Here is a 54,501-nt window from a genome sequence, read left to right as displayed (position 1 = left end):
GCGGATAACCCGCCCCGGGTTCGCCGAGCGCGACCGGTTCGGGCGAGCGGAACCGCGTCCGCCCGGCCAGCTCACGGGCGGCCCCGGCCTCGGCTTCGAGCCAGTGCCGCGTCGACTCGACGTCGCCGGGAGGCTTCAGGGGGAAACGCGCCGTGTAACGGTCGCCGATGCGGAAGATCGCGTTGACGGTCCCGTGGGAGACGACGCCCGTGACGGCGAGGTCGCGCCACTGGGGGAACTGCTCGTCGACCAGCGCGCGGACCATCCGGGGCGACACCGTCAACTGGTTGGCATGCATTCCGACGACCCTTCCGGCCGCCCAGCCGGTCATGCAACCCATTTGTTACGGTCGCTGCCATGAAGATCCTGGTCGTCGGCGGCACCGGTTTCCTGGGCGCCGAACTCGTCCGGCAGGCGGCGGCCCACGGCCACGTTGTGGCCGCCACCTACTTCACCCGTCCGGGCGCGGCGGCCGAAGCCGGCTGGCGGTCGCTCGACGTCCGTGACCGCGCCGACGTGGCCCGCCTGGTCGCCGAGGTCGCCCCAGACGTCGTCGTCAACGCGGCCTACGTCCAGTCCGACTGGGTCACCACGGCCGTGGGCGCGGCCAACGTCGCCGTCGAGACGGCCGGCGTCCGGCTGGTGCAGGTGTCGAGCGACGCCGTCTTCTCCGGTGCGGCGGTCACCTACGCAGAGGACGCCGTCCCCGACCCCGACAGCCCCTACGGCGCGGCCAAGGCGGCGGCGGAGGTGGCGGCCCAGACGGTCAACCCCACCGCGGTGATCGCCCGGACGTCGCTGATCATCGGTGACGGCGGCTCGCCGCACGAGGCCCTGGTGCACACGCTGGCCTCGGGCGACCGGCCCGGGATCCTGTTCACCGACGACGTGCGCTGCCCCGTCCATGTCGCCGACCTCGCGGCGGGCCTGCTCGAACTCGCGGACTCGGGGCGCGCGGGCGTCCACCACCTGGCCGGAACCGACGCGCTGAGCCGCTACGAACTCGGCCTGCTGATCGCCCGGCGAGACGGCATCGACCCGGCCCGGCTGCCGTCGGGCACGCGGGCCGACGCCGGGCTGGCGGGGCGACGGGACGTGCGGCTCGACTGCGGGCTGACCCAGCGGCACCTGAAGACCAGGCTGCGCGGCGCCCGCGAGTTCCTGTCGGGTGAGTAGACACCGCCTGCGTGCCCTACGCGGACGACCAGGTCATGGCCATCCCCTGAGCGTCAACGCCGGGCGGCGTCCAGCTTCGCCTGGACCGACTCGGCGTCGCTGGGCACGCCGGGCGACTCCCAGAAGTTCTCGGTGTCCCCGGCGTAGAGGCCGCCGTAGGCAGGGGTGCCCGGCTGGTAGCGCCACCCGTCCGCGAGCTTCCCGGCGTCGACGGCGTCGTAGCCGATCCGGTCGAGGAACTCGATCGCCTCCGCCTTCGCGGCGGCGTCGTCGCCCGCGACGGCGAGCGCGCTGCGGTCGGCCGCGCCCGAGGGCCGCGGCAGTGCCCGCAGGTGCACGAAGTAGATGTTGTTGAAGACCTTGACCACCTTGGACGTCGCCAGATGCGCCTGCAGCAGTTCGCTGGACGTGGTGGTGTCGGCGTCGAGCTCGGGGAAGACCCCGTCGCGGTCCGGGTAGTAGTTGTTCGTGTCGAGCACGGTCTTGCCGGCGAGCGGCTCCACCGGGACCTGGCGGTAGGCGCCCAGCGGAACGCTGACGACCACGAAGTCGCCGGCCTCGGCGGCCTCGGCCGCGGTCGCCGCCCTGGCCCTCGGCCCGAGCTCGTCGACCAGGTCCCGCAACGTCTCGGGCCCCCGCGAGTTGCTCAGGACGACGTCGTAACCGGCCGCGACGGCGAGCCGGGCGACCGTGCCGCCGATGTGCCCGCTGCCGATGAATGCAACTGTTGTCATACGAGCTGCCAACTTCCCCGCCCCACGGGGCATTCCACCGGTAGGTTCCCGGCGTGTTCTCGTTGGCCGAACCCCCTCTTTTCACCCGGCTCAAGCAGGCCCGCCGCGTCCTGATCGCCGGGGCGGGCGGAGGATTCGACGTCTTCGCCGGGCTCCCGCTCGCCGTGGAACTGTGGGCGGCGGGCAAGGAGGTCCACCTGGCCAACCTGTCGTTCAGCCGCCTCCACGGCCTCGACCTCGACGTCTGGCTGGGCGAGAACGTGGCCGTGATCGGGCCCGAGACGGCCGGCCGTGACTCCTATTTCCCCGAACGGTCACTCGCCCGCTGCCTCGAAACCCACGGCCTGCCCTCCACGGTTCACGCCTTCCCCAAGGTCGGCGTCACCCCGTTACGGGCGGCCTACCGGATGCTGACCGAACGCCTGGACATCGACGCGATCGTGCTGGTCGACGGCGGCACCGACATCCTGCTCCGGGGAGACGAGGCGGGCCTGGGCACCCCCGAGGAGGACATGGCCAGCCTGGCCGCCGTCCACCGGCTCGACGTCGCGGAGAAGATCGTCGTCTGCCTGGGTTTCGGCGTCGACGCGTATCACGGGGTCAACCACGTCCAGGTGCTGGAGAACCTGGCGGCCCTCGACCGAGAGGGCGCCTATCTCGGCGCCTTCTCCATTCCCCGGGCCGGCCGGGCGGCGGAGATCTATCTGGACGCCGTCGCGTGCGCCCAAGCCGACACCCCCGAACACCCGAGCATCGTCAACGGCTCCATCGCGGCGGCCCTGACCGGCAGGTTCGGCGACGTCCAGTTCACCACGCGCACCAGGGGCAGCGAGTTGTTCGTCAACCCGCTCATGGCCCTCTACTGGGCCGTCGACGCCGACGCCCTGGCCCGCCGCTCGCTCTACCTGGACCGCCTCGAAGACACCGTCCTGATGCGCCAGATCAGCTCCATCATCGAGGGCTTCCGGGCGGAGATCACCCCGCGCCCGCCGAGGGCGTATCCGCACTGACGGCCACCGGCGCCTCACCCCGGCGGACGCCCCCAGCCGATGCGGAATGACCGGCAGGACAGGCGGAGACACGATCCACGCGATGCCAACCCACCATGGATCGACCTTCCGCGACGCGGAGGGAAGCGCTACTACAGGGGATCGGCGCGCAGAATCCCCTCGATCCCCTGAAGGAACGTCTCGCCGACCGCGGCCGGTTCGGACAGGCAGCCCGACGCCATCGCGCCGTCGCGCAACATGACGAAATGCCGCCCCGCGAGCTCGGGCGGCGTCTTCCCGGCCTGCGCGAGCAGATCGGTGACGGTGCGCAGGAACCATTCGCGATGCGCCAGCACGGCTCGGTGCACGGGATGCTCGGGGTCCGGATACTCCGCCACGGCGTTGAGGAACGCGCACCCGCGAAACCCGGGCGACCCGATGTCCTCGGCGATGGCCCTGGCCACCATGCGCAGGATCTCGCCCGCCGGCCTCCCACTGCCGAGGGCTTCGCCGACCCGATCGCGAATGGCCTGATCGGCCTCCCGCAGATAGGCGACGACGAGCTCGTCCTTCCCGGTGAAGTGCCGGTAGAGCGTCGCACGGGTCACCTTGGCCTCGGCGACGATCCGGTCGATCCCCACGGAGTGAAGCCCTTCCATGTAGAAGAGCCGGGTGGCGGTGCCGAGCAGCCGCGCACGCGCTTCGGACACCTGGCCTCGAGTGTTCTTCACCATGGCGAGATTAGCAGACAGAACGTTCGGTCTTGACGTGCTCGACATCATGGTGTCAGGCTGGGCAGCGATACCGAACGTTCTACCTCATTTGCCGGAGGATCCCCATGACCACTGTCACCACCTCCGCCGTCGCCACCTCCCTGCGCCGGCTGTACTTCGCCCGCTTCGCATTGGCCCTGGTCTGGGCCGGCCTGCTGGCCGCGACGGCGTCGAGCCTCGGCCCGGTCAGCATCGCCCTGCTGGTGCTCTACCCCCTGTTCGACGGAGTCGCCGCCGTCATCGACGCCCGCTCGTCGAAGGACAAGGGCCCGGCACCGAGCCTGTACGCCAACATCGCCATCAGCTGGCTGACCGCCGCCGGCCTGGCCGTCGCCGCCTCATCGGGCATCCCGGCGGTGCTGCGCGTGTGGGGCGCCTGGGCCGTCGTGTCCGGCGTCACACAGCTGGTCGTGGGTGTCATCCGCCGCCACCTGGACGGCCATTGGCCCATGATCCTCAGCGGCGGCATCTCAACCGTGGCCGGAACGTCGTTCATCCTGCAGGCCGGCCAGGACGGCGCATCGCTGCTCAACCTCGCCGGCTACGCCACCCTGGGCGGCCTCTTCTTCCTCGCCTCGGCCCTGCGCCTCGGCCGGGCCACCCGAGGTCGATGACCCGGACTCCTTCCGGGCCCGACGGATTCCCCGTCGGGGGCATAGGGGTGAGCTCCCTCTTTGGGGCGCGGACATAACCTTGTCCGGTGTCGGACGAACTCGGCCATGTGAGCGAACTCTGTGCCAGGGAATCGTTCGGCGAAGCCTCCGCCTTCGTGCGCGGCCTTCGCGCGGAACGCCCCGGGGAACCGTTCCCCGTCCTGCTCGACGCGCTGATCCACGCTCGACAGAAGGATGCCGAGTCCGCACGCGAACTGATCGATCGCGCCATGTTCCTGACCTCGCCCCCAGGCGCCGACTGCCTGGCTCTCGCCAGCATGATCTTCCGCGAACTGGGTGACACCACTCAGGCCATCTCCCACGGCTTGCGCGCGACCACGCTGAACCCGCATGACTGGCGGGGACATGTGGCCTTGGCCCGCGCCGCGACCGCAGCGGGTGAACTGCGAGTGCCGCAACACGAGGCCGAACGCGCGGCACGCCGAGCCGTGGACCTCGCGCCAGGTGAGGCATCGGCCCATCTGGCTCTTGGTGAGGCTCTGCTGGCGCACCCGCCTGGACGCATTCGCGCCCGTAGGGAAGGCGTCGCCGCCCTGGAACACGCCGCAGAACTGGCACCCGGCAACGCCGAGATCCAGAAGGCGCTGGCTGGGGCCCGTCCGAGCAAGGACACCACCGGTTGGCTGGGTTGCTTGGCATTACCCGCCGTCATCGCCGTACTCGTGGCCGGCCGCCAGTTCATCCAAATGGCGGGGGACGGTGTCGCTCACCTGCTGAGAATCGACCAGAACCGTCCAGACGGCGAACATTCCTTACCGGGTTTTCTGATCATCGCCGCGATCGGAGCCGTTGTCTGGGGCCTTGTACGCCTCATCAGAATCAAACGAAGAGGCGACCGGCCAGAAGTGGCGATCAGCCGGAGAAGAGCACTTTCGCGCGATCTGCATATGGCCGACGAAGAGAGTCTGCGAATCACGGCCACCGCCGCGGCCGCCGTCGTCTGCATGGTGCCCTTCTTCCTGACAGGATCCCTCGCCGCCACCGCCGCAGACGGCGCGCCCCCGGCAACCGACGGGGCACTCCTACCCCTGCTGGGCGCGGTCGCTCTGTCGGTCCTCGCCTGGTCGGCCGTGCGGTGGTGGTTCGGGTCGGGGCAGGTGCGACGAGCATTGAGGATCAGCGGAATTTTGCGGGGCTATCTGCTGACCAGCTACGTCATCGTGGTCGGTACCGTGCTGCTGAGCTGGGCGAAGGTATCCGACAAGAGGGTGTGGGCCGCACTGGTGGTGCTGCACTTCGTGTGGTTCATAGCCGCCATGGCCCCCGTGGTCATCGGTACGCGACTTGCCCGCCGCCGAGGCAGGAGCGGGCACATCTCCCCTGAGTAAGGAACCGAGGCATCGAAAAGCTCCCCGAGAAGGAGTGACGGGAGTCGAACCCGCGCTGTGGACACGCCGGTCGGCGCGGATCTTATGACCGTGAGTCACCATGGGCCGCCTCGGTTCCTCACCCGTTCACACGGACACGAGTACGCCATCGACGCCATGCTCTGCGCCACCGCTCTCGCGGCCCCTGGCCCCGTGACGGTTCTCACCTCCGATCCGGACGACCTGGCCGCTCTGTGCGGCGGACGCGTCATCGTCATGAAGGTCTGAAGGGGCTCACCGGAGAAGCGCCCAACCGACCGCAAACAGGGATCAAATCCTCATCAAGGGAACAATGGGGGCCGCGCACGCGTACCTTCGTGCTGACCGTTCGACATGAACACTGCGCGAAGGAGCCGTCAGGTGACCGGCACTCTGACCTTGCAAGCACTGCGGCGACTGAGGACCACCCCTGGCGGGCAACTCGACTGCCGGATCAGTTTCTCCGACGGATCGCAACCTTCGCGGCCGGTCGCTTATGTCGAACGCGAGGTGCCGCCCGGCGGCATATCCGCCTACCTCGCGGCCCGGAAGAGCGGAGCCCGCTTCTTCGTCCTGTGGGCGGACGAGCATCGCCAGGCGCGGGTCGCCACCCTGGTCACCGTCTCCACGGGCAACGGGCGGGCACAGTTCAAGGTGCTCGGCCCGCAAGGCGAACCACTCGGTGCGTTCACGCGCGACAAGGCGTTCAGCCGGCGACTGCGCACACGCTGGACGGTGAGCCGCCCCGGCAGCCCCGACGCGGTGGGATACAAGGGCCGGCTGTTCTGGTGGTGCGTGTGGTGGCTCTGCACGCCCCTGCTACCGCTCATCCTCGTGGCCAGCCTGTTCGGCGGCGGCGGCGGTGACTTCCCGCGCGGCCCACGCCGCATCAAGTGGCGCTCCGGCGGACAGGTCCCGCTTGAGTTCAAGTCGTCCGGGGACACGGTACATCTGTACGCACCGGAGCTGGACTGGCGGCTCGGGGCCGCCCTCGTGGCCCTGATCCCCTCCTTCGACGGCTGGATCGGTGACCCCTGGGACAGCAGGAAGGACTGACGGGAAGGCGGCGCGCCCGTGATGCGGCGGGAGGCGCGGAGGCCGCGTGAGCAGGATCTCGGCGAAGGGCCGGCCCGGGAAATGCTCGCCGCCCCCCGTGTGCAGGTGCGGATGTCCTCCCACGTGAACACCTTCTCCTCCCGGGGGCCGCGTGGGCTGGTACAAATGCGACATGAGCGAACTCGCCGGCTATCCCCCACAGCCGAACGTGCGGCCGGCCCGGCGGGTCTACAGCCGGAAGTACCGCGTGTGGGCCCGCGTGCTCCTGTGGACGCCGATCGCGATCACGGTGGTCGGTGTCATCCTCGGCCTGGGGCTGTTCGCAGCCGCTGATGCCGACCCGACGCACAGTTCGTCCGCGCTCGGCTATCTCGGCCTCGTCGTGTGGGGCGGCCTCGCGGTCCTGTCGCCGGTCCTGCTCGGGTCGTTCATCGCCGGGCTGGTCATGGTGATCCGCGCGCGCAACTGAGGCCGCGGCGGGACGCGACCCGCCTCGACCTGCTCCAGGCCGGCCCCGCCTGGACGATGTCGTGGCCACGCCGGCGGTCGACCTGCTCAGAGCCGATCGGTGAAGGGCGGCCAGGTCATCGTGCCCTGAGGTCCGGCCGTGGCCGGCCGTTGTGACGCAGCCGGAGCCGACGCCGGGGGTGCGAGCGCAGCACCGGGTGGAGGTTCCAGCCCTGCTCCGATGCGACGCGCAGGGCGTAACCGGCGCCGGCGCCACGGAAGTAGTGTGCGCCGAGTTCCAGGTCGCGGTGGTACTCGCGACGGTACTGGGAGGTCTCCACGCGTCGGGTCTGCTTCTCGATGCGCTGGTCAACGCGCGCCCGGTAGTACGCCGTGTCGCCCTCCCGCACCAGCCCCACCGGGGTCACACACCAGAGCGGGACGAACGGTAATTGGCCCAATGTGGCGTCCAGCATTCGTATCGCGCCGTTCTCGGCACGCGGCACGATGTAAACGATCAGCTGCGCCACCGGCGCCACGCAGTAGAAGCAGATCGCCAGGACGACCCACACCACCCACCACAGCGGCAGGAACACCAGGGTCAGGGGGAGAAGCAGCAACCAGCGCAGTGGCGCCGGGCGCACGGGAAGCGGCCCCCAGGCCGGGTCGTCGTAGTCATGCACGGACGGTCTTTTCCTCTCGTTCGCCATCGCTCGACGGTGCGCCCGTGAGCCTACGCCGAGGGCCGACCGGCCCGCACGAGGCGGCGGGCCGTGCCGCCAGCGCCGAATGGTCGAGCGAATGCGCCGGCGCTCGCCGATGACACCGTCGCCACGAAAGCCGGGGAACATCATGCAAGTCCTTGACCTGCCAGCCGTGGTCGGTCGAAGACTTCAGGCTCAGCTCCCATCGCCACCGGACGCGGGTCAAGGAGAAAGGCCCGGCCTGGCCGGCCTCGGCGGTGAGGTCGTAACGGAGGCATGAACGGAGTGGCCGGAGCAGGCCGGTGCTGGCGCCGAACTCGGTGGCCGCCACGATGAGGGCTGATTCGTCGTGCACCGTGCTCGCTCTGGGCCATCTGAGGCTGCCGACCCCATCTGCGGATATACCAGACCTATACCGCTCCTTCGCATGCTTGGCGCCCGACGTGGGACAGGACAGCAGAAGGAGAACGAATGCGCATCAGAAAGATCCTCATGGTGGTGGTGGCGGGGCTCACGCTGTTCGCGGGACTGCCGATCGGACCCGCCTCGGCCGACCTCCGGGGGGTGTACGTGAGCGTCATGAGGGCGCCCGGCGCGGAGAACCGCCTGGTGATCGATCTTCCGGTCCCGTTCCAGGGGGACGGGGTGCGGCCCGAGTTGTGGCCCCTGACCGGAGGGGACACGCAGTACTGGGCCATCGTTCGGACCGGAACCACCTCGGACTTCGCGGGCATCTACGAGCTGCGCAACTACGGCTCCAACAGGTGCCTGGACATGGCGGTCGACGGGCCGATTGGGAATGGCACGCGGGTCCAGCAATGGCGCTGCAGCGGCGGCAGGAACCAGCGATGGGTCGCACGGCCGCAGGTGACCGGCGACCCCTGGGTCAAGCTCGTCAACCTACAGGGCAACCTCTGCCTGGACGCGGTCGGCGCGAGCTACCACGCGGGGACGAAGTTGCAGGTCTGGCAGTGCAGCGGCAACTGGAACCAGCGCTTCAACATCAGCTGACCGCCTGAATACTCCAGATCCCGTGTCGGTGATCAAGCTGGTGGCCCGTTTCTGCCCGCCGGGTCGTCATGAATTCTCTCCGCAGATATGAGTACGTCGACCGCAGTAGTCGGGTGGGTGGAGCTGGTCGGGCGGCCGACCAGGCGAAGCCGTAACGGAACAATGGTTTGACGAGCGAAGCGAGGCCTTACCAGGGAGCGTGAGGGCGGAGCCCTTCGCCCGGAGCGATAGGACGCCGGGACGCGAAAGCGGCCAGGGGGAGTGCGAGGGGGCGCATGCCCCTTCGCATCGGGGGGCTGCGGTCGCCCCCAGAGACGAAAAGAGCCCCGCGAAGGTGGTCCGAAGGCCACCGAGCAGGGCTCGCCGAGAGCGGGTGACGGGAATCGAACCCGCGCGGTCAGCTTGGGAAACATCACTGATCTTGCCTAGCTGACCTGCGGAAACGGAATGCCCAGGGCATGAACATGAGACTGGATGCCCTTGGCTCTTAGGGATCACGACCGACCGACCGCTCTGGCACGCATCTGGCACGACACTCCCGCCTGACGAAGCCAGCCATACGGCGTTGCCGTGTCCCGCCGTGGCTGGGTCAGCTATGCCCCTCCGCTGCATCAATATCAAAGAGTCCCATTGGCCCCGCTTCATCCTTCTTCGTTCGGGCCTTCGAGCTTGCCGACTGCTTGTGCTTGGAAGCGCGGTACGTTTCCACGGACTTGCGCGTCGACCTCCACACCCCATCCGCCCCCTGAACCGCGTTGAGGCGTCCACGCTGTGCAGCTTGCCGAAGGGCGTTAATGGTGAACTCTTTGTCGACCAGTGCGGCCAGCGGTACCAGTCTTGCCGGCCCTGCAACATTGGGGACGATGAAGCGATTGAGGTTCTCCTCCATCGCTCGTGCGATCAATTCGCCCAAGGCGCCACAGTCGCCAGCGTCAGCTCGGCGCATGGCCGCCAGGTATGCCTCACGCTGTTGCTTGAAGATGATGATCGGTGGATAGCTCAACCGCACCAGTATGAGATTGAGAGCGAGCCGCCCCGTACGACCGTTTCCATCGATGAACGGATGGACTCGCTCGAAGGCATTGTGGATGCGGGCGAGTTCCTCGGGCAGGGGGTGCCCAAGATCTTCTCCTGCCTCCAGCTTTTTGCCCGTGGCACAGACTTGGTCCACCCAAGCCTGAATCTCTCCCGGCACAAGTGGCCAGGCAGGTGGGGTCATGCCCTCCGCAAATGGGTGAAGGTCGTGCTGACGAAAGCTGCCTGGTCGTTCTTGATCTGTCGCGTCAGGGTGAGGCGCCACATCCCAGACCGGTGTCATCGCGGTGTAATGGATATGACGTAGCTCACTCAGACTAATGAGCTGGCCCTCGTTCCACACCTCAGGTTCCAATGCCTGCCCGTAGACCCACTTAGCTGCGTCGCCATACCCTTTGACCTCGTTGTACTCGCGTAGAGGCTTGGCGCCGACGGCTCTTCCCTGATCGAGCAGGGTTTGGACCTCACGTAGAACGAGTGTGTTGCCTTCGAGCGCGGTGGAGTGGTGCGCCTCCAGATGCCAGATGTCTGACCAGATCTCTTGCGCCTCAGCGGGGCTCGGGAGTCCGCCAAGGCGTTGGTTGAGCTCCTGCAGCGCCCGAGCAAGCCTGTCGTACACCGTAGCTCGGGTGGGACGCCCTCTTCCGGCCACTGGATCCCCTGCGTTCACGGTAGTTGCGGAGTTTGATAAGCCATCCTAAGACTCAATTGAACTAATCAAACCCGGTGTCTGGCGGCTGTCTGAAGAGCTAGGCGTTCAGGGTGAGCCCAAAGCCCTCTATGCGGGGGAGTCGCGCTGAGTGACTGCATCCGTACGCGCTGTATATGCCCAAGCCGCGCTTCACGATCTTCGGCGCGTGGGAACCGCCGAGTCTGGCACGGTCCCAAGGCGTGACGCCCGATGAGGGTGACACGCTCTCCCCGCTCAGCGTCAACCACTACATGCGACGTGAGGGGGCGAAGCCCCCTGGCAGCGGGGGTCTGGGGGTCGCCCCCAGAAACGAGAAGAGCCCCGCGAAGGTGGTCCGAAGGCCACCGAGCAGGGCTCGCTGAGAGCGGGTGACGGGAATCGAACCCGCGCAGTCAGCTTGGGAATCGCATGGATTACAGCTCATAGGAATGGGCAGAATTTCCCGCCCATTTCGAACTACAGAAAGTCGCGCTCGGAATATGCGGACGCGACCATGGAAGCCCTTGCGCGCATGAAAACGCCTGTGTCAGATGCCCTCTTCTTCGCGTTGACCCAGCTCAGATGCCCAGACTCGAAGAAATCCGCGCCAACCTGATCGACCGCCTCTCCGAGGCCAAGGATCAAGGCTGGCTCGGTGAAGTCTCCGCGATCGAGACCACTCTCGCCGCCACTGAGCAGAAGCTGCAGGCCATACGGGCAGCGGCTGCGCGCACAAGCATCGTGAGCCTGGGTATGCCCAGTATCCACCGCACGACTGGACGATCATCCGAGATGACATCCTGACCCGCTCGCCGGTGAGTGGCCCGGATTGCCAGCGGGGGCATGAAGCTTGCAGGCTCAGCCGATCAACACCGCGGCCATGGCTCGCCCTGAGAGCACGGGCGCGATCCCGCTCAGCCGGCTCGCCGGCGCTTTCTTAGCATCGACGCAATTAGCGATCCGTGTTGTTGAATGGTGATCACTCGACGAGCTCTGGAGAATGGCATGGTGCTGACCGAAACAGCCTCGGAGGCGTTACCGAAGCAGCGGAGGAGGTGGCCGTTCTTCGTATGTCTCGCGCTCCTGGCTTCGATCGTCGCCTCCACCCTGGTGTTCGTCGTTCCGCAGTGGCGCAACGACGAGAAGCTGGCCCGGCTGCACGAACGGGTGAGCATGCTCTCCCTCCCACCCGACACCGAACATGATCTGCGGGCCGAGGCGCGCGTGGTGGGCCTGCTGTCGGGCAACAGCAACCATTGCGACTATCTGGTCCACCTGGCTCTGATCACGAAGCTGCCCGATGCCGAGCTTGTCCGCTACTACAAGTCCGTCACGGTCGAGGGCATCGAGGGCGGAGCGCTCTCCGGCACCGTATACGTCAACCCGAGCGGATCATGGCGAGGAGACGGCTCCAAGGACGTCATCGTGGAATTCTTCGACGGAGGACACGAAGCCGGGTCCGACATGCGCTGCCACTGACCCAAAGCCCCCGGCGATCGCCGCGACGCGCCGAACACCCTCCCCCTTAGAACTGAATGTGGTCACAGAGAGTTGGGCCGCCAGAGAGGAGACTCATGGTTCACTACCAAGATCAGTTCGGTTAAGTAGCGGTGTACGACGGGGACGCGACAGCGGACCGGGGGAGCGTGAGGGGGCAAAGCCCTCTCGCATCGGGGGTCTGGGGGTCGCCCTCCAGAAAGCAAAAGAGCCCCGCGAAGGTGGTCGTTAGGCCACCGAGCAGGGCTCGCCGAGAGCGGGTGACGGGAATCGAACCCGCGCTGTCGGCTTGGGAATAGGTTACTGATCGTCGCGTGCTGAGCTGGGAAAACACGGGTACAGGTCAGAGTCGGCCGAGTGACCGTGAGTCCTCACGATTCACCGCTGATCGCCGCTCGTTCTGGCCGCACGGATCTGGCATGCGAACGATGCTTCTGCGTTGGGGCATTGTCGGTCGAAGCTGGCAACATGCAGCCTTATGGACGTGGGCAACTTCTGGCTCTTCCTTCAGCGGTCCTCGCATGTGGAGTGCCGATCATGACAGAAGATGAGATCTTCGAAGCGATACGGTCAAACCCCGGGCGTGATGTGCTACCGATGGCCTCCTCCGAGGCGGTCGCTGAGGCTGAAGAGGCCATCGGTCACCCGCTTCCTTCACTGCTGCGGCGGCTGTATCTGGAGGTGGGGAACGGAGGTTTCGGTCCTCGCGGTGGCATCATCGGTGTACGGGGCTATGACTTCTGGAAGAGCGACAGCTTCGCGGACATAACTGACTCTGCTCTGGGATTTCGGGCCGAGTCCGGCGGACGATGCGCGGGCATGATCCAGTTGCTGGAGTGGGGGTGCGGACTCGCGTCTCTGCTGGATTGCCGCGATCCCGAGGGCGCGATGTGGGGGTGGGACCCCAATCTGTGCTGCTTGGATCATGCGCTCTTCCCTCAGGACATCACCTTCGTGCCGTGGCTCGCGGAGTCGATCGGCCGCGATTTCGCCGAACCGTTCTATGACGGTTACTCCGAGGTCTCGGACCAAGACGAGGCAGAGATCGCGGTGAGCACTATTGGAGAAGAAGAGGAGGGACCGTGCCTGTGGTCACCGCCCCTGTGGGTGAAGGGCAGGGAGGCCGGCACCTGGAAGCGCCGTCACATGTGCGATGACTGACGCGTCGGCTTTCGTAAGCGAGTGCGGGGAACAGCCGAGAAGGAGCGCTTCTACCACGATCTGGGCTGAGGCGATCTCGGATTTTGCGTCCTACCTCGACTACCACACTGAGAGCGGGTGACGGGAATCGACCTCGCCCTGTCAGCTTGGGAATCAACTGTTGAAGGCTGCTTTCTGAACTGTGTGAGTCCGGTCTAGTTCAGGTGAAGACAATTGACCGTGACGACCCGGGAGAGCCCTCGGATGCCCGCCTTCTGGCACGGGTATCATCAATGACCTCAACGCAGGGGAAGCGCTCGTACACGAATGCCGTTCGGCGAGAAGGCCGCGACCGCTCCCAACTCGAGATGCGCCTGGAGAACCTCGAGATTCGCCAAGATGATGTTGACGAGTTCCGGCGGGCGGAGTGCGATGAGCTCCCGCACGAGGATGACAGAAGGTTCGGTCGCGCGGCTGTAGGCCAGAAGTGCCCCGAAGTCAGTGTCTGCGGACACAATTACCCTGCCGCCATGTACAGCGAGCTCCATAATCGTCGCGTCTGGAGCACTTGTCGCGTGAAGATCGCGCACGTGGACCGCATCATGGTCGGCCTTGCTCAACAGCTCGGCAACACGGGGCGAGAGGTTCTCGTCGACCAGGAAGTTCACGCCGGCTCACGAAGACTGTAGAAATGGACATTCGTTGAAGCCGCCGCGTATTCAAGCGCCTGCCTGATGTCCTCAAGCTCCAGGTCGGGGTAGTCGGAGAGGATCTCGTCAAAGGACCACCCTCCGGCGACCAGGCGTACCAGCGTCTCGACAGACATGCGCAGGCCCCGGATGGTCGGCTTGCCTTCGAGCCTCCCAGGCTCAACGGTGATCCGATCGAAGTTCATGGTGTCAGCCTCCTCCCCTGATGATGCCAGCTCGGCCACAGACCCGTCCTACGAGCCAGGCCGGCCCGGTGTACTTCGAGCTCTAGTCAGGTGGTGCCGTCTACATCAGAAAGACCATCGCGGACGGCGGTAGGAACCGAGCCGCTCGGTCTACGACTTCAAGCCGACCAGCGACCAGATCCGGGAGCAGTTCCGCGGACATGGCCATGCCACACAGACGGCCGGGGTTGGTCGGGTGGCCGGCCAGGCGAAGCCGTAACAGGAAAAGTTCTAACGAGCGAAGCGAGCAGCAGCCCGAGCGAAGCGAGGCCTGTCCAGGGAGCGCGAGGGGTGGAGCCCTTCGCCAGGAGCGCAGCGACCCGGAGCGGAGCGACGACGGGGACGCGACAGCGGACCGGGGGAGCGTGAGGGGGCGAAGCCCTCTCGCATCGGGGGTCTGGGGGTCGCCCTCCAGAAAGCAAAAGAGCCCCGCGAAGGTGGTCGTTAGGCCACCGAGCAGGGCTCGCCGAGAGCGGGTGACGGGAATCGAACCCGCGCTGTCAGCTTGGGAAGTGCAGCGATCACGGGCTGCGGACCCCGGGCTGCCTGGTCAGCGTCGGGCTCGGGCCGGTCGTGAGTGGTCGTGGTTGACCTCTGGTCACCGCAGCTAATGGCACGACGACCACCGAGCTCACCGGCAGGTTCACTGCTCAGAGGAGCCGCGTTCGGGGGCAAGCCACCTGATCGATTTCCTCCAAGTCCCTACTTCCGCCAGAAATGCGGATGACGTTGGCCAGGGCGAGCAGGTTACTTCTGAGGATTCTCTGCGACGGCCCAGCTCTGCTCGGAAGAGATCCTTTCGACAGCTCGATCGGCGAGGACAACAGGGTGACTGCTGGCAGTCATGCGTTGGCGACCTGTCGATGATGCACTGTCAGAGGCTCGATTTCAGTGGTGTCGTCGTCGACAATGAGCTCGACTCGGAATCGCACGCCCATTGCCGCACCCAGGCGCACAAGCGTAGCTATATCTGGTATGCCGCCCCCGCTCTCGATGCGAGATAGGGCAGGCTGGGACATCCCAGCCCGCTCCGCCACGACTTTCTGAGACAGACCTCGGCGCCTGCGGATCTCACGCAACTGATCACCGAGTTCCAGGTCGTGGCCGGCCTGCTCGTATTCGGGATGTGGCTGCGCATCTGCTGCTAGCTGGCGCAGACGCTTTGCCTTGTAGGTTTCCCAACGGCTGTGACTCATCATGCGCTCCTCTCGAAAGTATGCGTGACGGTGAGGTCGTGTTCTGCCTCGCACCGCTTCTTGGCGGCGATTGCCCGATTGAGGTCGGTGATCTGCGTCCCTTCCTGCGTTTTGCGGAAGACCGTGAGAATCACGATCACTTTGTTGGCTGGCTTCCAGAAAGTCAGTCGCCAGGTCGTTCGGTCGAGAGCAACGCGCAGTTCATGGACGCCTTCGGCGTCCTTGAGCTTCTTTACATGGTCTCCATCAGGGACACCGCCAGTGACGAGGTAGTCGTCTACGTTTCGCATAACCCGCTGGTAGAGCGGAAAGGGGAGCCCGTCCAGCCATGACTCCACCTCTGGCTCGAGATCGATCTCTCATCGCATCATATCTTCAATGATATATACTCTCAATGATAACCCGCAGCGGAATGAACACCAAGCCCGCCCCCGCTTTCGTGCCCTGCACCTCGCCGCCGCCCGAGCTCAGCAGCGAATACTTGCGGACCCGCTGTTGAGATCCGTGTCGGCCTGTACTGTGCCGCCCGATGGTCGCGGCATCCTCGTCTATCCCGACCCCTTCTTGGCGGCAGCAGTCGGATGGCGGGAGTAGGTCGGGTGGCCGACCAGGCGTAGCCGTAACCAAAAAGAAGGTTCTGACGAGCGAAGCGAGCAGCAGTCCGAGCGAAGCGAGGCCTTACCGGGGAGCGCGAGGGGCGGAGCCCTTTGCCCGGAGCGGAGCGACCCAGAGCGATAGCGATGTTTGGACGCGATAGCGGCCAGGGGGAGCGTGAGGGGGCGCAGCCCCCTGACATCGGGGGTCTGGGGGTCGCCCCCCAGAAAGCAAAAGAGCCCTGCGAAGGTGGTCGTTAGGCCACCGAGCAGGGCTCGCCGAGAGCGGGTGACGGGAATCGAACCCGCGCTGTCAGCTTGGGAAGCTGATGTTCTGCCATTGAACTACACCCGCAAGGTGCTCCGCCCACTCTACATGATCCACGCCAAGCCCACGCCCTCATTCCCACTACCCTGTCGTCGTGCTGCTTTCAGATCGCGACATCAAAGCCGAGGTGGACAGGGGAAGAGTCCGTCTCACCCCCTACGACCCCGACATGATCCAACCCTCCAGCATCGACGTCCGGCTGGATCGCATGTTCCGGGTCTTCGAGAACCACCGCTACCCCCACATCGACCCGTCCTGTGAGCAGCCCGACCTGACGAGGCTCGTCGAGCCGGAGAAGGATGAGCCGTTCATCCTCCATCCGGGGGAGTTCGTCCTGGCCAGCACCTACGAGGTCATAAAGCTCCCCGACGACATCGCCAGCCGTCTGGAGGGCAAGTCGAGCCTGGGCAGACTGGGCCTGCTGACCCATTCGACGGCCGGCTTCATCGACCCCGGGTTCGAGGGCCATGTCACGCTCGAACTCAGCAACGTCGCCACGCTGCCCATCAAGTTGTGGCCCGGCATGAAGATCGGTCAGCTCTGTCTGTTCCGGCTGAGCAGCCCCGCTGAGCATCCGTACGGCTCGGCCGCGTACGGTTCGAGGTACCAGGGCCAGCGTGGACCGACGCCGTCGCGGTCTTTCCTCAACTTCCACCGCACCAAGATCTGAAAAACGAGCGAAGAACCTTATGTGTCAGGGGAAGACCGTTGGGCAACCATTAGGTGACATCTACCTTAAGTTCACGTTCTGCCTGGTTGCCTCTACTCTTCTCTGCGGACAGTCCCCGCACATCTGGAGATCCACGTGCGTCTGCGTCTCACGCCCCGTGAGGACAGTTACTACGACTTGTTCGCCGACTCGGCGAACAACCTCGTCACAGCGTCACGGCTGCTGGTCGAGATCATCAGTGACGGTTCCGACCGTGAGGCTCTCGCTGAGAAGATGCGCGCGTGTGAGCACGCGGGCGACGAGCGTACTCACGCGATCCTGAACCGGTTGAACGAGAGCTTCATCACACCGTTCGACCGCGAAGACATCTACAAGCTCGCCTCGAACCTCGATGACGTCATGGACTTCATGGAGGCGGCGGCCGATCTGATCGTGCTCTACCAGATCGACCACCTGCCGAAGGAGGTCGTGCGGCAGGTCGAGGTGCTCGAACGCGCGGCCGAGCTGACCGCCGAGGCGATGCCCCGGCTGCGGTCGCTCAACAACCTGAACGAGTACTGGATCGAGATCAACCGTCTCGAGAACCAGGCCGACCAGGTCTATCGACGCCTGCTGGCCAAGCTGTTCTCCGGCGAGTACGACGCCCTGACCGTCCTCAAGATGAAAGAGGTCATCGACCAGCTCGAGTCCGCCGCTGACGCGTTCGAGCATGTCGCCAACACGGTCGAGTCGATTGCGGTCAAGGAAAGTTAAGTGGAGCTTGCGCTCGTCATCAGTGTGGTCGTCATCGCACTGGTGTTTGACTACACGAACGGCTTCCATGACGCGGCGAACGCGATCGCGACCTCGGTCTCGACGCGGGCGCTGACGCCGAGGGCCGCCCTGCTGATGGCCGCCGTGATGAACTTCATCGGCGCCCACCTGGGGGAGCAGGTCGCCAAGACGGTCGGCAGCGGCATCATCGAGCCGCCCGAAGGCACCCACGGTCTGGTCATCGTGGGGGCCGGGCTCGTCGGCGCGATCACGTGGAACCTGATCACGTGGTACTTCGGGTTGCCCTCGTCGTCCTCCCACGCGCTCATCGGCGGGCTCGTGGGGGCGGCGCTGGCGGCCAGCACGACCGTCCACTGGGATGGGGTGCTGGAGAAGGTCGTGGTGCCGATGATCTTGTCGCCGCTCGTGGGGTTCACCCTCGCGGGTGGCATCATGATCGCGATTCTGTGGATCTTCCGCAAGTCGAATCCCCATTCCACGGGCCGGGGTTTCCGCTACGCGCAGACGGTGTCCGCCGCGGCCATGGCCCTCGGCCACGGCCTGCAGGACGCCCAGAAGACCATGGGCGTGATCTTCCTCGCGCTGGTCGTCGGCGGCTACAACCAGCCCGGCGACAACATCCCGCAGTGGGTCATCCTGGCCGCCGCGGCCGCGATCTCCCTGGGCACCTACGCGGGCGGCTGGCGCATCATGCGCACCCTCGGCCGGCGCATCATCGCCCTCAACCCGCCCCAGGGCTTCGCGGCCGAGAGCGCGGCCGCGACGGTCCTCTACGTGGCGGCCATCGGCTTCCAGGCCCCGATCTCCACCACCCACACGATCACCAGCGCGATCATGGGCGTCGGCGCGACCAAGCGCCTGTCGGCCGTGCGCTGGGGCGTCGCGGGCAACATCGTCACCGCCTGGGTCCTCACGATCCCGGCGGCGGGCATCGTCGCGGCGATCACCTACTGGATCGCCCACGCGATCATCGAGTAGTCCCGATCCGACGAAGAACAGGCGCGATCACGCGCCTGTTCTTCTTTTTCTCCGTTACGGCTCCGCCCACCCCGGCACCGCCCGCCGCCCCCGGCGCTCTCCGGCATCCGGCGCCAGGCCCGCGCTCCCGGCAACCCGCCGCCACGAGCGACTGAGACGCCCCAAAGCCCACTTGACAACCCACAGCGGCGACGCCGGAAGTCCCAGGCCACACCCAGCAGCCCTGGCCACAGCCGGGAGTCCGTGGCCACAGCCAGCCCTGAGCCGGCAGCCGGCCTCGGGCCAAGGGCCGCGCCTCGATTCGCCCCCAGGTCACCTCATCGGGCCGGGGCGTACATCACGTCCACGTCCCACCGGCTGAAGCCCAGCCCCTCGTACAGCCGGATCGCCGCCCGGTTCTCCTCGTCCACGTACAGCATCACCTGCGACAACCCCAGCGACCGCAGATGGGCGAGCCCCGTCAGGGTCAGCGCCTTCCCCAATCCGGTCCCCTGCTCCGAGGGGTCCACCCCGACCACGTACACCTCGCCGATGGGCTCGTGCCCGTGGCCGCCGTCGCCGTGGACCTTCGTCCAGTGGAAGCCCGCCATGGTCCCGTCGCGGAAGGCCAGGAAGAAGCCCGCCGGGTCGAACCACGGCTCGTGTTCCCGCCGTCGCACGTCGTCGATGGTCCACGCGCCCTGTTCGGGGTGGTGGGCGAAGGCGCGGGCGTTGAGCGCCACCCACTCCTTCTCGTCGCGGCCGGTCTCGAACGTCGTGATGCGCACGCCCTCGGGCACTCGCACGGCCGGGAAGGGCGCGAACAGGCTGCGCCGCATCTGCCACAACGATCGGACCCGCTGGAACCCCGACGAGGCGGCCAGCCGGCCGGCCCCGGGGTGGTCGCCGTGGGCCCACAGGCGCAGCCGTCCGCCGGTCTCCATGAGGACGGCGTCCAGGAGCATGCGGCCGTATCCCCGGCGGCGGGCGGCGGGGTCGATCACGAGTTCGCCGCTGGGGCCTTCGACCTCGTCGGTCGGGTCGACGTGAGCAAATCCCGACAAAACGCCCGACTCATACAAAAGTGCCGTCTTAGCTCCGGGGTCGCCTCCGTACCGAAGATGGAGCATGACGTGCTCGTTCAGCGGGCGGACGCCGTCGGCGTCGGTCGCGGCCTGGACCAGCCGCCGGACCTCGGCAACCGTGTCGTCATCGAGTCGTTCCCTGATCTCCACGTGGGCGTTCATGGAACGCACTCTACGTACCCCTGACTGGCAAATCCCGCCAGGTGTCACCGAGGGGAATCGTTACCTTTGCGCCATTGGTCGGCCAGGTGGTCACTCTAGGCTCACTTACCATGACCCCTGCATCCCTCAAGAGACTCGCCGTGGCCACCGTCGCCTCGGCGGGTGTCATCGCTCTCGCCATCGGGCCCGCGGGCGCCAGCGCGAGCGGCTCGGAGAAGAAGAAGGACGACGAGCTGATTCCGATCCGGATTCTCTCGATCAACGACCTCCACGGCAACCTGGAGCCCCCGACGGGGTCCAGCGGCCGGATCGCCGACGAGAGCGGCACCATCGTCGACGGCGTCGGCGGCGCCGCCTACCTGGCCACCTACGTCAAGCAGCAGCGCAACCGCGACACCGTCCTGGTCGCGGCCGGCGACCTGATCGGCGCCTCCCCGCTGCTGTCGGCCGCCTTCCACGACGAGCCCACGGTCGCGTTCCTCGACTCGCTGGAGCTGGCCACCTCCAGCGCCGGCAACCACGAGTTCGACGAGGGCATCAGCGAGCTCAAGCGTGTCATGGAGGGCAAGTGCCACCCGGTCGACGGGTGCTCGCCCGTCGGCAAGTGGAAGGGCACCGACTTCGAGTTCATCGCGGCCAACGTGATCGACGAGAAGAAGAACAAGCCGGCCCTCGCGCCCTACTATGTGGAACGAATCAACGGCGAGAAGGTCGCCTTCATCGGCCTGGTCACCAAGACCACCCCGTCGATCGTGACCGCCTCCGGCATCGCCGGCCTCAAGTTCACCGACGAGGTCGCCGCCGCCAACGAGACCTCCGCCTACCTCCGCGACGTCAAGGGCATCAAGGCCCAGGTCGTTCTGGTGCACGAGGGTGACCAGGTCACCCCGAACCAGAGCCCCGACGCCTGCCCGATCACCAAGGGCGCCGGCTCGCGCATCGCCGAGGGCATCGACCCCGAGATCGACATCGTCATCAGCGGCCACTCCCACCAGGCCTACATCTGCAAGGCCACCGACCCGGCCGGCCAGCAGCGCGTCTACACGCAGGGCTCGTCGTTCGGCCGCGTGCTGACCCAGATCGACTTCCAGATCGACAAGGGCACGGGCGACGTCGTCCGCTCCTCGGTCGTCGCCGACAACACCGTCGTGCGCCGCACCGTCACCCCCGACCCGGCCACCGTCACGTTCATCGACCAGTGGAAGACCCGCGTCGCGACCGTCGCCAACAAGAAGGTCGGCGACATCACCGCCGACATCACCAACGTGGCGGGCCCCTCTGGCGAGTCCCCGCTGGGCAACCTGATCGCCGACTCGCAGCTCGCGTCCGCCAAGACCGGCGGCAACGCCGAGATCGCCCTGATGAACCCGGGCGGCATCCGCACCACCCTCACCTACGCCAGCTCGCCCGTCGGCGAGGGCCCCGGCGTGACCACCTACGGCGAGATCTTCGCGGTCCAGCCGTTCAACAACCTCGTGCAGGTCGTCACGCTGACCGGCGCCGAGCTCAAGCTGGTGCTGGAGCAGCAGTGGGTGGGCGGCCCGAACAACCAGGCCTTCACCAAGATCCTGCAGCCGTCGTCGAACCTCACCTACTCCTACAGCAACAGCGCGGCGTGGGGCTCGAAGGTGTCCGACATCAAGATCGATGGTGTCGCCGTCACCCCGACCCAGTCGATCCGCGTCGCGGCCAACAACTTCCTCGTCGGCGGCGGTGACGCCTTCGCGGCCTTCACCCTGGGCGACGACCTGTGGAGCGGCCCGCTCGACATCGACGCGTTCGAGGACTACCTGACCGCGAACTCCCCGGTGGCGCCCCCGGTCGCCAACCACATCACGGTCCTCCCGTAGGGCTGAGAGCAACAGGAAGCCCCCGGTCGAAGCGACCGGGGGCTTTTCCCATGCTCTGACGTGCCGATCAGCGGCGGGCGGTCTCCAGTTCCTGGGCCATCTCGTTGCCGCGGTCGGGCACGAAGCGGTAGCCGACGTTGCGGACCGTGCCGATCAGCGCCTCGTATTCGGCGCCCAGCTTGGCGCGCAGGCGCCGCACGTGGACGTCGACGGTCCGGGTGCCGCCGAAGTAGTCGTAGCCCCAGACCTCCTGGAGGAGCTGGGCCCGCGTGAACACCCGGCCGGGGTGCTGGGCCAGGTATTTGAGCAGCTCGAACTCCTTGAACGTGAGGTCGAGCGCCCGGCCGCGCAGGCGCGCGGTGTAGGTCGCCTCGTCGATCGACAGGTCGCCGCTGCGGATCTCGTCGGGCACCTCTTCGGCGGCGGCCAGCGACAGCTTGCCGATCGCCATGCGGAGGCGGGCCTCGACCTCGGCCGGGCCGGCGGAGTCGAGGAGCACGTCGTCCGCGCCCCACTCGGCGGTCATCGCCGCGAGGCCGCCCTCGGTCACGATGACCATGAGCGGGCAGTCGATCCCCGTCGTCCGGAGCAGCCGGCACAGGCTCTTGGCCTGGACCAGCTCACGCCGGGCGTCGACCAAAATCGCGTCGGCGGGCGGGGCGTCGAGCAGCGCCGTTCCCTCGGCGGGCGCGACCCGGACCGAGTGAAGCAGCAACCCGAGCGCCGGCAGGACTTCGGCGGACGGTTCCAGTGCGTTGGTCAGCAGAAGCAAATTGCTCATGAGGCCTCCTCGCCAAACGGGCGGGCGTGCCGGGAGAGCACCGCGCTGTGCACGATCACAGGCTCGCCTCCTTCGATCCGCGTCAACGGCAGGGCCGTAGAAACACGTAAGGACCCGGGGGCTACGTCGCCCAGGTCCCGTTGCTCGTAGATTAGCCCACAGCAACTTTGCGTCCAATGTGCGTCCACCGTGTGAACAGCACTTCACGTGGAGAATCACCGTATCCGAACGCTCACTGTGAGTGTGCGGATCTGGGGCTGGAGAGACGTATGGCTACGGGAACGGTGCGGTTTTGGGCCGCGGCGAAGGAAGCGGCCGGAGTCGCCGAGGAGACTTTCGACGCGGAAACCCTTGGAGAGCTTGTTACCAAAATCACAAGGAACGACGCCCTGGCCAGGGTGCTTCCGCGCTGTTCGTTCCTGGTCGACGGGAACCCGGCCGGCACCCGCGACCCCCACACCGTGGAACTGCCGGAAGGCGCCACGGTTGAGGTTCTGCCGCCGTTTGCCGGCGGATAGGCTGATCCGAAACCCCCCGGCCAACGGAGGATGCGGTGCGCAAGCTGGTGGTGGCGCTGCTCGTGCTCGTCGTGCTGGCCGTGGTGCTCGACCGCGTGGCCGTCGCCGGCGTGCAGCGGGAGATCGCCAAGCAGGTCCAGGCCAGTGCCGATCTCGACTCGCCGCCGACCGTGCAGGTCAAGGGCGTGCCGTTCCTGACCCAGGCGATCGGCGGGCGCTACGAGGAGATCGCCATCGACATCGGCGACATCCAGCGTGAGGGCATCCGGCTCAGCGACGTGCAGGCGACCCTCTATGGGGTCGAGGCCCCGCTGACGGACCTGATCCAGAACGCCGCCGGCACCAAGATCGTCGCAGAGCGGGTCACCGGCACGGTGACCATCTCCGAGGAGACCCTGAACTCCCGGGCCCCGCGCGGCATCAAGATCGAGGGCGGCGGCGGCAACGGCACCGTCCGCGTCTCCGGCGAGGTGACCGCGCTGGGCAACCAGGTGCCGGTGACCGCCGACATGAAGATCGAGGTCAAAGACGGGGTGCTGCGGCTCACCCCGGCCAAGGTGACGATCGCGGGCGGGTTCACCGTGCCCAACGCCGAGCGCCTGATCACCTTCACCGTGCCCGTGCAGGGCCTCCCGCTCGATCTGAAGATCGACGAGGTCCGGTCCGCCCCCGGGGGTGGCCTGGCCATCGACGCGACGGCGACCGATGTCCCTCTTTCGCGGTGAACCGAAGCGCCGCCGGTTGCGTTCTGAGGATGTGAGCGCAGCCGGGACGGCCGACGAGGAGCTGGTGAGAGCCCTTTTCGACGACCATGCCGGGCCGCTCTACGGTTACGTGCTGCGATTGACGGGTGACCCGGGGAGGGCGGAGGACATCGTGCAGGAGACCATCCTCCGGGCCTGGAAGAACCCGATCGCCGACCGCCCGGTCCGGGCGTGGTTGTTCACCGTGGCCCGCAACCTGGTCGTCGACCAGGCCAGGGCGCGCAAGTCCCGCCCGCAGGAGACCGGCGACGAGGCGCTGGCGATCCTCCCGGCCGACGACGAGCTCGACAAGGCCGTCGAGTCGTGGGCCATCGCCGACGCGCTGGCCTCGCTCCGGCCCGACCACCGCGAGGTCCTGCTGGCCGTCTACTACGGCGGCCAGTCGGTCAAGGAGGCCTCCGAGTCGCTCGGCATCCCGCCGGGCACCGTCAAGTCGCGCACCTACTACGCGCTGCGCGCGCTCAAGCTGGCGCTGGAGGAGCGGGGGCTCGCGCCGTGAACCACGACGACGTCAAGATCTCTCTTGGGGTGTACGCCCTGGGCGCCCTCGACGCCCGGGAGACCGCCATGGTCGAGGCCCACCTCGACACCTGCGACGAGTGCACCGCCGAACTCGCCGAGTTGTCCGGCCTGCCGCCGATGCTGGCCCGCGTGTCGGCCGCCGACGTCGAACACGCCGCGGCCCCGCCCCGGGCGGTCCTCGACCGGCTGCTCGCCGACTCGGCCAAACGCCGCCGGCGCGGCCGGATCACCCGCACCATGCTGGGCCTGGCGGCGAGCGTGGCGATCCTCGGGTGGGGCGGCGCGGTCATCCTCGACGACACCCCCGAGATGACGGCCGCCACGACCGCCGGCGGCGCCCCCGAATCGGCCGCCCTGGCCCCCGACACCACCGCCCAAGACCAGAACGGCTACAGCGCCGCCGAGGCCCAGCCGCTGCTGACGGAGGAGCCTTCGCAGAACGCCGCGGCGGGCACCGGCCCGGCCGATACCGGCGTCGCTCCCGCCGAGGAGCCGGCGCCGGCGTCGTCGAAGGCCGCCAGGGCCCCGCAACCCGAGCAGACCCCGGTCCCCGAACCGGCCCAGGCCGACGAACCGGCGACCGCCAAGGTAGCCCCCGAGACCATGACGCTGGAGCGGTCGCGGGGCGAGGTCACGCTGCGCCTCGACCTGACCGGGCGTGAGGGCGGCACCGAGGTGGCCGCCACCATGACCGGCGTGCCGGTCGACACCAAGACCGAACTGTTCGCGGTGCCCAGGCAGGGCCCCCGCACGTCGGTGGCGAGCTGGGAGGTCAAGGCCGGCGACGAGGGCGGCGCCACCTTCCGCGGCTCGACGAGCCTGCCGATCGCCGAGATCGCCCGGTTCGAGCTGCGGGCCGCCAACGGCGCCGCGCTCATCACGATCCCCGTGGGCTGACGGGAATTTCCCGGTCGCCGCCGGTGGTTGCCGATCGTATGGACCTGGGTGCGCCATTGGGTGAGCGGGCGACGCTCGTCCACTTCTCGACGGCCTTCTGCCAGCCCTGCCGGGCCACCCGGCGGGTGCTCGCCGAGGTCGCCGCGATCGTTCCCGGGGTCCGCCACGTCGAGGTCGACGCCGAGTCGCGGTTGGATCTCGTACATGCCCATGAAGTTACGAAAACCCCAACGGTGTTAGTTCTCGACAGTTCTGGAAATGTCGTGAAAAAGGCATCAGGGCAGCCCAGGAAAGCCGACGTCATCGCCGCCCTCGCTCTGGCCGTGGACAGTGCGTCTCAAAGCGGGTCTCAGCAATCGGACGGCATGTGACAGATGGCGAGACGAAAGGGTACTGTCGTGCCCATGACTCCCACGACAGAGATGCTCACGAAGCGGCGGGCGGTTGACTTCTGCCGCGTCGCGACGGCTCTCTGTCGCATGGCCTGAGGGTGATTTCCGGCGGCGTCTGAAGCCGCATCACGCGAAACCCATCAGGAGCATCAGGCGATGCAGGTCGATCCCCGTGGCCCCCGCTCCGGCGCGGCCGACACCACTCTGGTTCCGCCCCGGTACGCCCCGGGGCCTGGGCATCATTCGCATCGTTCCCGCCTCTGGAATCGTCCCTCCGGCCCTGGGTGCGACAGCAGCGGCACTGCTGGCCGCCTTTCCCGTGCATCACAACCGCTCATCAGCCGTCTACAACCTGGGAGAAATTCATGAGTCGCTCCGCCGCACTGGTCGACGCCGACTGGGTCGAGGCCAACCTCGACACGCCCGGCGTCGTCCTGGTCGAGGTCGACGAGGACGCCAGCGCCTACGACAAGGGTCACATCCGCGGCGCCGTCAAGGTCGACTGGCGTGACGACCTGCAGGACCCGGTCCGCCGTGACTTCGTCGACAAGGCCGGTTTCGAGGCGCTGCTCTCGTCGCGCGGCATCGGCAACGACGACACCGTGGTCCTCTACGGTGGCAACAACAACTGGTTCGCCGCCTACGCCTACTGGTACTTCAAGCTCTACGGCCACGAGAACGTCAAGCTGCTCGACGGCGGCCGCAAGAAGTGGGAGCTCGACTCCCGCGAGCTGGTGAAGGACGTGCCGAACCGCGAGGCCACCACCTACACGGCCCAGGAGCAGGACCTGTCGATCCGCGCGTTCCGCGACGAGGCCGTGGCCGCGATCGGCAAGCTCAACCTGGTCGACGTCCGTTCGCCCGACGAGTTCACCGGCAAGCTGCTCGCCCCGGCCCACCTTCCGCAGGAGCAGGCGCAGCGTGCCGGGCACATCCCGACCGCCCGTAACATCCCGTGGTCGAAGGCCGCCAACGACGACGGCACCTTCCGTTCCGACGACGAGCTCAAGACCCTCTACGCCGACGCGGGGGTCGACTTCGGCAAGGACACCATCGCCTACTGCCGCATCGGGGAGCGTTCGGCGCACACCTGGTTCGTGCTGCACGAGCTGCTCGGCCAGGCCAACGTCAAGAACTACGACGGTTCGTGGACCGAATACGGCTCGCTCGTGGGCGTGCCGGTGGAACTGGGAGAGGCCCGATGACCACCACTCAGGGGTGCGCCGCGCCCGAGCAGACCGTGGCGCTGCCGACCGGAATCGATCTGTCCAAGCAGGCCGTGATCCAGGGTGTCGTGACCGGCGCCGGCACCGCCTACGCCCGCCTCCTCGACCACTCCGGTGAGTTCACCGGCGAGGTCGTCGTCTCCGACGAGGGCATCTTCCGCTTCTTCGCCGCGCCCGGCTCGTGGACCGTCCGCATCATCGCGGGCGGCGGCCGGACCAAGGACGTCGCGGTCGAGGCCAAGCTGGGCGAGGTCGCCCAGCTCGCGGTGGCCGTCTAAACCGCATCGGAGAAGCCCGGCCCCGAACGGGGGCCGGGCTTTTCTCAGTTCACGCCCGCGAGTTGCTCCAGCACGTCGATGAGCGCGTTGTGCTCCCCGGCGACCTTGAAGAACTCGCGGTCGACGTTCTCCACCACCCCGGCGGCGCGCTCGGCCAGCCGGCGGCCCTCGTCGGTGATCACGAGCACCTTCTTGCGCATGTCGGCGGGGTCGTCCTCGCGGCCGAGCAGGCCCTTGACCTCCAGCACCCTGACGACCTGGCTGGTCATCATGACGTCGACGGTGGCGTGCTCGGCCAGTTCGCGCTGGCTCGGGCGGACGCCCTCACTGTCGAACCACCACAGGTCGACGAGGAGGGCGAACTGCACGTGGGTCAGCCCCATCGTCTTCAGCGCCGTGGTGATCTCCCGCTGCCATCGAAGGGTCGCCCGCCACAGCAGGAAACCCGGGCTCCGGCCTGGACCGGCGTCCCGTTCCGCGCTCACTGTCTGATTCCCCGATCTACGACTTCAGGGAGTGTCCCACCTCGCCTCCCGCATATCCGCCGTTGACCAGCCCGGACGGCCGATCTTTGACCTTTCCGGCTCCTTGACCGCTAGCATGCGCAAGATGTCCGGTACGTCCACCAAGGTCGCGCGCCTGCCCCTCGACGCGTTACGGATCGCCGGGTCGTGCGCGCTGCCGCTGATCATGTGGTTCTCGCTCGGCCGGTTCGTGCGCTGGGCGCTGCTCTACGCCGCCGCGCACCTGTCCCACGGGTCGTGGTACCAGCTCCGGCTCGTGGCGGTGCTGTTCATCTTCACCCTGGTCGTCATGGTGTCGCTGGCGACCGTGGTCGGCATGCTCCACACCGTCCGGGAGGCGCTGGCCGAGACGCGGGCCCGCCGCGCGGGCGACGAGGCGCAGGAGACGATCTTCGGGGCGCTCAACCGCACCGCCCTGGCCTTCGCCGGTCTCTACATGACCTGGGGCCTGGTCGACCAGGACATGCGCGACTTCGAGAACATCGACCGCACCCTCAACCCCGACCAGCAGATCGTCGACCAGTTCCAGGGGGTGCAGAGCACCATCGGCGACGGCCTGACCGGCCTCGACGTGCGGATCTCGGTCGCCGCCATGGTCGTCGCGTTCGCGATCAAGTGGTTCGCCGGCCGCCGCCACGAGAACAAGCCGGGGAGGTTCACCGGCATCCTGACCACCTTCGGCGAACTGGCCTTCGTCTTCTACGGCCTGACCGCCACCGTCGCCGCACTCAAGCTCCGCGAAGACTGGATCGAGCACCGGGCGCTCGTCATGGGCGTGAGCGACGCGACCGAGGACGTGCGCGAGTCGCCGTTCTTCGAGTGGCTCGGCGACGTGTGGCCGCTGCTGATGGACGCGCTGGTGCTCCCGCTGGCCTGGCTGACCGTCGGCATCCTGGTGTACGGCGCCTACGCCGAAGACACCCAGACCACGATCAGGGGCACCCGCCTGGAAGGCGTCGGCGCCCGCGTCGAGCGCAGCCACAACTGGACCCAGGTCACCCTGGCCAAACTGACCGGCGGGTTCACCTCCCGCTGGATCCCGCTGCTCAACTCCCTGCGCCTGACCGCCAAGGGCGGCCCGGCCCTCTTCGGCCTGTACGCCCTGCTCTACGTCGCCCTCCACGTCGGCGGCGACTACCTGGGCAGGCTCCTCGACTACGCCACCGCCGGCGGCCCCTATCTGTGGATCGTCACCACCGTGCCGACCACGTTCGTCGTCGACCTGCTGGTGACGGTCTTCTCGATGTGCCTGGTCGCGGCCACCTACGACCAGGCCGCGACCCGCAAGCGGCTAACGGAGGAACCGGAGGACGTCGAGGTCGGCGCTTAGGTCGTCGGTGAGGTCCTCGGTCGGGGTGTCGGAGCGGTAACCGGAGGGCCGGACGAACAACTCGGCCGTGCCGGCCACGTCGGCCGGCACGACGGCGTAGATCTCGATCGGGAAGGCCTTGCCGATCTGGTCGTCCGACGGGTCGAGCGGGGTGGCGTTCTCCAGCACCTCGGTACGCCACTTCCGCCCGCCGGCGTCGCGGATCTCGACGTCGGGCACGCCGGTCAGGAACGTGCCGTCGCGGTCGAGGGCGGTGCGGGTCAGCACGATCTTGACCCACTGGCGGCCGGGCTTCTCGGCCGCGCCCGCCGGGTTGGGGATCGACTCGATCGTCGACCGCCAGGCGACGTGCTCGAACTCGTAGGTCTCGCCCGCCGGGATGACATGGACGACGTCGGGCTCGCCGGTGGCGTACACATAGGTCGACCAGTTGGCGGCGGCGGGCGCGCCGACGGCGAGCACTACCGAACCGGCGGCCCCGGCGAAGAACCGGCCCCAGCCTTTCTTCTTCGGCTCCGGCTCCGAGGGAGGCGGGGGCGGTTGCTCCGAGACGGGCGGCGGGTCGGGGAACGGCGGATAGGGCTCCGGGTCCTGGAAGGCCGGTTTGGGGCGCGGTAGCGGCCGGCCCGCCGCGATGGCCGGGAAGGGCTGGGTCGAGAAGCCCTCGTCGTCCTCCTCCGGAGCCGGGGGAGGCGGCGGTGGCGGCCACACCAGCACGTCGCTGGGCGGCGCCAGCGGCGGGATGTAGGCCGGGATCATCGGCGGGAGCGGTCCCGAATAGGTCGTGTCGTCGATCTCGGTCGGCTGCGACGGCGGCGGGGAAAACCAGTCGCGGGGTGGCTCTTGCTGGTTCACGTGCCCTCCGGGGCCAGCGAGTAGTGCTCGACCGGCGACTCGCCGCCGGTCAGCCCGAGATCGATCTGGACGTCCGGGGCGAGGTTGTCGACCACGAGCGGGTTGTTCGGCGCGATCAGCACGAGCTCGGCCCCCGGGAGCGCCTCCTTGGGCACCTCGAACACGAGCGGGGCGTCGATCCACCAGCCGGCCTGCACCCACTTGCCCAGGAGCATGGCGTCGTCGGCCACCTTGTCGGTGACCTCGTACTTCTTGTCGCCCTCGGTCAGCAGCCAGGCCTCGAAGCGGCGGAACCGGACGGGTTCGGCCGGTGAGGTCGCGGAGACGTGGGCGACGAGGAACAGGTTGCCCGTCTCGATCGTCTTGTCGGCCACGTCGACCGAGGTCGCGACGGCCGTCTTGGTCACCTTCACCGAGAACCGGCCGGTGTCGACCTCCTCACCCGAGGCCCCCGAGGTGGTGAGGTAGGTGTTCTTCTGGTCGGGCTCCAGCGCGAAGGTCTGCGCGTAGACGGCCGCGGCGGCGAGGCTCAGTCCGAGCGTCAGCGCGCCCAATCGGCGGAGGAAGCCGGCCATCAGGCCTCCTCGGGCCGGATCGGCAGGGTGACCTGGGCGATGACCTTGGGTTTGATCGGGGCCATCTCGTCGCCGGCGCCGGTCGGCAGGTCCTTGTCCGGTTCGACCTGCCAGAACTCACGGGGGTCGCGGCGGCTGACGGGCTCCTCCACGAAGCCGCCGACGTCGATCGTCACCTTCTCAGGGGGAGCGGCGCCCTGGGGCAGGTCGTAGCGGATGACGACGGTGTGGGTGATGCCCGGATGGAGCTGGAGGCTGCGGACGCCGTGGCTCCACACGCCGATCTCGGGATAGGAGTCGGGCCTGCCGAGCGGCGGGGTGGTCTTGAGGATCGTCGAGCCGAGGCGTCCGTGCCGGCTGACCATGGGGCCGGTCGCCATCGCGCCGACGCTCTCGGTCCTGTCGCCCTCGTTGGTGACCTTGAGAACTAATTCCACCGCGTGGCGGTCGCCCTCGGCAACGTCGACGGCCTTGACGAACTGGGTCTTGAAAAGCTTCTGATCGATCGTCGCGCCGGGCTGGTACTGCTTGGGCGGCGAGTCGGGTTCGGTGTCGAGCCCGCCCGTTCCGGCGGTCACCCCGAGCCCGGACACGGACAGCAGCGCCACCACGGGCACGAGCACCGGTCGCCGACTCATGGCAATGGATGGTAGTACGCCCACACGTGACCCATCCGCCGCAATCGTCCCTATCTTTGGTGGGAAACCCGTCCGAATGCCGAGAACCCTGCCCTGACGGGGTACCTAGCTCCTACGCTTTGACCTTACGACGAATACGGAGGGGCCAGGCGCGACCATGGCGAGGTTGACCGACGCGCACCCCGAGCACGCGGAGCTGCGCGCCGACCGCATCTACCTGGGGTGGCAGTACCTTCTGCTGCACCCCGACCCCGGCCCGCCTCCGAAACGCCCACCGCGCGACGACGCCGAGCTGCCGCCCGATCCGGGCCCCGAACTGTTACGCAACGAACGCCTACAGGAAGACCTCCTGAACCGTCCGGTCAAGTTGTTCCGCAACGTGGTGGCCGGGCTCGCTGTGGTGGTCGCCGGCCTCGGGTTCGCCGGGGTGATCGGCTGGCCGTTCGTGGGCATGGGCGTGCTGGCCGCCGCCGGGGTCACCGGGGTCTGCTCGTACGCGATCCACCAGGGCAACAAGGCGGTCCGCTTCCGCGTCCAGGAACGCCTCGCCCAGACCGAACGCGACCGGGCCAAGCGCGAGCGCGAGCACATCCGCGCCCAGGAGGAGCACGCCGCCCGCTACCGCGACTGGGCCGAACGCAAGGCGATCTACGACAAGCAGATCAGCTGGTACGCCGTCGCCGTCCCCGACGACATCGACCGCGTCGACGTGGCCGGCGGCACCCTCCCCGGCTGGTCGGCCCTGATCACCCTGATCGGCGCCACCCGCCTCTACAGCGGCGGCCACCTCACCGTGCTCGACCTGTCCGAGGGCGTGATCGCCAAAGACCTGATCCAGCTCGCCAAACGCGGCGGCGACGACCCGCTCGTCTGGGTGCTCCCCTCCGACCTGCCCAAACTCGACCTCGGGGCGACGCTCAAGCCCGAGGCGTTCGCCGACGTGCTGGCCCACGTGGTCAGCGTCAGCGAGGAGACCAGCCGCGACATCGGGTTCGACAACGCGATCCTCGAACGGGTCCTGGAAGTGCTCGGCGAGACCGCCACGATCAGCCAGGTCACCGCGGCGCTGCGGGCCCTGGCCCAGGTCGGCGACCCGCGCGAGGACCTCAAGTCGGGGCGGCTCACCGCGATCCAGCTCGAACGCATCGGCACCCTCTTCGGCCGGGGCGTGGCCGACCGCGTCGTCATCGAACGGGCCTGGGCGCTGGAGTCGCAGCTCCGCAAGCTGGAGACCCTCGGCTCCGACGCCGTGCGGCTGCCCCCGGCGCGGTTACGCGTGGTCAGCATGGACCGCCAGGCCGGGGTGTTCGGCAACCGGGTGCTCGGCACCTACGTGGCGACCGCGCTGACCCACATCCTGCGGCAGTCGCCGGCCAGCGAACGCCCCTGGTATCACACGATCATCGTGGCCGGGGCCGACAAGTTACGCGGCGACGTCCTCGACCGGCTCATGGACGCCTGCGAGACGTCGCGGACCGGGCTGGTCCTCACCTACCGTTCCCTCACCCCGACCGTCAGGGAGCGGCTCGGCCGGGGCCACGCCGCCGTCGCGTTCATGCGCCTGGGCAACGCCGAAGACGCCCGGGTCGCCAGCGAGCACGTCGGCACCGAGCACCGGCTCGAACTGGCCCAGCTCACCGAGTCGGTCAGTTCCGTGGTGAACGGGGCCGGGGGGAGTTACACGTCGACGGTGGGCGAGGGCCGTGGCGAGATGGAGGCCCTCGCCGAGGGCGACCTGAAAGAGGGCATCACCGAGTCGACCGAGTGGGGCCGCAGCGCCGGGAGGGTCGCCGAGGGCGTCATGCAGCGGTCACGGGAGTTCCTGGTCGAGCCGCACCAGTTGCAGCAGCTCCCGACCACCTCGGTGATCGTCACCCACGCCACCGCCGACGGCCGCGAGGTGCGCCTCGCCGATGCCAACCCGGCCATCCTGACCTTCCCGAAGACCACGCTGGAGGAGGTCAAGTCGCTTGCCGTGACCCCGCCCGTGGTGCCGTCGGAAACCGACGAGAAGGCGCCCCCGCCGAACCTCGGCCCGCCGCCGCCGCGCCTCGACTGGCGCAAACCCTGATTGCGAACGAGGTAAGAGGTTCGTCAACGGGGGTGTGTGAGCATGATCGGCAAAGGACCGTGAAAGCCTGGCAGAGAGGGGTCTCATGCAACCGTTCCCCCTGAGCGGGCCGTGGTATCGGATCCAGGCGATCACCGCTCCGTCCCGCACGTCGTCGGCCGAGTGGGACTTCGTGAACGTGCTGCCCGCCGTGTTGTCCGCCGCGCAGCGCGACCGGCCCTTCGTCATCGGCTGGTTGTCCCGGGGCTCCGGGGCGCCGCTCGAACTCATCACCAACGCCGGCCCGCTGACCCCGCCGCGTGCCCCGCGCCGGGCGGCCGTCGCGGCGATCGAGGTGGTGCCGACCGGGCCGCAGCCGCTGCTGTTCCCCGGCGGCGCGCGGGGCGTCGAGATCGGCGACGACTGGCTCGCCGACCTCGCCGATCTGGTCTGGACGCCGTGTCCGGGCCGCCAGGCCCCGCCGCTGAACGGCCGGCGTGAGCCGGAGCCCGACGAGCCCAAGCAGCCGACCCTGTTCGAGTCGACCCTGACGACGCTCATGTCGCGCCCGTTCGGCTGGGTCGTGGTCGCCGAGCCCACCGACCTGCTCGACCAGGAGGTCAGCCACCTCCGCACCCAGCTCAACGTGCTCCGCCAGTACGGCGACGCCTCCGAGCGCTCCCGCTACGACGCCGAACGCGCCGAGCGCCGCATGCAGGAACTCGACGCCTTCCGCGAGGCGGGCCTGTGGAACGTGCGCGTCCTGGCGGGCGCGGCGGGCCCGGAGGAACTGCGCCAGATCGCGCCCGTCCTGGTGGGCTCGGTGGAGATGAGCCACCACCCCTACCGGCTGCGCAGCGCGATGGCCGGCCCGGCCCGGCCGACCGCACAGGAGCCCGTCTACAGCTTCACCGAGGCGCTCAACGTCAACTTCCAGGACCCGACCGACAGCGCCGCCGCCCCCTTCGCCGCCACCGCGGGCGCGCTCGCGGCCCTGGCCGGGCTGCCCCGGCGCGAGGTGCCGGGCGTGCGCGTGCTCGACACCGGCTTCTTCGACGTCACCAGCGAGGCCGACTCGACCGGCGGCGACATGCTCGACCTGGGCGCCATCGTCGACGGCCAGGACCGGGCGGTCGGCACCTTCCGGGTCCCGCTGGCGACCCTGAACCGGCACGCCTTCGTCACCGGCGCGACCGGCTCGGGCAAGTCGCAGACCGTCCGCCACCTGCTCGAACAGCTCACCAAGGCGGGCATCCCGTGGCTGGCCATCGAACCGGCCAAGTCCGAGTACGCCGCCATGGCCGGCCGCCTCGAAGGCCAGGCCCCGCTGACCGTGATCAACCCGTCGGCCCCCGACGCGGTGCCGTTCAGCGTCAACCCGCTGGCCCCCGAGCCCGGTTATCCGGTGCAGGCCCATATCGACATGGTCCGGGCCCTGTTCATGGCCGCCTTCGACGCCGAGGAACCGTTCCCGCAGATCATGTCCCTGGCCCTCCAGCGGGTCTACGAGGCCAACGGCTGGGACGTCGTCACCGGCGGCGGCATCCCGGGCGCGGCGGTCCAGCCGCAGGTGCCGACCCTCGAACAACTCCAGCAGCACGCCCTGGAGGTCATCGAGGAGATCGGCTACGGCAACGAGGTGCAGGCCGACGTCGAGGGCTTCATCTCGTTGCGCCTGCGGTCGCTGCGGGTCGGCTCGGCCGGGCGGTTCTTCGAGGGCGGCCACCCCGCCGACATCGGCGGCCTGCTCCAGCGCAACGTGGTGCTCGCGATCGAGGACGTCGCCAACGACGAGGACAAGGCGTTCCTCATGGGCACCCTCATCATCCGCATCGTCGAGCACCTGCGGATGCGCGCCCGCCAGCAGAAGTCGACCGGCCTCCAGCACGTCATCGTGATCGAGGAGGCCCACCGGCTGCTGCGCGACCGGGGCGCCCAGCGGGCCTCGACCCACGCGGTCGAGCTGCTCGCGGGCATGCTGGCCGAGATCCGCGCCTACGGCGAGGGCATCGTGGTGGCCGAGCAGATCCCCACCAAGCTGGTCTCCGACGTCGTCAAGAACACCGCGCTCAAGGTGGTGCACCGGCTGCCGGCCGAAGACGACCGGTTCCTCGTCGGGGCGGCGATGAACCTGTCGGAGGAGCAGTCGCGCCAGGTGGTCTCGCTCCAGCCCGGGTTCGCGGCGGTCTTCGCCGACGGCATGGACCGGCCGCTGCGCATCCAGGTGCCGCTGGGGGAGGACCGGGAGCACGTGCTCCAGAGCCCGGCCCCGCCGATCAAGGGACGCCGGTCGGCCGCCTGCGGGCGCGAGTGCCGTACCGGAAAGGCCTGCACGCTCTTCGAGGTCCGCGAGGCGGACCTGCTCGCCGTCGCGCCCGAGTGGGCGTGGTTGCGGATCTGGACCGACACCGTCATCCTGTCGTTCGTCGCCAACCGGTCGCTGCCGGGTGTGCCGCGCATTCTGGCCGACATCTGGTCGGAACTGCCGCCGCGCCGCCGTGAATGCCTGCTCGCCACGCTCGTGGAGCGCAGCGTCGCCCGCCGTGCCTGGTCGCTGCGCACCTGGTTCGACCCGACTCTGCTGACCGAGAAGGCCGCGGAGATCGCGGCCGGGCTGCTGGCCGGCTCGCCCGCCGGGGACAAGCCCGGCCCGGCGTGGGTGATCCCGCAGATCCGCTGGTTGCACGAGGTCGACCGGCTGTTCCCCTACGGCCACCCGGCGCCCAACCTGCGCAGCCCGGCTCCGGCGATGGAGTACGCCCTCTTCGGCACTGACCCGTCCGGCCGCCCCTACCTGCACGCGGGGGTCAACGGCGGCGGGGTGGCCGTGGAGACCAGAACCGAGCTGCTCGGCCACCGGGCCAAGGCGCTGCGCCACCATCCGCTGTCGATGGAGGTCGACCGCAACCGCCCGCTGGCCTGGCGGGTGATCCTCGGCGACGACGAGCACGAGGGCATCCAGCGCGACATCGCCACCGTCGCGGTCGGCGTCGAACCCCGGGAACGCATCCGGCATGTCGCCCACACGATGGGGGCGGCGTGGCTGGAGACGGTACTCTCCTGGCCGCGCCGGTTCGTTCTGCCGTTCGACGGCGACGCCCCTGCCGAGCTGTCCTTCACCGACCCTTAGGATCACTGCATGAGTCAGTTGCCGTTGCGCGCTCAGCTCGCCAGCGCGCTCGGACGAACCGCCGCGACGCTCTCCCGGGCGACCGGGCGCGGCGACGGGTCCGTGATCGGCGGGCGGGTGGGCCTGCTCCTGGAGCCCGACCTCCTGCGCAAACTCGCCCACGAGAAGAGGCTCGCGCTGGTCAGCGCCACCAACGGCAAGACCACGACGACCCGCCTGATCGCCTCGGCGCTCCAGGAGCTCGGCGAGGTCGCCACCAACGCGTTCGGCGCCAACATGCCCGCCGGCCACGTCTCGGCGTTGTCGTCCAACAAGGCCGCCCCCTACGGCGTGCTGGAGGTCGACGAGAAGTACCTCCCCGAGGTGCTCGACACGACCGAGGCCGGGGTCGTCGTGCTGATGAACCTCAGCCGCGACCAGATGGACCGCGCGGCCGAGATCTGGCTGCTGGCCCAGAAGTGGCGCCGCGCCCTGGCCGGCCGGCCGGCCCACGTGATCGCCAACTGCGACGACCCGCTGGTCACCTGGGGCGCCTCCACGGCCGCCCGGGTGACCTGGGTCGCCGGCGGCCAGCGCTGGCACGAGGACTCGTGGTGCTGCCCCGAGTGCGGCGGCCCGCTCGACCGCGCCGAGGGCATCGTCAACGCCGACTGGGCCTGCCGCGAGTGCACCTTCAGCCGTCCCGAGCCCAACTGGATCCTCGACGGCGAAGACGCGATCGACCCCTACGGCCACCGCTGGCGGCTCGACCTCCAGCTCCCCGGCACGGCCAACCGCTCCAACGCCGTCATCGCCCTGGCCACCGCCGCCGCGTTCGGCCTCGACCCGCAGCGTGCGCTGCCGAGGCTGCGCGAGGTCAAGTCGGTGGCCGGCCGCTACACCACCGTCGAGCGCGACGGCCGCGTGATGAAGCTGCTGCTGGCCAAGAACCCGGCCGGCTGGCTGGAGGCCTTCGACGTCACCCGCCCCGACCGCCCGATCGTGTTGTCGGTCAACGCGCAGGGCCCCGACGGCCGCGACACCTCGTGGTTGTGGGACGTCGACTACCGCATCCTCGCGGGCCGCCGCGTCTACGTGACCGGCGAGCGCCGCCTCGACCTGGCCCTCCGGCTCGACGTCGCCGGGGTCGGCTTCACCCTGGTCGACAACTTCGGCCAGGCGGTGGGCGCGCTCCCGCCGGGAGACATCGACGTCATCGCCAACTACACCGCGTTCCAGTCGATCCGGACGGAGTTCGGCCGTGCAGTCTAGCCTCCGCATCGTCTGGATCTACCCCGACCTGCTGTCGACCTACGGCGACCAGGGCAACGTGCTCGTGCTCGAACAGCGCGCCCGGCGCCGGGGCATCCCCGTCGAGGTCGTCCACGTCCGCTCCTCCGACCCGGTCCCCGAGCAGGGTGACGTCTACCTGATCGGCGGCGGCGAAGACCGGCCCCAGATCCTCGGCGCCGAGCGCCTGCGCCGCGACGGCGGCCTCCACCGGGCCATCCAGCGGGGCGCGTCGCTGCTGGCGGTGTGCGCCGGCTACCAGATCATGGGCTCGGTCTTCGGTGGCGAGGAGGGCCAGCCGGTGCCCGGCATCGGCCTGCTCGACATCAGCTCGGGCCGCGGCGAGCGCCGCTCGGTCGGCGAGCTGGCCGCCGAGGTCCACCCCTCGCTGGGCCTGCCGACCCTGACCGGCTTCGAGAACCACATGGGCGTGACCCGGCTGGGCCCGGGGGTCACCCCGCTGTCGCGCACCCTCGTCGGCACCGGCAACGGCGACGGCACCGAGGGCTGCTTCGCCGGCAAGATCATCGGTACGTACCTCCACGGCCCGGCCCTGGCCCGCAACCCGGCCCTGGCCGACCTGCTGCTCCGCTGGGCCGTCGGCCCCCTGCCCGCGATCGACGACACCTGGTACGAACGCCTCAGGAACGAACGCCTGGGCGCGGTGCTGAAGCCGTAGGGCCTCAGGCGGTGGGGCCGAGGTCGAACTTCCAGACGTAGCCGTCCCAGGTCCCGGCGAACAGGTAGGTCCGGCCCCGGTGGGCCGCGACCTCGAAGCCCTCCGGGCCCGAGGTCGGACCCTCGGCCGGCGGGCCGGCCTGCTTCGTGGTGCTCAGGTCCCATTCGCGCAGGCTGCCGTCGTCGGCGCCGGAGAACCCGATCGTGGTCCCGCCGACGACGGCCAGCGCGACACACTTGACCGGGTTCGGCAGCCGCTCGCCCAGCAGGTGGCCGATGGGCTGCGCCTCCGAGAGGTCCCAGAGCCGGGTGGTGCCGTCTTCGGCGGCCGACAGGGCGATGGGCCGCCGGTCCGAGCGGCCCATGGCGAGATTCCAGATCGTGCCGTCGTGACCGCCGATGGGCACGCCCGACGGCGTCGCGGCGGTGAGGTCCCACCTGCGGACCAGCCGGTCGTCGCCCCCCGACAACGCGGTCGGCTTCCCGGCCACCTCGCCCACCGCGATGGCCTTGGGCGACATGGCCAGCGGCTGCCCGACCACCTCGCCGGCGGGATTCGACGCGGCCAGATCCCAGCGGCGGATCGTCAGGTCGTCGCCCGCCGTGAACGCCAGGGGCCGCCCGCCGATCGTCGTGACGGCCAGGGCGTTGATACCGCCCGACTCCTTCCCGGCGTTCAGCACCCGGCCCTGGCCCGAGGCCAGATCCCACATGCGGACCGTTCCGTCGGCGGCCCCGGTCACCCCCGTGGCCCGGCCGCCCACGTTAGCGATCTTCGCCGCGAACACGGCCCGGTCGTGCCCGGTGAGCACCCCGCCGATCCGTTCCCCGGTGACGAAGTCCCGGAGGTGCACCGTGCCGTTCTGGCAACCGGAGAGGATGACCGGCCGCCCGCCGAGCACTCCGTGGGCGACCGACCAGACGGCGCCGTTGCCGCCGGAGAGCGGCCCGCCGAACATGACGCCCTTCCGGGGCTCGGGTCCGCCGCCCAGCAGCCGAGGGGCCAGCACGGCGCCCGCGGCCACGACGGCGACCGACGACAAGGAGACGAGCAGGGCCCGCCGCGACCGCGGAAGGCCGCCGGGCCGGGCCGTTGCAGGAGACGTCGCAGGAGACGTCGCAGGAGACGGAGCGTCGGTGCCGGAGATTTCGTGATCTGGCGCCACGGGATCGGAGCCGGTCCCAGCGGCGGCGGAAGCCGTCGTGGCGGCGTCGGCGGCGAGCCACAGGCGGTGGAACTCCCCGGTGTCGCCGCCCAGGGACTCCACGATCAGTTCGAGGGCGCCCCAGCGGGGGAGGCGTTCGCAGAGGATGACCGTACGGGCCGACGTGTGGCTCATTCCGGTCTGTTTGGCGAGTTCGCGGTAGCTCGGTTTACCCGCTATGCGATATCGCTCCTGAAGACGTAACCGTAATTCGGCCAGTGGGTCGTCGGATGCCATTTATTCGTCCCGTCCCGAAACAAGGGAACCCGAAGCGTCAGTAGACCAGCGCCTGAACACCTTCCTGGGTGATCTCCTCGACGAATGTCGGCGCCCCCGCGATGCGGATTCCGTCGATCACGTCGTCGAGCGTGATGCCGCGCCGGGCCGCGCACTGGGTGCACAGTGTCACCCGGCCGCCGGCCAGCACCGCCGCCAGCAGGTCTTCGAGAGGGGCCGCCTCGGCCAGCTTGAACTCCTCGGCCCGGCCGGGCAGGGCGAACCACGACGACTCGCCGGTCAGCCACAGCGACACCCCGACCCCGCTGACGATCGCCGCCCCGGCGACGTTGAAGGCCTGGTTACACCGCTCGGGGGCGTCGCTGCCCGCGGTCACTTTGATCACCAGTTGGCGTGCCATGCCCGCAGCCTAAACCCGCACTAGCCTTGTCGGCATGGACGTACATCCCGATCTTGAGCCGATCGCGTTCCTGCTGGGCCACTGGGAGGGCGCCGGGGTCATCGGCTACCCGACGATGGAGAGCGCCAACTTCGGCCAGGAGATCATCTTCGAGCACAACGGCAAACCCTTCCTCAGCTACCGCAGCCGCACCTGGCTGCTCGACCAGCAGGGCGAGAAGGTCCGTCCTCTGGCGAGCGAGTCGGGGTTCTGGCGGGTCCAGCCGGAGCGCCAGGTCGAGGTCATGCTGGCCCATCCGACCGGCATCATCGAGATCTACGTCGGCGAGGTGGTCTTCCACAAGATCGAACTGATCACCGACGTCGTCGCGCGCACGGTCACCTCGAAGGACTACTCGGCGGGCAAGCGCCTCTACGGCCTGGTCAACGGCAATCTCATGTACGCCTACGAGATGGCCGCCGTGGGCCTACCGCTGCAGGACCACGCCTCGGCGGAGCTCAAGAAGGTCGCCGACTAGGATCGGGCGCCATGAGCACCCCGCTGACCCCTGACGCGGTCGAAGCGATCAAGAGGCACATGAACGACGACCACGCGGCCGACGCGCTGCTGATCGTGCGGGCCCTCGGCGGCAAGCCCGACGCCACGTCGGCCCGCACGACCGACGTCGACACCGAGGCGATCCACTTCGAGGCCGACGGCGAGCCGATCACGGTGAAGTGGCCCGCGCCCATCGTGGAGCGCGCGCAGGTGCGCAAAGAGGTCGTCGTGCTCTATCGGCGGGCGTGCGAAATTTTGGGCGTGGAAGCACGAGGGCATTAAGAAACCCCGGGCGCGTTCCGCTCGGTTGAGCGGGCCGGCTGGACCAATGGGAGAGGGTCTGCACCCTGCACCCGCCGGCTGCCCGGGGTTCCGGTGTCTGCCTGGATCTGCGCTCTGACGCGCCGACCCGGAGCCGGTCCGGATCGGGTTGTCCTAGCGGACAGCCACCTCGCTAGCCCAATCATGACTAATCATTATTCGGACCACCTCCTTTCTGCGTGCTTCGTACGCTAGGCGCTCTTCCGCGGGGTGGGCAAGTCAATATCGGGCCGTAGGATTTCGTCATGACCGACACCTGGCACGACGAGCTCCGGGCCCGCGGCTACCGGGTCACTCCGCAGCGCCAGCTCGTCCTTGAGGCGGTCAGCGCGCTCACCCACGCCACTCCCGAGGAGATCTGCGCCAAGGTCCAGGAGACCGCGCGCGGGGTGAACATCTCGACCGTCTACCGCACCCTCGAACTGCTCGAAGAGCTCGGCCTCGTCACCCACACCCATCTCGGGCACGGCGCGCCGACCTATCATCTGGCCGCCGACGCCGACCACGTCCACCTGGTCTGCCGGACTTGTGGGCAGATCATCGAGGCGCCTCCCGAACTGGTCGGCGACATGGTGGCCCGGCTCGACCGCGACATGGGTTTCCAGACCGACGTCCACCATCTGACGATCTTCGGGCGGTGCCGCGACTGCCGTTGAGCGGGCATAGCCTGAGAGGTATGCGCAGCCCTTTGCTCGACGTCCCCGGAGCCGTCCCCGCCGCGTCGCCCGACGACACCGTCGCGGCCCACTACGGCGACCCCTACGGCGAACAGCGTGCCCTGGCGGCCGGCCGGGCCGTGGTCGACCGGAGCAACCGTCCCGTGATCACCGTGTCCGGGCCCGACCGGTTGAGCTGGCTCAACAGCCTGAGCTCCCAGAAGCTCGACGACCTGCCGCCCGGGGTGTGGACGCAGACCCTGTTCCTCGACCCGCAGGGGCGGCTCGAACACCATCTCCACCTGCGCGACGACGGCGAGACGACCTGGATCCACGTCGAGCCGGGCACCTCCGAAGGCCTGGTGGCCTGGCTTGAGAAGATGCGGTTCATGCTCCGCGTCGAGATCGCCGACGTGTCGGCCGACTGGGCGGTGGTCTCGGGCGTCCCGGGCGACGACCGGCTGATCCCGCGCCCGGAGCTCGCCGCGCAGGGGCCGCTGGCCGGGTTGTGGGCCTACGAGGCGCTGCGCATCGAGGCCCACATCCCCCGCTACGGCTTCGACACCGACCACAAGTCGATCCCCCACGAGCTGGGGCTGATCGAGCCGGCCGTCCACCTGAAGAAGGGCTGCTACCGGGGCCAGGAGACGGTCGCCCGCGTCCACAACCTGGGCCACCCGCCGCGCCGGCTGGTCTTCCTGCACCTCGACGGCAGCGTCGACGAGCTCCCGCCCCACGGCACCCCGGTGACGCTCGGCGTGAGCACCCCTCTTGAGGCCGACCCCGAGGCGGCCGTCGAGGGTTCGGCGACCCCGGGCCAGATCGGCTTCGTGGGGTCGTCGGCCCGCCACCACGAGCTGGGGCCGATCGCCCTCGCGGTGGTCAAGCGCACCGTCCCGGTCGACATCGACCTGGTGGCCGGCCACGTGGCGGCCAAGCAGGAAGTGATCGTCCCCCAGGACGCCGGCCGCAACGTCCAGGTCGACCCGGAACTGCGCAAGCAGGCCGCGATGATGGCCCGCGACCGGAAGCGTCCGAATCTGATGTAGGCACTAGCCTGCTCGCGTGGGACGCGCGCTGGTGTCGATGGTGATGTTGTGCGGCCTGGTGGGCGTGGCGGCCGCGCAGCTCACCGGGTTCGTCGTGCTGTTACGGTCGCTGCCCCCGGGAGGGGTCTCGCCCGTCGGTTTCGTGGTGCTCGTCCTGGTCATGTTCGGCTGGGCCGGCTGCCTGGTCTACGCGCTGGGCCGCGGGTTGTGGCGGGCGCTGCGGCAGCGGGACGATCGGCCGACCGGTCCGGCCCTGGACGCCGATCAGGCTCCGGGGTTGTGGGAGCTGGTGCGGGAGCTGGCCGCGGAGGCCGGCACCCGCCCGCCACACGAGGTCCGGATCATGTCGGAGGTCAATTTCCGGTACACCCACACCTTCCTGCGGGGCCGCCGCACTCTGTTGATCGGCCTGCCGCTGCTCCAGACGATGACGGTCGGCCAGACCCGGTTCGGCGTCGCTCACTTCATGGCGCACTTCGCCGCCGGGCACACCCGGTGGGTCGGGTTCGCCAACCGGTGCAGCACGGCCGTCGTCACCACCGCCGAAGCCCTCCGCCCCACCAACCCTGCCGGGTGGGCGTTCCGCGTGTACAGAAGGGTGTGGGGGGTGATCGACGGCTTCTGCTGTCGTCGCTGGGAGTTCCGCGCCGACGCCGTCGGCGTGCGGATGGCCGGGTCGGCCGACGCGGTCGGCGCGATGCACGAGATCTGGGCGGTCAGCGAAGCATGGGACTTCTTCTGCGACTTCCACCTGTGGCCGGGCTTGGAGGCGGGTCATCTGCCCGATGACGTCTTCGGCGGGTTCGCCGAATTCGTGGCCGCGCGCAAGGACGAGCTCGACACCCTGCGGGCCAAGCCGCTCCCCGCGAACACGTCACGGTGGGAAACGTATCCCTCGTCGGCCACCCGGGCCGCGCGGGTTTCCCGACTCCTTCGCCGTGTCGGACGGACGGCCCGCCACGTCGCTGATCCTCGACCTGGCCGCCGCTCAGGCGGCGTTGCGGGCCACCGAACTGGAGGGCACCCGGGCGGCGTTGCGGGCCGACGGACGCGAGATCGAAGACGACATGGTGCTCGCCTGGCCCGAGTTCACCCATGCGGCCACCACCGCACAGCTCCAGCGCGAGACCGACGGCCTGCTCCACACCATCGGGCTCACCGGGCCGGGGCTGCCCCAGGTGCTGCGCATGCTCGAAGACGGCCGCCTCGACGAGGTCGCGCGGCCGCTGTTCCCGGACGCCGCGCCCGAGGAGCTGCCGGAGCTGTTCCCGACCCCGTTGGAGGTGCTGATGAACCTGGCCGCCGTCCGCGCGGGCCAGGCCACCTTCCGGCATTCGTGGAGCGACCCGGCCGAACTGGTCGCCTCCGACGGCAGCCCCCTCGACCTGACGAAGGTGGCCGAACGCGCGATCACCGACCCGCGTGGGGCCACCGCCGCGCTGGCCGAGCTGGGGATCGGGATCTGGCGGGCCTGACGCGTCAGACGTCGATGACCAGGGTGATCGGGCCGTCGTTGATCAGGGCGACCTTCATGTCGGCCCCGAAGCGGCCCGTCTCGACTCGGGCGCCGAGCCTGCGGAGTTCCTCCTGCACCGCGATCACCAGCGGCTCGGCCACCGGGCCCGGGGCCGCGGCCTGCCACGTGGGGCGACGGCCCTTCTTGGTGTCGGCGTAGAGCGTGAACTGGCTGATCACCAGGAGCGGCGCCCCGATGTCGGAGCAGGACTTCTCGCCGTCGAGGATGCGCAGGCCCCACAGTTTCGCGGCCAGTTTCGCCGCCTCGGCCGGGCCGTCGGTGTGGGTCACCCCCACCAGGACCATCAGGCCGGGCTCGTCGATCGCGCCGACCACCGTCCCGTCGACCGTCACCGATGCCTGGCTCACCCTCTGGACCACCGCGCGCATGGCGGGATTCTGCCATGCCCTACAGTCGACGGCATGTCCGAATTGCTGGTCGAGGTGGTTCGCTCCGGGTTCGTGGAGTCGGTCCACCGCGCCCGGGTCGTCGCCGTCGACGCCGAAGGTTCCCCCGTCCTGGTCCATGGCGACGTACAGGCCCCCGCCTCGCCCCGTTCGTCGATGAAGCCGCTGCAGGCGGCCGGCATGCTGCACGCCGGTCTCGACCTCGACGGCGAACTGCTGGCGCTGGCCTGCGGGAGCCACGCCGGGGAGCCGATCCACGTCGAGGGCGCCCGCCGCATCCTCCAGCGGGCGGGGGTCGACGAGAGCGCCCTGAGGTGTCCCGAGGACTACCCCGACGACCGGGCCTCGCTCGACTTCGGCCGCGTCTACATGAACTGCTCCGGCAAGCACTCGGCGATGCTGGCGACCTGCGCGGTCAACGACTGGCCGGCCGAGGGCTACCTCGACCCCACCCATCCGCTGCAGAAGTCGATCCGCGCCACCGTCGAGGAGCTCACCTCCGAGCGGATCGCCGCCACGGGCGTCGACGGGTGCGGCGCGCCGTTGTTCTACGTGTCGATGGTCGGGGTCGTGCGCGCCTTCCGGCGCATCGTCACCGCCCCCGAGGGCTCCCCGGAGCGCCGGATCGCCGACGCGATGCGGGCCCATCCCGAATACACGAGCGGCGCCACGCGGCCCGAGGCGCTGCTCATGAGGAGCGTCCCTGGGCTGATGCTCAAGGCGGGCGCCGAGGCGTTCGACGCGTTCGCGCTGGGCGACGGCCGGGCCGCCGCCGTGAAGATCGTCGACGGCGGCCAGCGGGCCAGGGTCGCGGTCACCGCCCACGCCCTGAAGGCCCTGGGTGAAGACGTCCCCGGCGACCTGGTCCCCCCGATCAAGGGTGGCGGCCGGCCCGTGGGGGAGCTGCGGATCAGAACGATCTGAACTGCCGGGCCGCCGAGATCGCGCCCGACGTGGTCATCACGAACGTGCGCATCGAGTCGGCGAACTTCGACAGGTCCCATTCGGCCGGCCCGTGGTACCAGTACAGGTTGTCGCCCTCCGTCGTGATCGTCGAGACCACGCGGGCCCACCGGTCGACGCTGTCGAAGATCACCGCGTACGGCAGGTAGCGGGAGAACAACTCGACCCGCTGGCTCTCGGGCAGCCCGTTCACGTCGCCGGAGATGAGGAACTGGCGGAAGCCCAGCGTGTGGGCGAGCGCGGCGGCGCCCTTGGCGGTCTTGGCCGGCATGTACTGCCCGCCGACCGTCATGGCCGCCCCCGCGATGATCACCGCCAGGCCGACCAGGCCGTAGGTGGTCTGCCAGGCCAATACGACCGTCCCGGCCAGGCCCAGCAGGGTCAGCAGGACGCCGAGGACGGTCCAGCGCGACCGCACCGAGTCGGGCCGCCGGGCGAACCAGCCCTGCTTGACGACGTCGCGGTAGAGGGCGTCGCGGACCCGGGCCAGGCCGGCCGAGAAGCCGCCGTGGAGCTGGGAGAGCAGGATGTCGTCGCGGAGGTCGAACATCGCGTCGTACAGGGCGCGTTCGTAGGGGAGCAGGGCCTGCACGGGGGCCTTGGGCAGCTTCACCAGCAGCCAGTCGGGGGCGTCGTAGGCGCCGCGCGGCTGCTCGTCGATGCGCAGGTAGCCGCGTACCGCCAGATCCACGATGGTGGCCGTCACGTCGATCACGTCGGCCTGTTCGTCGATCAGGGTGCCGATCTGGCCGGGCCGCACCCCGTCGGGCGGGGCGAAGCGGCCGTCTTCGACGGGGGCGTACAGGCCCGACTCCGACTCGACCACCCGGGCGTCCCGGCCGCGTGAGCGGTAGAGGCCGTAGAGGCCGCCGAGCAGCAGGACCAGCAGGACGGCCAGCGAGCCGCCGGTCCACACGTCGACGGTGAAGGCGGTGGCCAGGTCGAAGCGGCGTTCCAGGATCGGCCGCGCGCCGGTCGACCCGGCGGGGTAGGCGACCACGACCGTGAGCTGCTCGCCCTCGGCGAGGCCGGTCTGCTCGAAGGCGGCGTTCTCGGCCGACTCGTCCATGCTCGCGGCGGTGCAGCCGAGCGCCGACGCGGCCGGTCCGGCGAAGCAGGTGAGGCTCTGGATCTGGCCGGGCCCGCGCACCGACACCGTCACGGCGTCGAGCGGCCCGCCGGCCGCGAACCAGCGCAGTTCCTCGGTGCCGTCGGGCATCGGCGTGACCGCGCCGGTGACGTCGTACTCGACGGTCCCGGCGGCCGGGACGGTCAGCGTCTCGCCGTCGAGGGTCGCTCCCTTGACGTTGGTGATGCGGTAGACCCGGTCGGAGCCGTCGTCGTAGCGGGTACGGGTGGTCACGGTACGGCTCAGCGGCCCGTCGGCCCGCTCGACCACGTGCAGCACCCCGTCGGGCCGCAGCTGCATGGTCACCTCGCTCGTCCCGGCGGCGCGGGCCGGAGCGGCGAACAGGACGATCAATAAGAGGGCCAGCCCTAACGGGCGTGCCAGAGATGTCATGACCCGTCACGATAGTGCCATCGGAGTACGCTGAGCCGGTGGCGCGCACCAGGCTCTACCGCAAGGGAAGACTCGAATCCGAGGGTTTCCCCATCGCCGACGTGTCCGACCACCTGGGCGAGCCCGACGTGGTGGTCTGGTTCGACCTGTGCACCCCGACGCGCGCCGACCTCGACGCGATCAGCGAGGAACTGGGCCTCCACCCGCTGGCCGTCGAAGACGCCCTCCACCCGAGCCAGCGCCCCAAGCTCGACGTCTACGACAGCCACATGTTCCTGAACGTCTACGCCACCCACTTCGACCCCGGCACCGGCCGCGTGGAGTCGGTCGAGGCGTCGGCGTTCGTCACCGAACGGGCGCTCGTCACCGTGCGGACCAGCGAGTCGTTCTCGATCGACCAGGTGCGGCGCCGGTGGGACTCCGGCGGCGCGCTGGCCGAACACGGGGTGGCCTTCCTGCTCCACGGCCTGCTCGACTACGTCGTCGACACCCACTTCGAGGTCGTCGAGGCCATGGACGACCAGATCGAGAAGCTGGAGGACGGCCTCTTCAACGAGACCCTGCCGGGCCCTGACGACCAGCGCCGGACCTTCGAGTTGCGCAAGAGCCTGGTCACCCTGCGGCGGGTGGTCGCCCCGATGCGCGAGGTGGTCAACACCCTGTTCCGCCGCAACGACGTCATCCGCGACAGCTCTCTGGCGCCCTACTTCCAGGACGTCTACGACCACGCCGTGCGCGCCGCGGAATGGACCGACTCCCTGCGCGACCTGGTGGGCAACATCCGCGAGGCGCACATGACCATGGCCAACAACAAGATGAATCTGATCATGAAGCGGGTGACGAGCTGGGCCGCGATCATCGCCGTGCCCACCATGATCACCGGCTTCTACGGCCAGAACGTGCCCTATCCGGGTTCTGGGCAGCCGTGGGGGTTCTGGACCTCGACGGGGTTGTGGGTGGTCGCCGCCGTCGTCCTCTACACGCAGTTCAAGAAACGCGACTGGCTCTGATCACCAGGTGATCACCAGGTGATCACCAGGTGATTCACCAGGGGCCGTAGGGGCCCTGGTTGCCGCCGCCGCCCTTGTATTCGCTGACGGCCGGCTTCACGTCGGCCAGGTAGATGCCGGAGGCGATCACCGAGGCGATGGTGAAGATGTTGAGCATGTTCAGCCCGCCGCCCATGTATCCGGCGGCCGAGGCGAGCGTGAAGACCGTGGCCAGGCCGGTGAAGAGCATCCAGAGGTTCTTGTTGAGCTTGCCGGCGGCCTGGAAGGCGCGGGCGGGGGTGCGGATCGCGTGGATCAGAGCCCACACCGACATCCCGAACGCCGCGATGGCGAGGCCCAGGAAGATGAGGTCCAGTACGCCGTAGAGCATCTCGTCACTCCCGCGGAGTCAAGGTCGGAATGTCCACCAGCCTAGTGTCTGGTTTCCGTGGTGTGCAGGTCGAGAAAGCCGCGGCCCCGGTGGGGAATCTCCCACCGGGGCCGCGGACCGTTCGGCTACGACACCTTCGAGGTGTTGGTCCGGCGGGCGGCCGGGCGCTTCGCCGGGGTGGTCGCCTTGGCGGCGACGGCGGGCTCGGCGGCCTCGGAGACCTCGGTGAGCTCCAGCGCGGCCTCGCCGCTGGCCTGGCTGACGACCTTGCGGCCGCGCTTGGCCATCTCCTCGTAGAGGGAGTTCAGCCGGTCGGCGACGCTGTTGGCGTAGTCTTCGGCCTTGCCCTGCACCCGGCCGGCGTAGGCGAAGGCCTCTTCGCGGCGGGCCTGGAGGTTGATGACGCGGTCGGGGAGCTCACGCAGCTTCTCCACCGCGTAGTCGCCGGCGCCGGTCAGGGCGTAGAACGGCTTGGACTCAGTGATCTTCTTGACCTCGGTGGCGAGGGTCATGGCAGGTTGTACCCTTCTGACGTGGCGTGACCGTTAAGTGAGGCCGCATCCAGGGGCTCGGCCGGTTGCGTCGGCTGGGCCCCTTCGTTCTCCGCGGCCTTGTTCTCCTTGCGGAACGACTCGTATATGTCGACCAGAACCTGGCGCTGCCGTCCGGTGATCGTGACGTCGGCCCTGATGGCGGCCAGGACGTCGCTCTCGGGCTCGCGCTCGTCGATCAGACCGGCCTGCACATAGAGCGCCTGGGACGAGATCCGCAGACCCTTGGCGATCTGATTGAGGATCTCGGCGCTCGGCTTGCGCACTCCCCGCTCGACCTGGCTGAGGTAAGGAAAGGACACCCCGGCCTGGGCCGCGAGCTGGCGCAGCGAGATCTTCGCCTGCGTGCGCTGCTCGCGGATGTATTCACCGATCGAGCCGACCTTCGGGAGTTCCATGTCTCCCAGCCTGCCAGAGCGTGTATGCATTTGCAAACGCACTGGTTAACGATAGCTAACTCACTGGGGCAAGAACCACAAAAGGGGCGCCGACGTGGTCAGCAGGGCGGCTCCGGCGACGATGCCGTAGCGGTAGCGCCTGCGCATGGCCGGACCGGGCTTGACCAGCCGGTTCACCCGGGCCATCACGTTCTCGGCGCCCATGCCCAGCGCGCCGTGGGGGGTGGCGAACGCCCCGGCCGTGCCGAACCGCAGCAGCGCCGTGGCCAGCCGCTTCGGCGGCACCCGCAGCCGGGCGTGGTCGTCGGCGGCCATCTCGACCAGCAGCGCGACCGACGCGTGGGCGTCGCGCACCACCTTCGACCAGGGCAGCACCCAGCGCAGCGCGGCGAACGGCAGCAGCACCAGGTCGTGGCGCTCGCGCGCGTGGGCGTCTTCGTGGGCCAGCACTGCGGCGAGCTCGTCGCGCGAGAGCAGGCTCAGCGTGCCCTCGCTGATCACCACCTGCGACTTCAGCCCCGGCACGCAGTAGGCTGCGGCCCCGGGGTGGTCGACCACCCGAACGCCGGGCACCGCCGGCTCGTCGCGGGCCACCAGCGACAGCAGCAGGCGGTGGCGGCGGCGGGCCTGGAGGGTCTGCGCCATGGCCACCACGACCACGGCCATCAGCACGGTCAGCAGCGCCAGCCCGGCGGCCAGCGCGCCCACCCGCTGGAGCCCGGAGGGCTCACGCCAGTGGGTGACCAGATAGACCAGCCCGTGGATCACGCCGCGCCCCCACGGTTCGAGGGCGTAGGCCAGCAGGGCGCCGACGGAGGCCAGGCCCCACGTCAGGCCGAGGGCCTGCCACAGGGCGATGGCGGCCCGGGGGGCACGCCAGGTCCAGCGGACGGACGTCATCCGCCACGCGGAGAGCGCGCAGACGGCGGCGAGCGCGGCGAGCGCGACGGCCGCGATCACTCCTCCTCCAGCTCCGTGAGAGCTTTTCGGAGCACGTCGGCCTCGGTACCGGACACGGCCTGCGCGAACCTGGTCAGCGCGGCGGAACGGTCTCCGGTCATGTCGAGGGCCTCCAGCATCAGCTCGGCGATGTAGGCGTCACGGCTCGCGGCCGGTTCGTAGCGCCACGCACGGCCGTCGCGGACCCGCGTCAGGAAGCCCTTCCGGGTGAGCCGGTCGAGCACGGTCATGACGGTCGTCGGCGCCAGATCGCGATCGGCGATCAGCCGCCCCACCTCACGGGCGGTCAACGGACCACCCTCCGCCCACAGAACGTCCATGATGCTGCGCTCAAGCTCGCCAAGACCCTTCACGACATTCAGCCTACCCGGCGTAGTACTACGTCTCGTAGAGGAGGGTGGGGTACACCTCAGCTTACAAGCGCGGACCAGGGCAGGGACAGCTCACCGAGCCGCCATCGGGCCGTCCCCCCGAAGGGCGCGGAGGTGTAAAGAGGCCATGAGTCCCTCAGCAGGAGCGCCGCCCGGATCCAGCGCTGCCGCGCCCCGTAGGCCCCGAAAGGGGCGGAGATGGCCCAGGCGCGGTCCCAGTCGGTGAGGAAGGCGTGCACCCGCTCCCCGGGCACGTTCCGGTGGATCAGCGTCTTCGGCAGCCGTTCGGCCAGGTCGGAGGGCCGGTCGACGCCGCCGAACCGGGCCGCGAAGGTGAGCGTGCGGGGACCGGTCCGGTCGAGGCCCACCCAGACGGCCCGGTGGCCGATCTCCGAGCAGGTGCCCTCGACGATCACCCCGCCGGGCTGCAGCCGGGAGGCCATCAGCTCCCAGTGCCGCCAGGCCTCGGCCTCGGGATACTGCCGCAGCACGTTGAAGGCCCGGATCACCAGCGGCGGCCGGCCGGGGATCTCGAAGCCGCCCCGGCGGAAGTCCAGGCCGGGCCGCCGGTACGCCGACGCCGCCGCCACCCGCGCCGGGTCGATCTCGACCCCCACCACCTCCAGGTCGCGCCGCACCCGCCGGAGCCGGGCGAACAACTCCAGCGTGGTGACGGGGGAGGCGCCGTACCCGAGGTCGACCACCAGCGGGTCGGCGGCCGACCGCAGCAGGCCCTCGTGGACGGCGGCCAGCCACCGGTCGGCCCGCCGGAGCCGGTTGCCGCCGGTGGTGCCGCGAGTGATGGCCCCGACGGGTCTCACACGCGGTGCACCTTGTGCTGGGCGGCCTGGGCGCGCGGCCGGATCACCAGGCGGTCGATGTTGACGTGGGCCGGACGGGTGATCGCGAACGAGATCACGTCGGCCACGTCGTCGGCGGTCAGGGGGTCGGGCACGCCTTCGTACACCTTCGCGGCCCTCTCGGCGTCGCCGCGGAAGCGGTTGAGCGAGAACTCCTCGGTCTCCACCATGCCGGGCGCGATCTCGATGATGCGCACGGGCTCGCCCACGAGTTCGAGGCGCAGCGTCTCGGTCATGGAGGTCTGGCCGTGCTTGGCCGCGCAGTAGCCGCCGCCGCCCTCGTAGGAGACGAGACCGGCCACCGAGGTCAGCATGACCAGCACGCCGTCGCCGCTGGAGACCAGCTTCGGCAGCAGCGCCTGCGTCATCCGGAGGGCGCCCAGGACGTTGACCTCGTACATCTGGCGCCAGTCGTCGAGCAGGCCGTAGGCGACCGGTTCGAGGCCGACCGCGCCGCCCGCGTTGTTGACCAGCACGTCGACCGTCGGGACGGCCGCGTTGAAGGCGTCGACGGACTCCTGCGAGGTGACGTCGAGGGTCATCGGGACGATTCCCGGGTGCTCGGCGGCCAGTTCGTCGAGCCGGTCGCGGCGGCGGGCGGCCGCCACAACGCGGAAGCCCTCCTTCGCCAGCCTGCGGGCCGTCGCGGCACCGATTCCGCTGCTGGCCCCCGTGACCACGGCTGTTTTCGTCATGGTCGCAATCCTAGTGAGAGCGGGAATCCTGGGCTGAGTGTCATGGTTAGTCGTTGTTTGGAGGTGGTTCGGGTGCGTCGGGTGAACCGGGTCGCGACGATCAGCATGCACACGTCACCGCTCGATCAGCCGGGAACCGGCGACGCGGGCGGCATGAACGTCTACATCGTGGAGACCGCCAAACGGCTGGCCGACCTCGGCGTCGAGGTCGAGATCTTCACCAGGCAGACGTCGCGCGACCTGCCCCCGATCGCGCAACTCGCGCCGGGCGTCTCCGTACGCCACGTCACCGCCGGCCCCTACGAGGAGCTCGACCGCTCCGACCTGCCCGGCCAGATGTGCGCGTTCCTGTCGGGCGTGCTGCGCACCGAGGCGATCTACGAGCCCGGCCGCTACGACGTCATCCACTCCCACTACTGGTTGTCGGGCCAGGTCGGCTGGCTGGCCAAGGAGCGCTGGGGCGTGCCGCTCGTGCACACCATGCACACCATGGCCAAGGTCAAGAACCTGCTCCTGGCCGAGGGCGACCGCCCCGAACCGCCGGCCCGCGTCTTCGGCGAGGAACAGGTCGTCGACGTGGCCGACCGCCTGGTCGCCAACACCGCCGCCGAGGCCGAAGAGCTCATCTCCCTGTACGCCGCCCCGCCCGCCCGCGTCAGCGTGGTGAACCCCGGGGTCAACCTCCAGGTGTTCCAGCCCGCGTCCAAGGGCGCCGCCCGCCACCGGCTGGGCCTGGCGCAGGACGCCCACGTGTTGCTGTTCGTCGGCCGCATCCAGCCGCTGAAGGCCCCCGACGTGCTGCTGCGGGCCGCCGCCCAGATGGTCGCCGACAACCCCGCGTTAAGGGACCGCCTGGTGGTGGCCTGCGTCGGCGGCCCGAGCGGCAACGGACTGGCCCGGCCGTCCCTCCTCACCGACGTGGCCGCCGAACTGGGGATCACCGATCTGGTCCACCTCGCGCCGCCGTGCCCGCAGCCCGAGCTGGCCGACTGGTACCGGGCCGCCGACGTCACGGTCGTGCCCTCCCACAACGAGTCGTTCGGCCTCGTCGCCCTGGAGTCGCAGGCGTGCGGCACCCCCGTCGTGGCCGCGTCGGTCGGCGGGCTGCGCACCGCCGTCGAGGACGGCGTCTCCGGCCTGCTGGTCGACGGTCACGACCCCGCCGAATGGGCCACCGCCCTGGCCGGGCTGCTCGACCGCCCCGTCTGGCGGGGCTTCCTCGCCGAGGGCGCGATCCGCCACGCCGCGGCGTTCGGCTGGCAGGCCACGGCGGCGCGGCTCGTGGAGGTGTATACCGGAGCGATGAGCCAGCTCCTGCCCGTGGCGGCCGCCCGATGAACGTCCCCGCCGTGATCGAAGCGGCCCTCAGGTCGATGGAACTGACCTACGAGAGCCCCCGCACCGGCTCCTACCTGGTGAAGCTCCCCGGCACCCACAAACTCCAGACGATGGCCTGGCTGGTCGTCGACGAGCAGGCGCTCAACATCGAGGCGTTCTTCTGCCGCGGCCCCGACGAGAACCACCAGGAGTTCTACCGCTGGCTCCTGTCCAAGAACGGGTCGATGTACGGCGTCCACTTCGCCCTCGACCACCGGGGCGACGTCCACCTCGTCGGCCGGATCCCCCACGAGGGCGTCACCGAGGCCGAGGTCGACCGGCTGCTCGGCTGCGTGCTCACCTACGCCGACGAGTTGTTCGACCCGGCCCTGGAGATCGGCTTCGCGACCTCGATCAGGCGCGAGTGGGAGTGGCGGCTCGAACGCGGGGAGTCGACTGCCAATCTGCAGGCCTTCGCCCGTTTCGCCGACCCGGAGCGTTAACCGTCCACCACTAAGATGCCGGTCATGGCGACTTTGGTATTGCTCCGGCACGGCGAGAGCGAATGGAACGTCAAGGGCCTGTTCACGGGCTGGGTCGACGTCAACCTCTCGGCTGCCGGTGAGGAGGAGGCCGCGCGCGGCGGCCGGCTGCTGCTTGAGGCGGGCGTACGCCCCGACGTGGTCCACACGTCCCTGCTGACCCGCGCGATCCGGACCGCCAACCTGGCGCTGGAGGCGGCCGACCTGCTCTGGCTCCCGGTCGAGCGGTCGTGGCGGCTCAACGAGCGCCACTACGGCGCCCTCCAGGGCAAGGACAAGGCGCAGACCCGCGCCGAGTTCGGCGACGAGCAGTTCATGCTCTGGCGCCGCTCCTACGACACCCCGCCGCCCCCCATCGCCGACGACGACGAGTTCTCCCAGTTCGC

At 69.2% G+C, this 54,501-nt stretch carries 64 protein-coding genes, 1 tRNA gene and 1 pseudogene (2 of these 66 running past the window's edge); 39 read left to right on the top strand and 27 right to left on the bottom strand.

Features of this window, described 5'->3' with window-relative positions; translation table 11 throughout:
- Positions 1-298, bottom strand: the 5' end (the start) of a protein-coding gene (locus tag AW273_RS04355) for an aminoglycoside phosphotransferase family protein (protein ID WP_062345474.1). The gene continues 596 nt to the left of window position 1, outside the view; 298 of the gene's 894 nt are visible here — the first part of the coding sequence; its start codon is at positions 296-298; the stop codon falls past the left edge of the window.
- Between the two features lie 59 nt (positions 299-357).
- Between AW273_RS04355 and AW273_RS04350 the strand changes: the two genes are divergently transcribed.
- Positions 358-1,176, top strand: a complete 819-nt coding sequence (locus AW273_RS04350; protein ID WP_062345295.1) for an SDR family oxidoreductase — start codon at positions 358-360, stop codon at positions 1,174-1,176.
- A gap of 53 nt (positions 1,177-1,229) precedes the next feature.
- On the opposite strand, the gene AW273_RS04345 is transcribed toward AW273_RS04350, so the two are convergent.
- Complete coding sequence (locus tag AW273_RS04345; RefSeq protein WP_062345294.1) at positions 1,230-1,910, bottom strand: NADPH-dependent F420 reductase; 681 nt, start codon at positions 1,908-1,910, stop codon at positions 1,230-1,232.
- Positions 1,911-1,963: 53 nt separating this feature from the next.
- Between AW273_RS04345 and AW273_RS04340 the strand changes: the two genes are divergently transcribed.
- Complete coding sequence (locus AW273_RS04340) at positions 1,964-2,920, top strand: DUF1152 domain-containing protein (RefSeq protein WP_062345292.1); 957 nt, start codon at positions 1,964-1,966, stop codon at positions 2,918-2,920.
- A gap of 131 nt (positions 2,921-3,051) precedes the next feature.
- Here AW273_RS04340 and AW273_RS04335 read toward each other — a convergent pair whose 3' ends face one another.
- Positions 3,052-3,633 (bottom strand): TetR/AcrR family transcriptional regulator, encoded by a 582-nt coding sequence (locus tag AW273_RS04335; RefSeq protein ID WP_062345290.1) that lies wholly within the window; start codon positions 3,631-3,633, stop codon positions 3,052-3,054.
- A 104-nt stretch (positions 3,634-3,737) separates the two neighbouring features.
- On the opposite strand from AW273_RS04335, the gene AW273_RS04330 reads away from it, so the two are divergent.
- The 5 genes from AW273_RS04330 to AW273_RS04310 all read left to right on the top strand — a co-directional run bounded on the left by AW273_RS04330 (position 3,738) and on the right by AW273_RS04310 (position 7,217).
- On the top strand, positions 3,738-4,286 hold the full coding sequence (locus AW273_RS04330) for a hypothetical protein (protein WP_062345287.1): 549 nt from the start codon (positions 3,738-3,740) through the stop codon (positions 4,284-4,286).
- 86 nt (positions 4,287-4,372) lie between these two features.
- Positions 4,373-5,674 (top strand): hypothetical protein, encoded by a 1,302-nt coding sequence (locus tag AW273_RS36955; RefSeq protein WP_157555548.1) that lies wholly within the window; start codon positions 4,373-4,375, stop codon positions 5,672-5,674.
- Between the two features lie 90 nt (positions 5,675-5,764).
- Entirely contained in the window at positions 5,765-5,941 is a 177-nt protein-coding gene (locus tag AW273_RS04320) for a hypothetical protein (protein WP_198167985.1), read from the top strand.
- A gap of 132 nt (positions 5,942-6,073) precedes the next feature.
- On the top strand, positions 6,074-6,748 hold the full coding sequence (locus AW273_RS04315) for a hypothetical protein (RefSeq protein WP_083949481.1): 675 nt from the start codon (positions 6,074-6,076) through the stop codon (positions 6,746-6,748).
- A gap of 172 nt (positions 6,749-6,920) precedes the next feature.
- Positions 6,921-7,217, top strand: coding sequence for a hypothetical protein (locus AW273_RS04310; protein WP_157555547.1), 297 nt, complete (start codon positions 6,921-6,923; stop codon positions 7,215-7,217).
- Positions 7,218-7,332: 115 nt separating this feature from the next.
- Here the strand turns inward: AW273_RS04310 and AW273_RS36950 are convergent, their stop codons facing one another.
- Entirely contained in the window at positions 7,333-7,878 is a 546-nt protein-coding gene (locus AW273_RS36950; protein WP_062345281.1) for a hypothetical protein, read from the bottom strand.
- Between the two features lie 492 nt (positions 7,879-8,370).
- Here AW273_RS36950 and AW273_RS04300 point away from each other — a divergent pair, with 492 nt between their 5' ends.
- Positions 8,371-8,910, top strand: a complete 540-nt coding sequence (locus tag AW273_RS04300) for an RICIN domain-containing protein (protein WP_062345279.1) — start codon at positions 8,371-8,373, stop codon at positions 8,908-8,910.
- Between the two features lie 589 nt (positions 8,911-9,499).
- On the opposite strand, the gene AW273_RS35975 is transcribed toward AW273_RS04300, so the two are convergent.
- A complete protein-coding gene (locus tag AW273_RS35975; protein ID WP_198167984.1) occupies positions 9,500-10,564 on the bottom strand; it encodes a Fic family protein in 1,065 nt (354 codons plus the stop codon).
- A gap of 633 nt (positions 10,565-11,197) precedes the next feature.
- On the opposite strand from AW273_RS35975, the gene AW273_RS04290 reads away from it, so the two are divergent.
- The 3 genes from AW273_RS04290 to AW273_RS04280 all read left to right on the top strand — a co-directional run bounded on the left by AW273_RS04290 (position 11,198) and on the right by AW273_RS04280 (position 13,273).
- A complete protein-coding gene (locus tag AW273_RS04290; RefSeq protein WP_062345275.1) occupies positions 11,198-11,419 on the top strand; it encodes a hypothetical protein in 222 nt (73 codons plus the stop codon).
- 201 nt (positions 11,420-11,620) lie between these two features.
- Positions 11,621-12,094, top strand: a complete 474-nt coding sequence (locus AW273_RS04285) for a hypothetical protein (RefSeq protein WP_062345273.1) — start codon at positions 11,621-11,623, stop codon at positions 12,092-12,094.
- A gap of 555 nt (positions 12,095-12,649) precedes the next feature.
- A complete protein-coding gene (locus AW273_RS04280; protein ID WP_157555546.1) occupies positions 12,650-13,273 on the top strand; it encodes an SMI1/KNR4 family protein in 624 nt (207 codons plus the stop codon).
- 278 nt (positions 13,274-13,551) lie between these two features.
- Here the strand turns inward: AW273_RS04280 and AW273_RS04275 are convergent, their stop codons facing one another.
- From AW273_RS04275 to AW273_RS04260, 5 genes are all read right to left on the bottom strand, one after another.
- Positions 13,552-13,920 carry a DUF5615 family PIN-like protein gene (locus AW273_RS04275; RefSeq protein WP_062345269.1) on the bottom strand — a complete coding sequence of 123 codons (369 nt, stop codon included), beginning with the start codon at positions 13,918-13,920 and terminating at the stop codon, positions 13,552-13,554.
- Positions 13,917-14,186 carry a DUF433 domain-containing protein gene (locus tag AW273_RS04270; RefSeq protein ID WP_198167983.1) on the bottom strand — a complete coding sequence of 90 codons (270 nt, stop codon included), beginning with the start codon at positions 14,184-14,186 and terminating at the stop codon, positions 13,917-13,919. Before AW273_RS04270 ends, AW273_RS04275 begins: the two co-directional genes overlap by 4 nt.
- A gap of 842 nt (positions 14,187-15,028) precedes the next feature.
- Entirely contained in the window at positions 15,029-15,382 is a 354-nt protein-coding gene (locus AW273_RS35970; protein WP_083949477.1) for a helix-turn-helix domain-containing protein, read from the bottom strand.
- Positions 15,382-15,720 (bottom strand): type II toxin-antitoxin system RelE/ParE family toxin, encoded by a 339-nt coding sequence (locus AW273_RS04265; RefSeq protein ID WP_232327054.1) that lies wholly within the window; start codon positions 15,718-15,720, stop codon positions 15,382-15,384. Before AW273_RS04265 ends, AW273_RS35970 begins: the two co-directional genes overlap by 1 nt.
- A 539-nt stretch (positions 15,721-16,259) precedes the next feature.
- Positions 16,260-16,330: transfer RNA gene (locus AW273_RS04260), tRNA-Gly, on the bottom strand.
- Between the two features lie 67 nt (positions 16,331-16,397).
- On the opposite strand from AW273_RS04260, the gene dcd reads away from it, so the two are divergent.
- The 3 genes from dcd to AW273_RS04245 all read left to right on the top strand — a co-directional run bounded on the left by dcd (position 16,398) and on the right by AW273_RS04245 (position 18,725).
- The gene (dcd, locus tag AW273_RS04255; protein WP_062345267.1) at positions 16,398-16,973 is read left to right on the top strand and encodes a dCTP deaminase; all 576 of its coding nucleotides are present in this window, start codon (positions 16,398-16,400) and stop codon (positions 16,971-16,973) included.
- Between the two features lie 135 nt (positions 16,974-17,108).
- Positions 17,109-17,726 (top strand): DUF47 domain-containing protein, encoded by a 618-nt coding sequence (locus AW273_RS04250; protein WP_062345265.1) that lies wholly within the window; start codon positions 17,109-17,111, stop codon positions 17,724-17,726.
- Positions 17,727-18,725 carry an inorganic phosphate transporter gene (locus AW273_RS04245; RefSeq protein WP_030451630.1) on the top strand — a complete coding sequence of 333 codons (999 nt, stop codon included), beginning with the start codon at positions 17,727-17,729 and terminating at the stop codon, positions 18,723-18,725.
- Between the two features lie 317 nt (positions 18,726-19,042).
- On the opposite strand, the gene mshD is transcribed toward AW273_RS04245, so the two are convergent.
- Entirely contained in the window at positions 19,043-19,951 is a 909-nt protein-coding gene (mshD, locus tag AW273_RS04240; RefSeq protein ID WP_062345263.1) for a mycothiol synthase, read from the bottom strand.
- A gap of 110 nt (positions 19,952-20,061) precedes the next feature.
- Here mshD and AW273_RS04235 point away from each other — a divergent pair, with 110 nt between their 5' ends.
- A complete protein-coding gene (locus AW273_RS04235; RefSeq protein ID WP_062345261.1) occupies positions 20,062-21,801 on the top strand; it encodes a bifunctional metallophosphatase/5'-nucleotidase in 1,740 nt (579 codons plus the stop codon).
- A 67-nt stretch (positions 21,802-21,868) separates the two neighbouring features.
- Here the strand turns inward: AW273_RS04235 and AW273_RS04230 are convergent, their stop codons facing one another.
- A complete protein-coding gene (locus tag AW273_RS04230) occupies positions 21,869-22,582 on the bottom strand; it encodes a winged helix-turn-helix transcriptional regulator (protein WP_062345259.1) in 714 nt (237 codons plus the stop codon).
- A 269-nt stretch (positions 22,583-22,851) separates the two neighbouring features.
- Between AW273_RS04230 and AW273_RS04225 the strand changes: the two genes are divergently transcribed.
- The 8 genes from AW273_RS04225 (at position 22,852) to AW273_RS04195 (ending at position 27,179) form a co-directional block, all read left to right on the top strand.
- The gene (locus AW273_RS04225) at positions 22,852-23,100 is read left to right on the top strand and encodes a MoaD/ThiS family protein (RefSeq protein WP_062345258.1); all 249 of its coding nucleotides are present in this window, start codon (positions 22,852-22,854) and stop codon (positions 23,098-23,100) included.
- 35 nt (positions 23,101-23,135) lie between these two features.
- Positions 23,136-23,825 carry an LmeA family phospholipid-binding protein gene (locus AW273_RS04220; protein ID WP_062345256.1) on the top strand — a complete coding sequence of 230 codons (690 nt, stop codon included), beginning with the start codon at positions 23,136-23,138 and terminating at the stop codon, positions 23,823-23,825.
- A 31-nt stretch (positions 23,826-23,856) separates the two neighbouring features.
- Positions 23,857-24,363: a sigma-70 family RNA polymerase sigma factor gene (locus AW273_RS04215; RefSeq protein WP_030451624.1), complete on the top strand. Its 507-nt coding sequence runs from the start codon at positions 23,857-23,859 to the stop codon at positions 24,361-24,363.
- On the top strand, positions 24,360-25,283 hold the full coding sequence (locus tag AW273_RS04210; RefSeq protein WP_062345253.1) for an anti-sigma factor family protein: 924 nt from the start codon (positions 24,360-24,362) through the stop codon (positions 25,281-25,283). The genes AW273_RS04215 and AW273_RS04210 overlap by 4 nt, the downstream gene beginning before the upstream one ends.
- 38 nt (positions 25,284-25,321) lie before the next feature.
- Positions 25,322-25,654 (top strand): thioredoxin family protein, encoded by a 333-nt coding sequence (locus AW273_RS04205; protein WP_062345251.1) that lies wholly within the window; start codon positions 25,322-25,324, stop codon positions 25,652-25,654.
- 3 nt (positions 25,655-25,657) lie between these two features.
- Entirely contained in the window at positions 25,658-25,771 is a 114-nt protein-coding gene (locus tag AW273_RS39270) for a putative leader peptide (protein ID WP_353051402.1), read from the top strand.
- A gap of 269 nt (positions 25,772-26,040) precedes the next feature.
- Positions 26,041-26,880 (top strand): sulfurtransferase, encoded by an 840-nt coding sequence (locus AW273_RS04200; protein ID WP_062345249.1) that lies wholly within the window; start codon positions 26,041-26,043, stop codon positions 26,878-26,880.
- On the top strand, positions 26,877-27,179 hold the full coding sequence (locus AW273_RS04195; protein ID WP_062345247.1) for a DUF1416 domain-containing protein: 303 nt from the start codon (positions 26,877-26,879) through the stop codon (positions 27,177-27,179). Before AW273_RS04200 ends, AW273_RS04195 begins: the two co-directional genes overlap by 4 nt.
- Before the next feature lie 44 nt (positions 27,180-27,223).
- On the opposite strand, the gene AW273_RS04190 is transcribed toward AW273_RS04195, so the two are convergent.
- Entirely contained in the window at positions 27,224-27,664 is a 441-nt protein-coding gene (locus AW273_RS04190) for a MarR family winged helix-turn-helix transcriptional regulator (protein ID WP_062345245.1), read from the bottom strand.
- A gap of 124 nt (positions 27,665-27,788) precedes the next feature.
- Between AW273_RS04190 and AW273_RS04185 the strand changes: the two genes are divergently transcribed.
- The gene (locus AW273_RS04185) at positions 27,789-29,033 is read left to right on the top strand and encodes a hypothetical protein (RefSeq protein WP_157555545.1); all 1,245 of its coding nucleotides are present in this window, start codon (positions 27,789-27,791) and stop codon (positions 29,031-29,033) included.
- Here AW273_RS04185 and AW273_RS04180 read toward each other — a convergent pair.
- From AW273_RS04180 to AW273_RS04170, 3 genes are read right to left on the bottom strand one after another with little or no spacing between them, the layout of a single operon-like run.
- Positions 28,995-29,888 (bottom strand): hypothetical protein, encoded by an 894-nt coding sequence (locus AW273_RS04180; protein WP_062345241.1) that lies wholly within the window; start codon positions 29,886-29,888, stop codon positions 28,995-28,997. The two genes, AW273_RS04185 and AW273_RS04180, sit on opposite strands and share 39 nt — an antisense overlap.
- Positions 29,885-30,463: a DUF4352 domain-containing protein gene (locus AW273_RS04175; RefSeq protein ID WP_062345239.1), complete on the bottom strand. Its 579-nt coding sequence runs from the start codon at positions 30,461-30,463 to the stop codon at positions 29,885-29,887. Before AW273_RS04175 ends, AW273_RS04180 begins: the two co-directional genes overlap by 4 nt.
- Entirely contained in the window at positions 30,463-31,101 is a 639-nt protein-coding gene (locus AW273_RS04170) for a hypothetical protein (protein ID WP_157555544.1), read from the bottom strand. The genes AW273_RS04175 and AW273_RS04170 overlap by 1 nt, the downstream gene beginning before the upstream one ends.
- A 157-nt stretch (positions 31,102-31,258) precedes the next feature.
- Here AW273_RS04170 and AW273_RS04165 point away from each other — a divergent pair, with 157 nt between their 5' ends.
- The 4 genes from AW273_RS04165 (at position 31,259) to AW273_RS04150 (ending at position 38,229) form a co-directional block, all read left to right on the top strand.
- Complete coding sequence (locus AW273_RS04165) at positions 31,259-33,172, top strand: hypothetical protein (protein WP_232327052.1); 1,914 nt, start codon at positions 31,259-31,261, stop codon at positions 33,170-33,172.
- A gap of 85 nt (positions 33,173-33,257) precedes the next feature.
- Entirely contained in the window at positions 33,258-36,281 is a 3,024-nt protein-coding gene (locus AW273_RS04160; protein WP_062345235.1) for an ATP-binding protein, read from the top strand.
- Between the two features lie 9 nt (positions 36,282-36,290).
- Positions 36,291-37,532, top strand: a complete 1,242-nt coding sequence (locus tag AW273_RS04155; protein ID WP_062345234.1) for a MurT ligase domain-containing protein — start codon at positions 36,291-36,293, stop codon at positions 37,530-37,532.
- Positions 37,522-38,229: a type 1 glutamine amidotransferase gene (locus AW273_RS04150; protein ID WP_062345232.1), complete on the top strand. Its 708-nt coding sequence runs from the start codon at positions 37,522-37,524 to the stop codon at positions 38,227-38,229. The genes AW273_RS04155 and AW273_RS04150 overlap by 11 nt, the downstream gene beginning before the upstream one ends.
- A 4-nt stretch (positions 38,230-38,233) precedes the next feature.
- On the opposite strand, the gene AW273_RS04145 is transcribed toward AW273_RS04150, so the two are convergent.
- Positions 38,234-39,568 carry a WD40 repeat domain-containing protein gene (locus tag AW273_RS04145; protein WP_062345229.1) on the bottom strand — a complete coding sequence of 445 codons (1,335 nt, stop codon included), beginning with the start codon at positions 39,566-39,568 and terminating at the stop codon, positions 38,234-38,236.
- Positions 39,569-39,707: 139 nt separating this feature from the next.
- Positions 39,708-40,070 (bottom strand): DsrE family protein, encoded by a 363-nt coding sequence (locus AW273_RS04140; RefSeq protein WP_030451609.1) that lies wholly within the window; start codon positions 40,068-40,070, stop codon positions 39,708-39,710.
- A gap of 34 nt (positions 40,071-40,104) precedes the next feature.
- Between AW273_RS04140 and AW273_RS04135 the strand changes: the two genes are divergently transcribed.
- From AW273_RS04135 to AW273_RS04115, 6 genes and pseudogenes are all read left to right on the top strand, one after another.
- Positions 40,105-40,587 carry a heme-binding beta-barrel domain-containing protein gene (locus AW273_RS04135; protein ID WP_062345227.1) on the top strand — a complete coding sequence of 161 codons (483 nt, stop codon included), beginning with the start codon at positions 40,105-40,107 and terminating at the stop codon, positions 40,585-40,587.
- A gap of 11 nt (positions 40,588-40,598) precedes the next feature.
- Positions 40,599-40,889, top strand: a complete 291-nt coding sequence (locus tag AW273_RS04130; protein ID WP_062345225.1) for a DUF2470 domain-containing protein — start codon at positions 40,599-40,601, stop codon at positions 40,887-40,889.
- A gap of 284 nt (positions 40,890-41,173) precedes the next feature.
- The gene (locus tag AW273_RS04125; protein WP_062345222.1) at positions 41,174-41,584 is read left to right on the top strand and encodes a Fur family transcriptional regulator; all 411 of its coding nucleotides are present in this window, start codon (positions 41,174-41,176) and stop codon (positions 41,582-41,584) included.
- 20 nt (positions 41,585-41,604) lie between these two features.
- Positions 41,605-42,633, top strand: coding sequence for a CAF17-like 4Fe-4S cluster assembly/insertion protein YgfZ (gene ygfZ, locus AW273_RS04120; protein ID WP_062345221.1), 1,029 nt, complete (start codon positions 41,605-41,607; stop codon positions 42,631-42,633).
- A 37-nt stretch (positions 42,634-42,670) separates the two neighbouring features.
- Positions 42,671-43,546: pseudogene (locus AW273_RS39265) on the top strand (M48 family metallopeptidase); the annotation flags it as partial.
- A gap of 25 nt (positions 43,547-43,571) precedes the next feature.
- A complete protein-coding gene (locus AW273_RS04115) occupies positions 43,572-44,108 on the top strand; it encodes a hypothetical protein (RefSeq protein WP_062345219.1) in 537 nt (178 codons plus the stop codon).
- 4 nt (positions 44,109-44,112) lie between these two features.
- Here the strand turns inward: AW273_RS04115 and dtd are convergent, their stop codons facing one another.
- Positions 44,113-44,538 carry a D-aminoacyl-tRNA deacylase gene (gene dtd, locus AW273_RS04110; RefSeq protein ID WP_062345217.1) on the bottom strand — a complete coding sequence of 142 codons (426 nt, stop codon included), beginning with the start codon at positions 44,536-44,538 and terminating at the stop codon, positions 44,113-44,115.
- A gap of 33 nt (positions 44,539-44,571) precedes the next feature.
- Here dtd and AW273_RS04105 point away from each other — a divergent pair, with 33 nt between their 5' ends.
- Positions 44,572-45,480, top strand: coding sequence for an asparaginase (locus AW273_RS04105; RefSeq protein ID WP_062345215.1), 909 nt, complete (start codon positions 44,572-44,574; stop codon positions 45,478-45,480).
- Here AW273_RS04105 and AW273_RS04100 read toward each other — a convergent pair.
- Entirely contained in the window at positions 45,467-47,041 is a 1,575-nt protein-coding gene (locus tag AW273_RS04100; RefSeq protein ID WP_083949476.1) for a DUF2207 domain-containing protein, read from the bottom strand. The two genes, AW273_RS04105 and AW273_RS04100, sit on opposite strands and share 14 nt — an antisense overlap.
- A 38-nt stretch (positions 47,042-47,079) precedes the next feature.
- Between AW273_RS04100 and AW273_RS04095 the strand changes: the two genes are divergently transcribed.
- Complete coding sequence (locus AW273_RS04095) at positions 47,080-48,051, top strand: magnesium transporter CorA family protein (protein WP_062345213.1); 972 nt, start codon at positions 47,080-47,082, stop codon at positions 48,049-48,051.
- A 34-nt stretch (positions 48,052-48,085) separates the two neighbouring features.
- Here the strand turns inward: AW273_RS04095 and AW273_RS04090 are convergent, their stop codons facing one another.
- The 7 genes from AW273_RS04090 to AW273_RS04060 all read right to left on the bottom strand — a co-directional run bounded on the left by AW273_RS04090 (position 48,086) and on the right by AW273_RS04060 (position 52,256).
- Positions 48,086-48,421 carry a DUF2516 family protein gene (locus AW273_RS04090; protein WP_062345211.1) on the bottom strand — a complete coding sequence of 112 codons (336 nt, stop codon included), beginning with the start codon at positions 48,419-48,421 and terminating at the stop codon, positions 48,086-48,088.
- 125 nt (positions 48,422-48,546) lie between these two features.
- Positions 48,547-48,933, bottom strand: a complete 387-nt coding sequence (locus AW273_RS04085; RefSeq protein WP_062345209.1) for a hypothetical protein — start codon at positions 48,931-48,933, stop codon at positions 48,547-48,549.
- The gene (locus tag AW273_RS04080) at positions 48,930-49,370 is read right to left on the bottom strand and encodes a helix-turn-helix domain-containing protein (RefSeq protein WP_062345207.1); all 441 of its coding nucleotides are present in this window, start codon (positions 49,368-49,370) and stop codon (positions 48,930-48,932) included. The genes AW273_RS04085 and AW273_RS04080 overlap by 4 nt, the downstream gene beginning before the upstream one ends.
- A 60-nt stretch (positions 49,371-49,430) precedes the next feature.
- A complete protein-coding gene (locus AW273_RS04075) occupies positions 49,431-50,330 on the bottom strand; it encodes a M56 family metallopeptidase (RefSeq protein ID WP_062345205.1) in 900 nt (299 codons plus the stop codon).
- Positions 50,327-50,683, bottom strand: a complete 357-nt coding sequence (locus tag AW273_RS04070; protein WP_081898316.1) for a BlaI/MecI/CopY family transcriptional regulator — start codon at positions 50,681-50,683, stop codon at positions 50,327-50,329. Before AW273_RS04070 ends, AW273_RS04075 begins: the two co-directional genes overlap by 4 nt.
- 56 nt (positions 50,684-50,739) lie before the next feature.
- The gene (locus tag AW273_RS04065) at positions 50,740-51,522 is read right to left on the bottom strand and encodes a hypothetical protein (RefSeq protein ID WP_062345203.1); all 783 of its coding nucleotides are present in this window, start codon (positions 51,520-51,522) and stop codon (positions 50,740-50,742) included.
- Positions 51,519-52,256: an SDR family NAD(P)-dependent oxidoreductase gene (locus tag AW273_RS04060; protein WP_062345201.1), complete on the bottom strand. Its 738-nt coding sequence runs from the start codon at positions 52,254-52,256 to the stop codon at positions 51,519-51,521. Before AW273_RS04060 ends, AW273_RS04065 begins: the two co-directional genes overlap by 4 nt.
- Positions 52,257-52,298: 42 nt before the next feature.
- On the opposite strand from AW273_RS04060, the gene mshA reads away from it, so the two are divergent.
- The 3 genes in view from mshA to AW273_RS04045 are tightly spaced (at most 24 nt apart) and all read left to right on the top strand, a layout consistent with a single transcriptional unit that may run on beyond the window.
- Positions 52,299-53,594 (top strand): D-inositol-3-phosphate glycosyltransferase, encoded by a 1,296-nt coding sequence (gene mshA, locus AW273_RS04055; protein ID WP_062345199.1) that lies wholly within the window; start codon positions 52,299-52,301, stop codon positions 53,592-53,594.
- On the top strand, positions 53,591-54,076 hold the full coding sequence (locus AW273_RS04050) for a YbjN domain-containing protein (protein WP_062345197.1): 486 nt from the start codon (positions 53,591-53,593) through the stop codon (positions 54,074-54,076). The genes mshA and AW273_RS04050 overlap by 4 nt, the downstream gene beginning before the upstream one ends.
- Before the next feature lie 24 nt (positions 54,077-54,100).
- Positions 54,101-54,501 carry the 5' portion of a phosphoglyceromutase gene (locus AW273_RS04045; protein WP_030451590.1) on the top strand. 337 nt of this gene lie beyond the right edge of the window, so 401 of the gene's 738 nt are visible here — the first part of the coding sequence; the start codon lies at positions 54,101-54,103; the stop codon falls past the right edge of the window.

Source organism: Herbidospora yilanensis (assembly GCF_001570565.1).
In the GTDB taxonomy this organism is placed as follows: Bacteria; Actinomycetota; Actinomycetes; order Streptosporangiales; family Streptosporangiaceae; genus Herbidospora; species Herbidospora yilanensis.
This window is presented reverse-complemented; position numbering and strand designations above follow the sequence as displayed.

Coding starts and splice junctions, on each gene's coding strand:
- AW273_RS04290 (WP_062345275.1), top strand. CDS start 11,198: ATGCCCAGACTCGAAGAAATCCGCGCCAACCTGATCGACCGCCTCTCC.
- AW273_RS04310 (WP_157555547.1), top strand. CDS start 6,921: ATGAGCGAACTCGCCGGCTATCCCCCACAGCCGAACGTGCGGCCGGCC.
- AW273_RS04130 (WP_062345225.1), top strand. CDS start 40,599: ATGAGCACCCCGCTGACCCCTGACGCGGTCGAAGCGATCAAGAGGCAC.
- AW273_RS04280 (WP_157555546.1), top strand. CDS start 12,650: ATGACAGAAGATGAGATCTTCGAAGCGATACGGTCAAACCCCGGGCGT.
- AW273_RS04345 (WP_062345294.1), bottom strand. CDS start 1,910: ATGACAACAGTTGCATTCATCGGCAGCGGGCACATCGGCGGCACGGTC.
- AW273_RS04195 (WP_062345247.1), top strand. CDS start 26,877: ATGACCACCACTCAGGGGTGCGCCGCGCCCGAGCAGACCGTGGCGCTG.
- AW273_RS04140 (WP_030451609.1), bottom strand. CDS start 40,070: ATGGCACGCCAACTGGTGATCAAAGTGACCGCGGGCAGCGACGCCCCC.
- AW273_RS04300 (WP_062345279.1), top strand. CDS start 8,371: ATGCGCATCAGAAAGATCCTCATGGTGGTGGTGGCGGGGCTCACGCTG.
- AW273_RS04175 (WP_062345239.1), bottom strand. CDS start 30,463: ATGGCCGGCTTCCTCCGCCGATTGGGCGCGCTGACGCTCGGACTGAGC.
- mshD (WP_062345263.1), bottom strand. CDS start 19,951: ATGAACGCCCACGTGGAGATCAGGGAACGACTCGATGACGACACGGTT.
- AW273_RS04335 (WP_062345290.1), bottom strand. CDS start 3,633: ATGGTGAAGAACACTCGAGGCCAGGTGTCCGAAGCGCGTGCGCGGCTG.
- AW273_RS04100 (WP_083949476.1), bottom strand. CDS start 47,041: ATGACATCTCTGGCACGCCCGTTAGGGCTGGCCCTCTTATTGATCGTC.
- AW273_RS04105 (WP_062345215.1), top strand. CDS start 44,572: ATGTCCGAATTGCTGGTCGAGGTGGTTCGCTCCGGGTTCGTGGAGTCG.
- AW273_RS04135 (WP_062345227.1), top strand. CDS start 40,105: ATGGACGTACATCCCGATCTTGAGCCGATCGCGTTCCTGCTGGGCCAC.
- AW273_RS04185 (WP_157555545.1), top strand. CDS start 27,789: ATGTCCGGTACGTCCACCAAGGTCGCGCGCCTGCCCCTCGACGCGTTA.
- AW273_RS04330 (WP_062345287.1), top strand. CDS start 3,738: ATGACCACTGTCACCACCTCCGCCGTCGCCACCTCCCTGCGCCGGCTG.
- AW273_RS04090 (WP_062345211.1), bottom strand. CDS start 48,421: ATGCTCTACGGCGTACTGGACCTCATCTTCCTGGGCCTCGCCATCGCG.
- AW273_RS04225 (WP_062345258.1), top strand. CDS start 22,852: ATGGCTACGGGAACGGTGCGGTTTTGGGCCGCGGCGAAGGAAGCGGCC.
- AW273_RS39270 (WP_353051402.1), top strand. CDS start 25,658: ATGGCGAGACGAAAGGGTACTGTCGTGCCCATGACTCCCACGACAGAG.
- AW273_RS04200 (WP_062345249.1), top strand. CDS start 26,041: ATGAGTCGCTCCGCCGCACTGGTCGACGCCGACTGGGTCGAGGCCAAC.
- AW273_RS04080 (WP_062345207.1), bottom strand. CDS start 49,370: ATGGAACTCCCGAAGGTCGGCTCGATCGGTGAATACATCCGCGAGCAG.
- AW273_RS04170 (WP_157555544.1), bottom strand. CDS start 31,101: ATGAGTCGGCGACCGGTGCTCGTGCCCGTGGTGGCGCTGCTGTCCGTG.
- AW273_RS04060 (WP_062345201.1), bottom strand. CDS start 52,256: ATGACGAAAACAGCCGTGGTCACGGGGGCCAGCAGCGGAATCGGTGCC.
- AW273_RS04235 (WP_062345261.1), top strand. CDS start 20,062: ATGACCCCTGCATCCCTCAAGAGACTCGCCGTGGCCACCGTCGCCTCG.
- AW273_RS04085 (WP_062345209.1), bottom strand. CDS start 48,933: ATGACCCTCGCCACCGAGGTCAAGAAGATCACTGAGTCCAAGCCGTTC.
- AW273_RS04050 (WP_062345197.1), top strand. CDS start 53,591: ATGAACGTCCCCGCCGTGATCGAAGCGGCCCTCAGGTCGATGGAACTG.
- AW273_RS04350 (WP_062345295.1), top strand. CDS start 358: ATGAAGATCCTGGTCGTCGGCGGCACCGGTTTCCTGGGCGCCGAACTC.
- AW273_RS04145 (WP_062345229.1), bottom strand. CDS start 39,568: ATGAGCCACACGTCGGCCCGTACGGTCATCCTCTGCGAACGCCTCCCC.
- AW273_RS04205 (WP_062345251.1), top strand. CDS start 25,322: ATGGACCTGGGTGCGCCATTGGGTGAGCGGGCGACGCTCGTCCACTTC.
- AW273_RS04160 (WP_062345235.1), top strand. CDS start 33,258: ATGCAACCGTTCCCCCTGAGCGGGCCGTGGTATCGGATCCAGGCGATC.
- AW273_RS04165 (WP_232327052.1), top strand. CDS start 31,259: ATGGCGAGGTTGACCGACGCGCACCCCGAGCACGCGGAGCTGCGCGCC.
- AW273_RS35970 (WP_083949477.1), bottom strand. CDS start 15,382: ATGAGTCACAGCCGTTGGGAAACCTACAAGGCAAAGCGTCTGCGCCAG.
- AW273_RS04125 (WP_062345222.1), top strand. CDS start 41,174: ATGACCGACACCTGGCACGACGAGCTCCGGGCCCGCGGCTACCGGGTC.
- ygfZ (WP_062345221.1), top strand. CDS start 41,605: ATGCGCAGCCCTTTGCTCGACGTCCCCGGAGCCGTCCCCGCCGCGTCG.
- dtd (WP_062345217.1), bottom strand. CDS start 44,538: ATGCGCGCGGTGGTCCAGAGGGTGAGCCAGGCATCGGTGACGGTCGAC.
- AW273_RS04230 (WP_062345259.1), bottom strand. CDS start 22,582: ATGAGCAATTTGCTTCTGCTGACCAACGCACTGGAACCGTCCGCCGAA.
- AW273_RS04155 (WP_062345234.1), top strand. CDS start 36,291: ATGAGTCAGTTGCCGTTGCGCGCTCAGCTCGCCAGCGCGCTCGGACGA.
- AW273_RS04285 (WP_062345273.1), top strand. CDS start 11,621: ATGGTGCTGACCGAAACAGCCTCGGAGGCGTTACCGAAGCAGCGGAGG.
- mshA (WP_062345199.1), top strand. CDS start 52,299: ATGGTTAGTCGTTGTTTGGAGGTGGTTCGGGTGCGTCGGGTGAACCGG.